The organism is Bacillus sp. BF2-3 (assembly GCF_008368795.1).
GTDB classification, from domain to species: Bacteria; Bacillota; Bacilli; order Bacillales; family Bacillaceae_G; genus Bacillus_A; species Bacillus_A cereus.
In genome coordinates this window covers 1-57,671 of the sequence record NZ_QOSA01000017.1, presented here as the reverse complement: position 1 = coordinate 57,671, position 57,671 = coordinate 1, and the positions used below count along the sequence as shown (strand labels likewise).

Here is a 57,671-nt window from a genome sequence, read left to right as displayed (position 1 = left end):
ATACGTTCTTTTACAGCAGGTTGCGTCATGGATATAATTCGTCCTATTTCTGAAACAGAAATTCTCGCATTTTCATACAACAAGTTCATAATTTTATGATCGATTTCATCCAGTTTTACGGCGTTTTGCATTGTGTAGCCTCCTTATTTTTGTTTTCTAAAGTAAATTACGAATTATAACTATAATATCATAAGCGAATAGACTAAATTACCTATAAATCTATATTTAAAATGATTGGTGTTTACATGAAAATATAAGTATAGGTTTTTATCAAACGGAAATTTAGGAAGGATGGAAAAAATGAAGAATCTTGATGGGAAAGTAGCGTTAGTAACAGGAGCGAGTCGCGGAATTGGCCGTGCGATTGCGATGAGATTGGCAAACGACGGTGCATTAGTTGCGATTCACTACGGTCGAAATAAGGCAGCTGCAGATGAAACGATTAGTGAGATTGAATCTAATGGAGGAAAAGCGTTCTTAATTGAAGCTGAACTCAATTCAATTGATGGTGTCAAAAAGCTAGTAGAACAGCTAAAGCATGAATTACAAATAAAAGTTGGTACATCAGAGATTGATATTTTAGTAAACAATGCAGGGATAGGTACACAAGGAACGATTGAAAATACGACAGAAGAAGTTTTTGATGAAATCATGTCTGTAAATATGAAAGCACCATTCTTTTTAATCCAGCAAACATTACCATTAATACTAGCAGAGGGTCGCATTATTAACATTTCATCAGCTGAAGTAAGGCTTGGTTTTACAGGCTCAATTGCATACGGCTTAAGTAAAGGTGCGCTTAATACGATGACACTGCCTCTAGCTAAACATCTTGGAGAAAGAGGTATAACAGTGAATACAATTATGCCTGGATATACGAAGACAGATATCAATGCAAAATTGCTAGATAATCCGGAAATACGAAATTTTGCTACGAATTCATCTGTGTTCGGGCGAATAGGGCAAGTTGAAGATATTGCAGATGCAGTAGCATTCCTTGCTTCTTCTGATAGCCGCTGGGTAACAGGGCAGATTATAGATGTCTCTGGAGGGTTTTGTTTATAGGGACACTACTCCATAACCAGCAAGCTAATCAAGTAAATTACTAGTTATGAAACGATCCTTGTTTCATAACTAGTAATCTATAGAAAGGTAGGGATGATAAAGAAGTCTATTAAAACGTGATTTTTTCGCTAGGCAATTTGAATAAGGGGGCTATTTTTCATTATTCGTAATCTAAAATAATCAAATTTTATTTTACAGTAACAATAAAACAAAATTATTGACCGTATGGTACAAAAAGGGTATTCTATTCATGTTATCTTTAAAATGAGAGGAGGATACGATTGAATAAACGTGGCAGACCTCGAGAGTTTGATTATTCCTCAATTCTAGATGTTGCAATGAAAACATTTTGGTTAAGAGGATATGAAGGATGTTCTACACAAGATTTATGCAGTGATACAGGACTTGGAAAAGGAAGTTTATACAATACTTTCGGTAGTAAACATGAACTGTATGAACAAGTATTAGAACGCTACCATGAAATTGGGATTAGGGAACAAAAGAAATTGTTACATACTCCAATTCCAGTTAAAGAACGATTAAGTAATTTTTTTGAATGGGCATTGAAAGAAGACTTTGAGAATATGGATCAAAAAGGATGTTTATTGATTAATGCCAGTATAGAACGTGCTAAAAACGATTTAATGGTACAAGAAATTTTCTCGAAGCATGTTGAACTTCTTAAACAAGCTATTGAAACAGTGATGGAAGAAGGATTGCAAACAGGTGAAATTTCAAAGAAGCAATCAGCTGAGGAATTAGCTAGTCTGCTTTTAAGCAGTTATTACGGATTCCGTGTTCTTAATGTATCGATGCAAAATCGGATGTTGTCTGAACAAGTTATCAAAGGAACAATAGAGTCTATTTGTGGCGCTTAGTGCGCTCTTTTTTTGCACTATTTTTGTACCGATCATTACAATAATGAATAAGGAGTGTTTTTATGCCATCGATTATTTATTTATTAGCTTTAGCAATCTTTTGTATGACTACATCAGAATTTATGGTTGCAGGTATGATGAATGAACTTGCTCTTGCATTTCAGGTTCCTGTATCATCTATTGGGTATTTAATTTCAGCTTATGCAGGAGCAATGGTAATAGGAGGCCCCATTTTAACTGCAATCCTCTTACGAATGCGCAGCAAACAAGCATTATTGTTTTTAATGTTCGTATTTTTAATTGGTCAATCGCTCGGAGCTATTGCTTGGAACTATGATATTATGATGATTTCACGTATTATAACTGGTATTGCTTCAGCTTCAGCTTTTGGAGTTGCGATTTCCTTTTCTGCAACATTGGTTCACTCTGATTCAAGGGGAAAAGCTGCATCAATTGTACTTTCAGGTTTAATGTTCGCAACTGTATTAGGCTTACCTATAACAACCGTTATTTCGCAATATTTTGGCTGGCGTATTAGTTTTGGGGTTGTTTCTATTCTTGTGCTAGTATCAGGGATTATGATTCAAAGGTTGTTACCATCATCTTCAAATAAAGAGCAATTAAATTGGAAAGATGAACTTCTGCGATTTAAGAATATTCATCTTTGGTCAGCGTACGTAACAAGTATGTTCATTATTGGTGGTACGTTTGCAGCATTTAGTTATTTCACTCCAATCTTTACAAATGTCACAGGCTTTTCAAGTGCAAGTATTCCATATTTACTTGCTCTCTATGGTAGTGCGACGGTAATTGGGAATATAATAATTGGCAAGTTCGCTGATAAATTTACAATGAAAATACTTATGGGTGGATTAATTATATTAATCATAGCGTTGTCTTTATTTGCTTTAAGTGCAGAGAATAAATACATTGCAGTGATTTCTACGATTTTTATTGGTTTAACTGGTGTAGCATTGAATCCAGCTATGGTTGCGAGGGTGATGAAGACAGCTAGTAATGGCATAATGATAAATACCGTTCATAGTTCTTTTATTACGCTAGGTATTGTTATTGGTTCGTCACTAGGTGGTCTTGGAATCGGTAAAGGATATGGTTTTGTATCTCCGCTATGGATTGGAGCTTGTTTAGCTATCCTTGGGGTAATTTCGTTATTCCCATATTTACATAAAAGAAAGGCAGATTAAGATGTTTAAAATTTCTTTATATGAGGTACCGCCACATCACCATCAAGCTAATACTTTCATATATCCCTAAATTAAAAAATTCTTTTTCTACAGATAGCTATTCTGAGAAACCGCTCATTTTTTCGTTTTGGGGGCATTTCTTTTTCTTAAGTTAATGGACATGTATGGTGACCTCTATTAGTCGATAGTGAATTAACAATTTCGGGGTTCAGTTCAACTTTATTCAAAATAAGATTTTTTTTGCAGTAAAATCAATGTTAGTGGAACTTTTTTAATCAAACTTTTTTTAAAATTAACATAAATACTTGCAATATTTAAATTAGTACTATATAGTTCTAGTTATGACAAAGGTAAAATTAATGAATCAAAAACGTGTGATTGAAGTAGCTGCAACATTATTTTTAGAAAAAGGATTTGCTTATACAAGTATGGATGAATTAGTACGTGTAAGCAAAGTTTCAAAGTCTAATGTGTATTATCATTTTTCTAATAAGGAACAATTATTAGAAGGGGTCGTTGATTATTGGATTGAAATGTATCAATCTGCAATTGATGACGTACTTTCTCAGAACCAATTTTTAGTTGAAGATCGTATCCAACTGTTTTTAAAGCAATTATCACAAGGAGTTCAGTCGAGAGAGTATAAGGGGAGCTGTCCATTTATTACTCTTTATATTCAAAGTCCTACACAGGCCACGCAAATAAAAGAAAAAATAGGTCTTTTTTTTACAGGATTACAAGAGAAAGTTTCTCTATTACTCAAACAAGGGGTAGAGAATGGAGAATTCAGAAATACGATTCATATTGATGAGGTTGCATCACTTTTTATTACAAATCTTGAAGGAGCGTTATTTATTTCAGAAACATTGAAAGATGCAACTGTAATTACGAAAACAGCAGATCATTTTTTAAAATTGCTTCGATAAAAGAAGCATTTTTTTTACATCAAATTAGTACTAATCAGTACTAAAAGGGGGATTTTATATGAGAACAGTATTTTTAACTGGTGGAACAGGCTTTATTGGAAAGCAATTAGTAAAAGAATTAGCCAAAGAGGATGTTAAAATTCTTCTTTTAGTAAGGTCGAAAAGTAAAGCAATACGCCTTTTTCAAGAAAGAGGCATCTTAAAAAAGGAAGCTATGCACTTTATTGAAGGTGATTTGACGAAAATAGATTTAGGTCTAAGTGCTGAAGATAAGGAGAGGGTATTGAAAACGGATGTGATTATTCACGCAGGAGGCCCCATGGATATTCAAGCGACAAGTAAAGAGGCAGCTTCCATATTTTTGAATGGCGCCAAACATATTAGTGAATTAGCTAAAAGTATTCATCAATTGAAGGGCTTGCAACAATTTATTCATGTTGTAGGTTATATGAGTCCCTTTGATGATAAAAATAGTAAGATTGCAATTGATGTGTTTAAAGAAGGAAACAATTATTTGAAAATAAAAAATCCATATGAGAGAACAAAATTTTTAGCAGATCTCTATATCCGTCAGCAGGCATCAGCAGTAGATTATCCGCTTTCTGTAATTAATCCGCCAACTGTAGTCGGTAGTAGTAAAACAGGGAGTACAGAGCAGATAGCAGGATTAGGTTTGCTTGTGATGAGTATGCGAAGGGGGCTCATGCCAGTGATTCCTGGAGGTAAGGGATATAGGTTACCACTTATTTCAAACGATGAGCTTGCGAAGTTTATTGTGCAGGTTTTCAGATTGGAGCAACCGACTATTCAAACATATACACTTGTTGAAGACAAACAGCACGATCAGAACATTGCTGAGTTATTAAGTATTATGTCAGAAAGTATGAATATGAGGGCACCAAAAATCTCTGTCCCAATGCCACTTATGAAAGCAATTATGAATAGTGGAGTAAGTAAAATAACAAAAATTCCTTCTGATGGACTGAATTTTATTACAAAACAAAAATTTTCAAATGTTTCAGCGAAAAAAATTATGGGAGGAGATTGGTTTAAGGAGACGAGTGTAATGAAATTTTTCCCTGCCGTAGTAGCTGATCTGGATTATCGAATGATATATCAAAATGGCCAGCATAATCATTTATTTAAACGAACATTATGCGATAACACTACCCTTTACCAATTACAAGGAGAGGGTAAACCGTTTATTTTATTACATGGTTTATTGAGTGATGGAGAAGATTTATTTCCTTTAGCACAAGAGCTTCATGAAAAAACTGGTCAACCTGTATGGATCTTGGATCTTCCAGGTTTGGGACGTTCTCCTTTTAAACGAGAGAAAAATCTTCTAGATATCTATTTGAATGTAGTGAAAAAGTTATTGGAGAAAGCTACGAATGGTGCACATCTAATTGGTCATTCATTCGGTGCGTTTATTCTTCTGGAAGCATTGGTACAAGAGTACATAGATAAGAAGTATTCAATCACTTTACTTCAGCCACCTGTTGTTAAAAAAAATGCTAAATCGCTAAATGTTCCTCAATTTATGAACAAATGGACATTAAAATTAGCAACTACTAATTTGATAGGGCATTATTTATTAAGTAATGGTTTGTTTGAAAGTACGGAGAGCATCCCTGAGCATTATATTGAAAAAATAAGTAACAGTTTTACTTCTCCTAGAATTTTAAATACTACGGTTCAGCTTAACAGTTTACTCCTGAAAAACGATCAAGGTGATTTCAATGAAGTAACAACGTATAATCTTCACATTATTTGGGGGGAGTATGACAGAGCCTATTCTGCTCCATCGCACCTTGGTAAGGTTGATTTTGTTCCATATGGCCATCATTTTCCTCTTAGCCATCCGAGTGAAACGGCAACATTAGTAATAAAAAATAGTAATACTAGCAGATGAGAGTGTGGGATAAATAAAAAGTGTGTAGTAAAATCGTTGTGTCTTTGGAATAAAATCGTACTGTTTGGGGTCCCGCCCCATCGCTATCAACTTAAGAATTAATTGTTCCCAAAAACGAAAAAAAGAAACATAGAAGCGAAAAAAACCTGTTTTTCTTTTTGATAAATATATTTATTGGAAAATACTTTGAACTTTCGGGTACAGATGCTCCTTCTATCCTATTATAGAAGCTATTTTGAACGTAAGTAATTTGTAAGGAATAGGTAAGAAAAAAGAGATTTTCATTGTGTAGGATAAAAATATAAGGCGGTGTGAAAGGCGGAACAGATATGACTTATATATGAAAAAACAAACCAGTAATAAGAGTGTTTCAAAGAAAAGAAGTAATTTCTGGGGTTAACATACATGTGGAAGAAAAGGGATTTACCGTTTGTTAAGACAGAATAGCCTTTGTAAAAATAATAATTATGAATATAATTACGAATTTAATTCTGACTTTTTTGTCATTGTTGGAGATGATAGCTGTGTGATTAATACGAAACAGCAAGCAACTAATTTTACAATTTAAATAAAGGAGAGGATGCTTTATGAAAACATGCAGTAAAATTACATGTGCAAGTCTATTACTTTTAATAGCTGGAAGTTCCCTGTTATATATAACACCAGCCTCAATTGTAAAAGCAGAACCCACGCAAAATGTATCTAGTTCGTTACAAACAAGTAATCAAAGCGATCGTACTTCCGTTAAGAAAGCAATACGGGATTCACTCCAACTTGGATACCCTGGAATACTAGCTCAAATTTCTAAGGGTGGCAAAAATTGGAGCTATGCCGCCGGGATAGCGGATCTGAGAACCAAGAAGCCGATGAAAACAGATTTTCGCTTTCGCATTGGCAGTACGACGAAGACATTCATTGCAACAGTGCTACTTCAATTGGCTGGAGAGAACCGCTTGAATTTAGATGACTCCATCGAAAAATGGTTGCCTGGGGTCATTCAAGGAAACGGATATGATGGTAACCAGATTACGATCCGGCAGTTATTGAATCATATAAGTGGGATTGCTGAATACTTAAAGTCAAAAGACTATGATATTATGGATACAAAAAAATTGTATACGGCTGAAGAATTAGTAAAGATGGGAATTTCTCTTCCACCAGACTTTGCTCCAGGTAAGGGCTGGTCTTATTCAAACACAGGATACGTAATACTGGGTATCCTTATTGAAAAAGTAACTGGAAACAGCTATGCGGAAGAGGTTGAAAATCGGATTGTTGAGCCGCTCGAATTGTCGAATACATTCCTACCTGGTAATTCAACTGTTATTCCAGGTACCAATCATGCCCGTGGATATGAAAGATATGACGGAGAAAGTGAGCTAAAAGACGTTACTTATTCATACCCAGGTAGCTCGGATGGAGATATGATTTCTACTGCTGACGATTTAAACAAATTCTTCTCTTACTTACTCAGTGGCAAATTAATGAAGGAACAGCAACTAAAACAAATGCTTACTACAGTTCCTACAGGAATTGCTGAAATCGGCAGATATGGTCTTGGAATCTATGAAACTAAACTTCCAAACGGTGTCTCGATATGGGGACACGCAGGTGCCTCTCCAGGGTTTTCTACTTTTGCTGGAGGCACACTTGGAGGCAAGCATACATTGGCCATCAATTTGAATGGCCATAAAACTAGTTATAGTCCTTCTGATCCTTTTAAAAATATTTTACTTGCTGAATTTAGCAAGTAGGTAAAAAGGAAAAACAGATAAACCTTCCCATAGTTTTTATAGTTAGAAATATATATTTCTGGTTCGAAAAACTTATTCTAAAAAATTTTGGGGGATTTTGGAATTACGGGGGCAAGCCAATGTTATTAAGCTAATAAAACAAAATACTCCCTAAAATAAAAAAATACGCTATTCTTTCTGTAGAATCAGAGAAAAGGATGGCGTATTTTTAAACTTGGGGTTAAAGAAAGTTCTTAAGTTGATGGACATGTGGCGGTACCCCATCACCATCAAGTTAAAATTTTATAATGCTCTAAAACGAAAAATTTGAGTCTTTTATAGCAATGAAGTTCATTTTATCGTTTTGGGGCAATCTGATCTGGTGGTACGCCTTATAGATATTTTTACGTTTTTAATTTTTGTATTGACCTTAAAGTTACTTTAAGGTTTATGCTAAAGACAATTACATAAAAAAGCTTTTTTTATGTCTATATATAATTAATCATAAGGTGAGGAAAGTCATATGGGTATATACAATAGGAGAAATTTGGCTTTAGTTTTAGCATTATTTAATGTATTTATTGTATTTTTAGGAATTGGTCTTGTAGTTCCTGTAATGCCATCTTATATGAGGGTATTACATTTAGGCACTGACACTATGGGATATTTAATTGCTATGTTTGCATTTTTTCAACTATTAACATCTCCTATTTCCGGAATATGGGTAGATATATTTGGTCGAAAAAAAATGATTATAGCAGGGTTAATTCTATTTTCCTTTTCTGAATTTTTATTTGGAGTTGGAAATCAAATATGGGTATTATTTCTTTCTAGAGCACTAGGAGGCGTTAGTGCTGCATGTATGATGCCGGCAGTCACTGCTTTTATAGCTGATACAACATCATTAGAAAACAGAGCAAAAGCATTAGGGTATTTATCGGCAGCTATTAGTACAGGATTCATTATTGGACCTGGTATTGGTGGTTTTATATCTGATTTTGGCATACGTGCACCGTTTTTTTTTGCAGCAGTAATTTCTGGTATCGCTGCGTGTTTTTCAGTATTCATTTTGAAAGAACCTGTATCTAAAGAACAACGAATTAAAATGCAAGATAACAAAATACAAGTTAGTTTTTTAAAAGAAATGAAACAATCTTTTCACCCTTTATATTTTATCCCACTATTACTTGTTTTTATTTTAGGATGTGGTTTATCAGCTTATGAACATATGTTTAGCTTTGTTGTTGATAAAAAGTTTGGTTTTACACCTAAAGATATATCAATAATTATTTCAGTAAGTGCCATATTAGGAGTAATAGCACAAATCATGTTTTTTGAAAAATTAGTAAAAAAATTTGGTGAAAAAGGAATCATTAAATATAGCTTATTCATAGCCGCTATAATTATAGTTGTATCTACATTTGTCGGTAATTATTGGATGGTCGCGATTTTAACGTTTATCATCTTTTTGGCATTTGATTTACTTCGACCAGCAATTACAACATTACTTTCTAAAATAGCTGGAGAAAATCAAGGATTTATCGGAGGGATGAATTCTACTTATACAAGTCTCGGGAATATAATAGGGCCAGCAACGGGAGGCATTTTACTTAATGTAAATGTAAATCTACCATATATCTTTGCAGGATTAATTCTTGCTATTGGATTTGGCATAACTGTATACTGGTCCAAATATATAACAAAAAACAACAAAGATACATTTCCAATGCAATCCTAATCTTATTGACAGGTTTCTATTTAAACCCAAACCAGAAAGCTTACGTTTTTATTTAATAAATCCCTTAAGTTGATGGGCATGGGGTACCGCCAACGAGAAGCGAATTTTGCACGCTAAGCAAAACAATAAGCTGTCCACATGGACAGCTTATTTACATTATTCTCGTTATTGGAAGTTATTTTTAACTTTTCCTGATCCGAAAGAGTCAATCTTTGTTTTGTTCTTCTAATAGTTGAATAACCGTATCTAATTTTTGTTCAACTGAATCTTGCTTTTTGCGATTGTTAGTATGCCGAATTATACGTATAATTCCCCCGAACACTGCACCGATGATTACTAAAATAATAGCAACTCCTATGTAATAAATAGAGTGTTCTAAAGGTATTATTTAGAATCTCCTTTTTTCCTATTTTACGATTTGAAAGAATTGATATATTGTTTGATTTTGGTTAATATAATACCCTAATTTTTATAAGTTAATATATGTATTATTTTATAAAAAAACTCATCAGGATTTATTTTGATGAGTTTTTTGTTTATATAATTTATCAATAATTATTCTTTTTTCTCCGGCTGATAGGAAAGAATAACGACACCTGAACTGGTCGTTCTTGTTTCTATAAGTTTTAATGCTTTTGTATTGTCCTGGTCTTTAAAGAGACGCTTTCCGCTTCCCACGATAACAGGATTGACCATAAAATGATATTCATCAATGAGGTCGTGTTGCATCAATGTTTGTATAAGCTCACCACTACCATAAATTAAAAGGTTCTGACCGGGCTGTTCCTTCAGTTTTGATATTTCTTCGACAATATTACCCTTGATAAGATTTGCATTCCATTCGGTTTTTTCCAAAGTTGTTGAAGCAACAAATTTAGGCATGCTGTTCATCTTATCAGCAAAACCTTCTTCATCAGTCATAGAAGGCCAGGCAGCTGCAAAACCTTGATAGGTTACTCGCCCTAGTAGAAGCGCTTCACTTTCAAACAGTAAATCGGATTGAAACTTTGCTACTTCTTCATTGAAATATGGAGCAGTCCAAGCTGGTTCCTCCATGACACCATCTAGTGAGAGGTACATCGATACAATTATTTGTCCCATTTTGTTCTCCTTTAGTTTAAAATTGAGATTTTTACATATTGGTAACACAATTATTAATTCTTCAGCTAGAAAAATTCTCCTTTTTAATAGTTTCGACAAAATGTATTTATGTATGTTTCGGAATAATCCAATGTATATTAATACCTTTGAAATATTGTATAACAGATAATTTTTATGCATTATTGATTAGCATTGCTTATTGTATTAACGAATCAGGATAGTGTGGCGACTGATCAACTAAATAGTTGCTTATCCTCAATTATTAGAAGGAAAGTTCTATCATTTCGCGAATTTATTAGACGTAGACGAGTGCTATAATTTTCTATATATACATAAAGAGGTGACTACGCATGAATCAAAGACCGTCAGAAGAAGAATACGCTGGGAGCTCCGGCGAATATATCCGTTTGGTGCCAGACGGTAACATCATAGACATTCTGCTCGCTCAGGAAAAGCAAATGACCGAGCTCCTGGCATCGTTGACCGAAAGCCAGGCTGCGTATCGGTATGCGGAAGGAAAATGGACGCTGAAAGAAGTCGTGGGTCACATCGCAGACGCGGAACGCGTCATGACCTACCGCCTGCTCCGGTTTGCGAGAGGGGACCAGACGCCGCTGACCGGTTTCGATCAGGAATTGTTCATACCTCCTTTCGGAAGCTGGACAACCGCGCAATTGGCCGAAGACTACCGGGCCGTACGGCAATCAACGATCACATTGCTGCGCGGACTACCGGCGGAGGCGTGGACCCGTAAGGGCACAGCCAACAACCTAAGCATTACGGCGCGCGCCCTCGCGTACGGCATCGCAGGACACGAACTTCATCACATGGGAGTCATCCGAAACCGGTACTTGAGTTAATCATCGGCTGAGGCCTTTTGAATGGAACTAACGGGTAAATTTAATAAAATAAGGAATACAATTAAATAGCCTAAAATATGCAAGTTTTTATGCATAACTGCTTGTGTATTAAGGAGTAAATCCAAACGCAATTAAAGCAATGAATGAAGTAAATATCGACATAACAAATCAAACATCAGATATAATTGATGCAAACATTTTAAATAGTGCTGATTTAGTCGTTACGCTTTGTAGTCATGCGGATGCTGTATGCCCATCTACTCCGCCGCATGTGAATCGTATTCACTGGGGATTTGATGATCCAGCAGGAAAAGAATGGTCTGAATTTCAACGTGTTCGCGATGAAATTGGTGAACGTATAAAGCGATTTTCTGAAACAGGGGAATAAATAAAGGAAAGAGTCAATCTTCTATTGTGTTGGAGATTGGCTCTTTTTTATTATGTATTTCATTTACTTATCGCATCGCTTTAAAACCACTCTTAGGAATAATACAGAATATTATGTGAATATGGTGAAGTTTCATTTTATAATTTTTACTTTATTAAAAGTTGATTTGTTAGAAAGGATAATCATTTATTGCTATAATGAATGGATGCATGGCAGGAAATAGATAGAAAGATACTGCTAGTAATTTATACTTAAAATGTAGGGAGATTGAACAGAGTTATGGGGACAGAAAAAGAAATTAGTTCCGCTAAATTAATATGGAAGATGACGCGCCCGCATACATTAACGGCGACGTTTTCTCCTGTAATTTTAGGGACAGTGGCATCACTTTATGTTGCCAAAATTGATTGGCTTTTATTTATTGCGATGATGCTTGCATGTTTAGCGCTGCAAATAGCAACGAACTTATTTAATGAGTACTATGATTTTAAACGTGGATTAGACACTGCTGAATCTGTTGGCATCGGTGGCGGAATTGTCCGTCATGGATTGAAGCCAAAAAATGTGTTAACAGTTGCGCTTTTATTATATGTCGTAGCAGCAATTATTGGAGTTTATATTTGTATGAATAGCAGCTGGTGGTTAGTCGTCATCGGTTTAATTGGAATGGCGGTTGGCTATTTATATACAGGCGGTCCATTACCAATTGCGTACACCCCGTTTGGAGAATTAGTTTCTGGATTGTTAATGGGAACATGTTTTGTACTCATTGCTTTCTTTATTCAAACGAATACTGTAACGATTGAAAGTGTATTGATTTCCATTCCAATTGGAATTTTAGTAGGTGCAATCAATATGTCGAATAACATCCGAGATATCGAAGAAGATATTAAAGGTGGAAGAAAGACATTAGTAATCCTCCTTGGGAGAGAAAAAGCTGTGGTCACACTAGCGGTAGCCTTTTTCATTGCGTATTTATGGATTGCCGTAATTGTATTAATGGGTTATATAAGCCCTTGGGCATTAGTTATGTTCCTAGGTTTGAGAAAGCCAATTTCTGCGATTCAAAGTTTCCAAAAAGGGGCAAAGGATCCTGGATATATGCGCATCGCAATGAAATCAACAGCGATGACAAATACGATTTTCGGCTTCTTGTTGTCAGCAGGATTATTAATTAGTTACTTGTTTTAAATGAAAAATATTGTTAAGTAACTTAACCCCAGTTTCTCAATTTTAATATAGAGAGATTGGGGTTTTTATTTTGACTAAGTTTAACGTTAAGAGTCGAAATGCAAATACCAATAAATTGCAACTTCATCATTTTCAATATCCAAACCTTTATAAACAAGAAAATCAAACCCACCAATTACAAATCCGCATTTTTCATAGAACTTACATGCTGCGACATTATTATTTTGCGTTTCAAGCATGATACCTGGCATATTGCCTTTTTTTGCCCACTGCTTTGCTTGATGAACTAATCTTTTACCAACTCCGAGTGTACGATATTTTTTATCTACCGTTATATCTTCTATGTAAGCATAGTGGTTCCAATTCTTTTTTAATACCATTAATCCAATGATTTGGTTATGTAACAGTGCTATGTAAATGACTTGATTAGGTTTATTTATATATTCATTGTAAGCCAGTTCTTCATTATCATCTTGATTTTGTAAATAACTTTTTTCATAACTTGGAACGTCTTCTACTGTATATTCTATGCGTCTATTTCCTTTGGAAAGAGAAAGAATTAACCGAGCATTCACTATAAAACTGTCATCAATCTCCGGGAGATTATCTAAATCATTTGTTTCTAACTCTCTAATTACAAGGTTCATCGGGGCACCTCCACATAATAATATTTCTTCTAGTTATTCATTTGGTTCAAATGAATTCCAATTACAAAATTATAATTGAATTTCAATAGTACGGCTATCTTTGTATTTTATCTTTATACCGGTATGCTATTATCTTGATCTGAAAATGTTATTTAGAAAGAGTAGTATTTTTTATTTTGGATGTATATCCAGTTTTCAAATTTAACTGTAGTAGAGAAACAAATATTTTTTTAAAGAGTGGATGCAATACGCTATTCTTTAACTAATTTCGACATTATCTGCATTTTATCTTCACCTTCCTCTATTAATCTATTTATTGTAAATATCAGCTGAAGTTAATGTTTAGCTGCATAAATAATGAAGATGAAAATGAGTAGGGAAAGGATCGAAACATAATGAAAGAATCACAAAATAAGAAAAAAATAAGTGTAGTAACGAAGGCAATACTATCTCTAGTAGTTGTTTTAGCAACGACCTTTTTCACTTTCTTTTTAATAGGGAAATGGAACTCTATCCCAGCAAAAGGAGTAGCTAATGAAAGTATTAGGCTAGCTAATACGCAACAACAAGAAAAGAAAGAGGACATATCACTGGAAAAACAGAAAAGACCTGATGGAAAACCAGTAGGAAAGGTTGTTTATTTAACATTTGATGACGGCCCTAGCGAATTAACTGGAAAATTTTTAGATGTACTAAAAGAGCAACATGTTGCTTCGACATTTTTTATGCAAGGTAGCAATTTACAGAATACCGCTTTTCAGGAAAATGTAAAACGAGCAGTAAAAGAAGGACATTATATTGGTGCACATAGTATGACACATAATAGTGATAAGCTATACAAAAAAGGACAATTTGTAACGGAGATGAAAGAAACGTTAGCTCTTATTCATAATATTACAGGTACAACTCCTAAACTAGTCCGTCCCCCATATGGATCTGCACCAGGATTAAAGGGGCAGGACATTCGTAACAAAATTGTAGAAGCAGGAATAAAAGTTTGGGATTGGACGATAGATTCAAATGATTGGAAATTAAAAGGTAACCCACAGCAAATTATAGAAAATGTAAAGCGTACAACAACAGAAGATGTGGAAGTAGTTCTAATGCATGAAAAACTACAGACATTACAAGCGCTTCCGGAAATTATTAAATTTTATAAGGAAAAAGGATATGAATTCGGGGTATACAATGAAGCGGATCATTTTCAACTAAACTTCCAGAAAGATCAACGTCTATAGTATAAACATAATTATTTTAAAAAGGTGTTTTCCATTACTAAATCAATAACTAAGCCAAAAGTCGATTTCTTATTTTATAAAGAAATCGGCTCTTTCGTTTATGTATTACGTTACAAGAGTTTTCTTATTTTCTCCGGAATGTCCTTTTTTGAAATCTATGCAACAGAGTCTTTATAGTAAGAGTATTTTGTCGGGGAATAATCAAAAAAACGTATATTACAATATAAAAAATTCATCTTAATACTAAAGGATACATGACAACGATTCCTATAAATTCTTCTCAATAATTGAAAATAAAATCAATCCAGATTATTATATTGTTATTGTAATTATAAATGTAATTACATTTTATTGAAGGAGGATACAAAGATGAAAAGCTCAAAAGGCTCTATTGAATCAGAGATAAGCAAAGCAATTACTCACTGGGAAAAGGACTACCTAGGACGCGGGTCTATATCCGTTAAGACAGATATATTACGGGATATGATTATCGTAAATTTACAAGGTATTTTAACGCCAGCTGAATATACGGTTTGCGAAACAAAAGACGGTATGCTAACGATAAAGAAAAATCGTTCGGAGCTAGTTGAATCTGGAATTGAAGATTTGAAAGAGATTATACTAGAATTAACTGGAGAAAAAGTGAAAAGTTTTCATACGGATATAAGCTCCCGTACTGGTGAACGAGTAATGATTTTTAAATTGTTTCATAATCTTGAGGAAAAATTTTAAAAATTAAAACCATCGTAGGGTTAGTGGGAGATAATTAAGAAACCTAAAAGTTTTGCGCTTTATTTAAATTTATTAACATGATAATAATTAATAACTTGAAATTATTTACGTATACTGAATTTTAATTGGAATAACGCTCAAAAAAACTGATAAATAAATTGACAAACTGCTTAATATAGTTTATCTTATAATTGTTTTAAAAAATTAATAGATGCTTATTTTAACTGTTTGCTATAATTAAGGCTTTAGCATTTTTTTAATATGTAATATTGACTAAATGAAAAAGTTTCTTAATTGAAAGATAGCGCATAACATAAATTGATATATTGATTGCATAATCTAGGAGATCAGAGATATACTGTTATTTTTAATAGGAGTAATACATACATTACTATCCTCTATAAAATGGGAGCTCTTCAAAAAACTTTATTGAAGTTAGTTGAAGTGAAACCGACAATCTCCATAATTCAATGATGATATAAAATCATTGAATTATGGAAGTTGTCGGTTTTTTTTATGGGAAAAAACGATGTACTAAAAAGAGTGAATGAAAATTGAAATTAAAAAAACTATCGTAATGAAAAGGAATTTTTATAGGCTATTTTCGCTTAGAAGGGAGTATTTAACATGTTAATTTCGCTGAGTTCATCAACACTGTTAACTTTATTTTTTATGGCGCTTAGTGCTTCTTGGCTAAGTGGATTATTATTTTTAAATGCAAGGATACCTTTACGTTTTGTTCATATCCATATTGGTATCGCTGCTTTACCTTCATTGGTTTCTTTACTCGCACTTGTTAATAACAATGGAGATAGAGTTGTGGGGCCTTGGCATCTAGATACTTTAGCTTGGTTAATGGCTTTCTTTGTTCTTACAATTGGTTTAATCATTCAGCGTTTCTCTGTACGTTATTTAATGGGGGATCACTCATATCGAAAATACTTTGCACTTTTTACATGTACTACAGGTGTATCTTCGGTTGTATGGTTAAGTGATGATCTTCGCTTAATGCTCATTTGTTGGGGAGCAACGCTTATAGGATTGGTTCTACTTATAGGGCTAAATAAAGGGTGGAAAGTAGTTAGTGAAGCAACTAAAATCTCTGGCTACCTATTTACAATAAGTTGGATTGCCTTACTATCAGCTATCATTTGGCTGTTTCAAATAACTGGACAGTGGCAGTTAACATCAGTTTTAACGAATGAAAATGTAGTGCTACATGGAACATTGGAGAGAACAGGAATTAACTTATTAATTATATTAGCGGTGATGATTCCAGCAGCACAATGGCCTTTTCAAAGATGGTTAATTGAGTCTGCTGTTGCTCCAACTCCTGTTTCTGCTATTATGCATGCGGGTTTAGTAAATGCTGGCGGTATCATGTTAACTAGATTTTCACCTCTTTTTCATGATGATATTGCACAAATCATTTTACTAATTTTCTCTAGTATTTCTATCTTAATAGGTACAGGAATTAGTTTAGTCCAAGTTGATTATAAACGTCAGCTAGTAGGTTCAACTATTGCACAAATGGGATTTATGCTTATTCAATGTGCATTAGGCGCCTATTTAGCAGCTATTATTCATTTAATTTTACATGGTTTGTTTAAAGCTACACTATTTTTACAAGCTGGTTCTTCCGTGCAACGTTTTGGGGTAGTGAATCAGTCTAATGAAAAGATGTCCAATTTATGGATTATAGTTGGGCGTGTTTTAGGATTATTTATAGCAATTACTTTCTGGTTTATGACTTCTGGAGAGGGGTATCAACTAGTTAGTGCGTTAATCTTAGGCTGGTCACTATACTTTTCATGGAAACAGCTTGTTGTTTTTGGAGAGGGAAGAATGGGACGAATTGCTGGCGTAATTGTTTTGATTGGATTTTCTCTCATTTACTTTACCGTTCATAATTCTCTTTATAAATGGTTGCATACTGATATTTATCAAAGTGTTCAACCTTCAGCTCCAGCCGTTATCTTTGTTATATGTATTTTACTATTTAGTAGTGTTATTAGTACTTTCGTTACTCGTCATCAATCTTCTACTTTATTCGCTGTACTTTATCTTTGGTTAGTTCGAGTAGGTGAGGCGAGACGAAAGTCAGTAGAAAGTCACCCAAGCTATCTGAAACATTATGTATCAAAGGGAGGTAATTCGTGATGAGCATACCGTCAATATTAAAGAAAGATACAAACATTGATATGCAAGAAAATAATATAAATGATTTAGTTGCATCTGCTAGCCGAGTTATTGCGCCACTTTGGCCTATCTCTACGTTTGCAGCTCACCACCCTTGGATGGGACTTGAAAAGCAATCATTTGAACAAGTCGCAAATTGGTTAAAAGAAGCTCGTAATGTGGATATTTATCCTAGTGCCTCCATGATTCATTCGGCAAAAGTGAAAGGTGAGATTGAGGAATCATTTTTACAAATGAGTTTGTCTCGTTGGCTGGATTCACAATCTTTTCATATTCCGCGAGAGAAAGCAGAGCGATTTTGCCAAGCAGCTTTAAAGTTAGAAAAATTACCTTCTAGTCTATTATCATCGCCAGAAGTAAATAAATTGGCAGAAGAAATGAATTATATAAATACAGCAAGTATGCAAGCCTCTGTTATGCAGCCAATAAGTTCGCTTATAGAGAGTCAAAATAGTGAAAACCTATCTGATGTTCTTAATTATCATATCATTAAATGGTGTAAATTATATCTTGATGAATCCGGATCAAATTGGACGATGCCAAATCGAGAGAAAGGTTTTTATCGTGCATGGCAACACCTTATTACATTTGATCCAGCGCTCAGTAAAAATGAGCGTAAAGTTTTAAAAGATTGGCCACAAGATGCCGAAGTAGCTTTAGCGAGAGCATTATTTGAACTAGGAATTTCTGAATCTAACATACAATCTTACCTTGAAGGGCACTTACTTTCTTTGCCTGGGTGGGCAGGAATGATACGATGGCGCTCACAACAATCAATTCAGGAACAGGAACTTCTCATAGAATATTTAGCAGTTCGAATTTCTATGGAGCTGGCTATTGTAAAACCTTATTTACCTTTAAAAAATCAAAAGGTTGAGAAAAAAGTTTCGATCGTCCCACTTATAGCTTCTTGGATCTATTGGGGGAATATTTCAACACGGGAATGGTTACAAATGCCTGCTGCTGAACAAAGTGAATTATTAGTATTCGCTTATCGTTTTGATGAAAATATTCGCAAGAAACTTTGGCTGGAAGCTTGGGAACAAACGCATGCAGAGCAATTAAGGGAGAAGATTGCTTCTACACAACGTGCAACCAATGATAAAAAGCGTGTATTAGCTCAATTAGCATTCTGTATTGATGTACGTTCAGAACCGTTTCGTCGCCACCTTGAAAAATTAGGTCCGTTTGAAACATTTGGAATAGCTGGTTTCTTTGGGTTACCAATTGCAACTAGTGAACTAGGTAGTAATAACAACCATCCTTCTTTGCCAGTTATACTCAAACCGAAACATCAAATAAAAGAGCTCACAAATGAAAATGAACTTAAATCTTATGAGCAACGTAAGAGGGTAGGCAGTTCGGTACGTTCTACTTTTAAAACGATGAAACAGAACGTAATGACAAGTATGGCGCTACCTGAGTTAAGTGGTCCTTTACTTGGTCTACAGATGGTGACAAGAAGCTTTGTCCCAAGAGGAGTTGGTGGTTTCATTCGTAAACTTCGTAAAACTATGTTACAAAAACCTGCTACAACATTCTCGCTTAATCATGTTCATGACACAAAGGGTGAGATACCTATCGGTTTTACAAAAGAAGAAAAAGTGAACTATGTGCGTCAAGCTTTAAAAATGGTGGGACTGACAGAAAAATTTGCTCCTTTGGTTGTAATGTGCGGACATAGTAGTCAAAGTACGAACAACCCTTATGCTGCAGCACTTGAGTGTGGTGCTTGTGGCGGAGCAGCAGGAGGATTCAATGCAAGAGTTTTTGCTACTTTATGTAATCTTCCAGAAGTGAGAGAGGCGTTGTTTGCTGAAGGTATTAAAATTCCTGAGGATACCATTTTTGCAGCAGCTGAACATAAAACAACAGTGGACGAATTGGAATGGATTTACGTCCCAGAACTTTCGGAAACTGCGCAAGAAGCATTTGATTGTATCGAATCGATTATGCCAAATGTGAGCCAACATGCAAATAGAGAGCGTTTAACGCAATTACCAAATTTTAAAACGAAAATAAAAAATGCGAGTAAAGAGGCACATCGATTTGCAGAAGATTGGAGTGAAATACGTCCAGAATGGGGATTAGCTCGTAATGCATCTTTTATTATCGGGCAACGAGAATTAACTCAGGATTGTGACTTAGAAGGTAGGGCTTTCCTTCATAATTATGATTGGAAACAGGATGAAAGGGGCGATATATTAGCTAACATTATTGCAGGACCAGGAACAGTAGCTCAGTGGATAAATCTACAATATTACGCTTCAACTGTAGCTCCTCATTATTATGGTAGTGGAAACAAAACAACCCAAACTGTAACCGCGGGTCTAGGTGTTATGCAGGGAAATGCAAGTGATTTGTTGCCAGGCTTACCTTGGCAATCCGTTATGCAGTCAGATAGTGAGACGTATCATTCACCACTTCGTTTACTAATTGTAATTCAAGCGCCTAGTCAATATATAGAACGTTTGCTAAATAATGATTTCACATTTCGAGAAAAAGTTCAAAATGGATGGGTTAGACTTGCAAGTGTTGATCCAAAGGGACGCTGGAAAAACTGGTAACAATCATGTAATGAATTATCAACTATTGTTACTAGCTTAAAAGTTTCATAAATACAATAATGAAGAAGGAGTGCTCCATATGAATTCAAAGAATAAAAAAGTTTTATTGTTAACAGACATTAAACATGAAATAGAGCCTATTATCCAACAAGTAACTAACATTCAACAAGAAAACATGTTGACTATACACAGCTACGATTCTGTAATTGTACATCCTTATGGAGATATAATGAGATCTATTATTATTGCTATTTATCAAGAAAATGTTGAAGAAATTTTTGTTGTAGGAATAGAGGATAAAGAAACTGATGTAGTTAATCTACAAATTCAACGTGATTCCATAAAAAATAACAGGGAACTAGACTATCTCTTTGAAAATTGCATGCCTGAATTTTCAAGTGGTAGCCTTGATGAATGGCTAAGTGGAAAAGAAAATGTTAGTGAAAATATTGAGAAGAGTATAGATATGATTTGTCATCATCCACTAGTACCGTCTGATGTTAAAGTTCATGGTTTCAAGATTGATAGAACAGGGGAAAAAGAAACGGTTGTTAAAGTTTCTGTTAATAAAGTAGTGAAACAAATGCATTCTTATGTGTAAGTTATCGATAGATAAGCAACTTTTATTTGGTAGATACTATAATATGTTAAATATTTGGAGTTGTTTCCTTTAAAAAGAGTAAAAGAAATCTTCTATAAATGGAGATCTTTTGCTCTTTTTATAATAAAAATAAAAAATTATTTGACGTTTTTTCGAAAAAAATTTTTAAGACAAGGCTTTTAGGTTTATGAAAACCTTTATTCATGATAGCAAGATAATTTTGATAAGAAGTATATAGTAAGAATGATTTGGAGATACCGATGGGGATATAACTATTTTATTTAGGACGGTGCAATTAAAATGGATTTACAGAAAGGGAAATTATATTGGAACACGACTTTTTCTAATACACCTTCTTATCCTCGTTTGGACGAAGATATAAAATGTGACGTACTAATAATAGGAGCAGGAAGTTCGGGTGCTCAATCAGCATACTATTTGAGTGAATCAGATTTAAATATTGTTATCGTTGATAAAAGAAAGGTAGGACATGGAAGTAACCTTACAAATACAGCACTTATTCAATATTTAGGTGATAAGATGTTTTTTGAACTTGTAAATACATTTGGGGAAGAGTATGCAGTTAAGCATATGAAATTATGTGAACAAGCTATTAATGATATTGAATATGCTGATCAAAACTTGCCTTATTGCTCTGACTTTAAACGACGGGACAGTTTATATTATGCAAGTTATGAAGAGGATATAAAGAAATTAGAAAAGGAATTGTATTATTTACATAAGCATGATTTTAAAGCGGCTTGGTTATCAGAAAAACAAATTGGACAGAGATATCCATTTAAAAAACGTGCAGCTATTTATACGTATAATGATGGTGAAATAAATCCTTATAAATTTACACATAGTTTATTAGAACAAGCCTCTAATAAAGGAGTTCACATTTATGAAGATACAGAGATTGTTGGCAAAAAGTTAGAGAAAGAATGTGCTATCTTTTATACAAAGGAAGGCAATTCTATTACTGCCAATAAAGTAATTGTGGCTGCAGGATATGAAGGATTGGAATTTAAAAAGGAAAAGAACGCTACACTGATTAGCTCATATGCAATTGTTACTAATCCTGTGGAAGATTTATCTTCTTGGTATAAACGCACTCTCATTTGGGAAACTGCGAGGCCATATATTTATATGAGAACTACTGTAGATAATAGAATTATTATAGGTGGATTAGATGAAGATACAAACATTGCTCAAGAAAGAGATTCAAAATTAATCCATAAAAAAGAGAAATTAGTGAATGAATTTAATAAGCTCTTTCCCAATATAACAGTTGAACCTGAATTTTATTTAAGTGCTTTTTATGGTGGTACTCATGATGGTTTACCTATAATTGGAATGTATGAAGAGTTTCCAAATTGTCACTTTATCTATGCGTATGGAGATAATGGATTAGTATATAGTATGGTACTTTCTAAAATTGTTCGAGATATAATTATTAACGGTTCAAGTCCAGATTTGCATTTATATTTACAAACTAGACCAAAACTAAATGAGTAAACTGCATGTATGCAAAATCAAGGTAGTAACGAGTTTATTTAGGGTTCCATTATAAAAAAACGTATTAGTTTAATGTGACCATTTGTTATGTTTATGAATGCTTAAATAAAGCATTCATAAACAATATTATTTATTAAATCCATTTATCTTACTAAGTTCTGTTATTTGTATAATCCATTCTTTTTTTAGGTAGGGTAGAGTTGCTTGGATATGATGATACTCCCATTCTTCCTCAATGATAGGGTAAAGATCAAATAAGTGTTTTTCTTCATCATTTGTTACACTTGCTTTAGGATTGTCAGTAAGTTTAAAATAAATGTCGCACAATCCGCTATAGTTTGTTAACATGAATAAAAAATTAGGACATGTGAATTCGATGAGGTATATTTCTTTCTCTAATTGAATATCTGATAGTAATTCTCTTGCAGTCTCATAAGTAGGCTTCTTTTGGTAACCATTGCATGAATGCCATGCCCAAATGGGTAAATCTATAATAAAGTCAATACCTTTCTGTTTCATGTGTCTTACAATGTATTTATATGCTGTGCAATCTTCTTTACTAACAAAAATAGGATCGGCTATAAGCTTACCTTCATTCAAAAGTGTATTTATGGCATTTTGGTTTTGAAAAGTCCATAGGATTGTTGAATCTATAGATGTATTTAAGTTTGATTGTTTATCAAATTGTTTTTTCATCTTTCTCTCCATTTTCTTTTTTATTTTATAAGAGTTTAAGATAAGTACAAAGTGCATTATATTTTTATCTTTATTAAGAGTTGGAAAAATCCATTAAAGAATAGAAGAGTTTGTTTGCAATTACAAAAAATGATTCTTATAATCATTTAAAAATAACAGAAGTATTTGTTCTAATAAAGAATGAATTGTGCTTTAAGAATTAGAAAGGATAGCCATGCAAAATAAAATTATTGTTATGTTTCAAAAAGATTTTCGTTTATATGATAACCCAGCGCTATTTGAGGCTGTTCAGTCTGGTGAGGTTCTTCCTGTATATATACAAGATGAAACTTTTTCAATAGGAAGTGCGGCAAAGTGGTGGTTGCACCATGCTGTAATAGATGTAAAGAAGCAACTTGAGGCATTGGGCTCTACTTTTATAATACGTAAAGGAAAGACACAAGAAGAAATACTTTCTCTCATAGAACAATTAAATATAACGGCTGTATATTGGAATATTTGTTATGATCCGGACAGATTACAATCTAATCAAAAAATGAAAATGATGTTAGAGGATAAAGGTATTATCTGTAAAGAATTTAATTCGCATTTATTATTAGAACCGTGGATTATTAAAAAGAAAGATAACACTGAATATAAGGTGTTTACGCCTTTTTACAATGTATTTCAAAAGCAGGTAATACCTAAACCTTTTAGCAGAGTGCAGAGTATAAAGTGGGGAAACTCTTTACCAGCAAGCTTATCTGTTTCAGAATTACAATTGTTGCCGACTATACCGTGGACATCTCATATGGAAGTAATATGGGATCCGACAGAAGAAGGGGCATATAAAACATTCAAGAAATTTTTCTCTAGTAAATTAGTCTCTTATAGTGAAGGAAGAGATTTTCCAGGTCAAAATGTCCATTCGATGTTGGCACCGTATCTTTCATTTGGTCAAATATCAGTAAAGCTAATGTTTCATTACTTAATAAATAAAAGTACCGAAAGACAATGTAGTCTTTTTGAAAAACAAGTTAATAGTTTTATACGTCAATTAATTTGGCGAGAGTTTTCTTATTATTTACTATACCATTATCCATTTACAGTATATAAACCTCTTAATAAGAGCTTTGAACATTTTCCGTGGAATAAGGAAGAGGAGTTATTAAGAGTATGGCAAAAGGGGAAAACGGGTTATCCGTTTATTGATGCGGGAATGCGAGAACTATGGCAAACAGGTTTTATGCATAACCGGGCAAGAATGGCTGTAGCCTCTTTTCTTGTAAAGCATTTGTTAATTCCGTGGCAAGAAGGAGCAAAATGGTTTATGGATACACTACTAGATGCTGATATTGCAAATAATACAATGGGATGGCAATGGGTTGCTGGAAGTGGAGCAGATGCATCACCGTACTTTCGTATTTTTAACCCCATCACACAAGGAGAAAAGTTTGATAAAAATGGAGAGTATATAAGAAGATGGGTACCAGAATTAGAAGATATCCCAAACAAATATATACATAAACCTTGGGAAGCACCTGAGCATATTTTACAAAAATCCAATATAAAACTTGGTGATACATATCCTTATCCGATTGTTGATCATAAGGCAGCACGAGAGAGAGCCCTTTGTGCATATAAAAGTATGAAAGAATTTGTATGAAATAGAATAGGTTAAACAATATGTATTTAGAATTTTAATATTAGAATTTTATCCATTACAAGGACATACTAATCATATAAAGTTTCTATAATCTTCTAGTAAAAAGGAGAATGTTTATGAAAAAATCTAGTATTATAGTATTTTTCCTAACATATGGTTTGTTTTATGTTTCTAGTGTTTTATTCCCTATTGATCGTACTTGGTATAATGCGTTAGAAAAGCCGTCTTGGACACCTCCTGGTATGACAATCGGAATGATATGGGCTGTATTATTTGGACTTATCGCATTATCAGTTGCAATTATTTACAACAACTATGGATTCAAGCCAAAAACATTTTGGTTTTTATTCCTTTTAAATTATATATTCAATCAAGCGTTCAGCTATTTTCAATTTAGCCAAAAGAATTTGTTTTTAGCAACAGTAGATTGTTTACTAGTCGCTATTACTACGTTACTTCTCATTATGTTTTCTTCCAATTTATCTAAAGTATCGGCATGGTTGCTAATACCATATTTTTTATGGTCTGCATTTGCTACATATTTATCTTGGACCATTTATAGTATAAATTAAAGACGTAAATGAAAACTTGAGTACAATAAAAATGCTCGAGTTTTTATGTTTATTAATGATAATCTGAAATATAGAATATACACATCTTAGGGAGGTCATATGTGTGAAGAAATGGATAAAAATTGTTCTGTACTCTGTATTAGGTATTTTAATGATCGGAAGTATTACTTTTTTAACTTGGTCTCAGTTTACTTATAAACCAACGAAAGAGGCTTTGTCTTTAATAGATGATAAAAAAGATGAAGATTATATAGTTTTTGGAGAGAAAGATGCAAAAATAGGAGTTATTTTTTATCAAGGAGCTAAAGTAGAAGCCGAGGCTTATAGTTACTTAGGAGAAGCTCTTGCAAAAGATGGGCATTTTGTAGTAATGCCTAAGTTACCATTAAACTTAGCGATACTTGGAATAAATGAGGTAGATAGTGTAATTGAACAGTATCCTGAAGTTCAAAAATGGTATGTTGCTGGGCATTCAATGGGCGGAGCTATGATTTCTAGGTATGCCTTTCAACATGAAGAAAAGGTAGATGGGATTATTTTCTTAGGTTCGTATCCTGCAGATGACTTCTCTACGAAATCGATTCCAATGTTATCAATTTACGGGGAAGTAGATGCTTTAGCAACTGTTGAAAAAATAGAGAACAATAAAAAGTTCATGTCAAAGAATACTACTATGCACATGATAAAAGGGGGAAACCATGCTCATTTTGGCATGTATGGTGAGCAAAAAGGTGATAATGCGAGTTTAATTACGGCAAAAGCACAACGAGATGAAACGGTAAAAGTAATTGAACAATGGTTATTGGAACAATGATAACGAATTTAATAAATCTACTGAAAGAATTTTCCCAACGGTAGATGGGAGAGAGAATAAAGAGCCAAATCGTATGAATTGGCTCTTTTATTTATTTGCTATCTCCAATTGTCCCCTTATTTTCTCCGGAATATCCTCTTTAGAAATAATATCGTAAGAATACACATATTTTCCTTTCACATGAATTTTTAAGTAAGTTTTTCTTATAAAATCATTAGGCGTGTTCGTTCCAACTTTATATTCTTTTTCATTGCTTAGTTCATCAACACCCTTTAGTGAGTACATAGCTCGGCCTTTATAATGATAATCTGGAATGCCATATCCCTTCGCAACGGCGTATACATTTTTTTCTTCAGCAATCGGATTAAATCTGTCTAAATCCCCGCGTAATATGAAAGGTAGTAAGTATATAGGAAGGCCTATTCCTAGTATGCAAAGTACAAATTTTTTCATGGTCGTTTCTCCTCTTGTTCATTTACAGGATTCAGTATAGAAAAAAATTCTTATGAATATAGAGGGAAATTTCTTAAGGTTTTCTTAATAAAGTTTAACCGTGTGAAAAAAACTAACTTGAGCATTAAGCTTACGGAATGAATAACCAAATAACTTGTTTTCTTTATTTTTTGATATTTCTTAAGAACCTATCAAGAAATAAGTGAGTTTTAGGATTTAGAATAAATGTATCTTACAGTAATAAGAGAATTATCTAAAAAAATTAGAGTGAGAACAATTAAAGAAAGCATCTAGTGGATTGCTTTTTTCTTTTGGAATAGAGAATCACATGGGTCAGTTACATGTAATACGGCACTGTGCTTCTATGTCACTGAAAAATCCAATGATAAAAAAAGAGGGGGAAGGCATTTTTTATTGAAGTTTGTTAATGATAGATTTTTAACTAGTTAGGGGGGGATCGTAAAATAGATTATTAATCTCTTTAATAATTTTTATTTTCCTTATAGTTGGCATATTGTATTAGAAATTTTTAATTTTGAAAGGAGAATCAATAATTATGGGTAAGAAAAGAAGAATAAGTAATAAGTTATTACTTGTCAGTGCAGTTTTTACAATAGCAATTCCCTCAGTCTCATATGCGGAGGAAGTAATTTCACCTGAAAATTTTACGAGTTCTTCAAGTTTGTATGAGGGACGGAATACGGAAGTATTGAAAACAAGCTTATATCCTTATACATATAACTATCCGTTTAACTACCAATTTAGTTCGAAATTAAAGGAAGCAAACACAACTATAAAAAAAGTAGACAATAGTGATGATGAAAATCCTATTATATCTACTACTCTTTCATTTATTCGCCATATGAATAGTGAAGATTATAAATCTGCATTTGATTTAACCTCAAGGTCATTACAGAAAATAATATCCGAAGAATGGCTGAAGAGCTATTGGGAGGGACTCCCAGTGCAATTACAAGCAGGTCCTTTTATAGAAATTGGAGAGGTTACACAAAAAGAGACAAATCCTGTTCATACAAATGTAGAGATTCAATTAGTTTTTGAAAAAATGACTGTACCTTTACTAATTAAACTAGATCCATCTGGAAAAATAGACGATTTTCAACTCAGCATGTCGTTTAGTCCTGTTGCAGAGCGTCCATCATATAGTAAGCCTGAATCATTTGTTGATAAAGAAGTAGTAGTTGGAAGTGGTGCATTTCCATTACCAGGAACATTGTCGGTTCCAAAAGGAAAGGGTCCTTTTCCAGCGGTTATTCTTGTTCAAGGATCAGGAGCAACTGATCAGGATGAAACAGCTTTTGCTTTAAAACCATTTCGCGATTTAGCTGAAGGTCTTGCATCGAAGGGAATTGCTGTCCTTCGCTATAATAAAAGAACTTATGAACATGGGTTGAAAACACAATTCAGTCCCTTTTATACAGTTGATAAAGAGACAACAGATGATGCTCTTCTTGTAACTCAATTTCTTAAAAATGAGCCTCTAATAAATAAAAATCAAATTTATATTTTGGGTCATAGTCAAGGTGGAATGATGCTTCCGAAAATGATTGAAAAAGACCAAAATAAAAATATTGCTGGAGCAATTGTAATGGGAGGGCCAGCTCGTACGATCCAAGACGTTGTTTTAGATCAATTTGAGTACCTTTTCTCTATTGGAGCAATGAACCTGGATCAATATAAATTCTACAAATCGCAATTTGAATTATTAAATGATCCTAATTTCTCTGGTCAGAATCCCCCAAAAGATTTTTACTTAGGATCAGCAGTATTTTGGGATTCTATACGGAAAATTAAAGCGGCAGAAATGTCAAAAGAACAAAAGACACCGCTTCTTATTATTCAAGGAGAAAGAGACTATCAAGTTCAATCAAAAATTGAAATTCCTCTTTGGAAAGAACAATTAAAAGAACGAGATAACGTAGATTATCGACTATATCCAAAGTTAAATCATTTCTTTACAGAGGGTGAAGGGGAAATAAGTAAGCCAAATGAATATTATAGTCCTGCTAATATCCCTGAGTATGTTATAAATGATATTGCTGCTTGGGTGCAAGGCAGATCGCAATTAAATTAGCAACCATATGTTTTAATAAAGACTTTCTTTCCGTAATCAAAATAGAAATATTTTGATTAGGTTATATGTTTTTTAAAAGCACTCTTTAAAAAGGAGTGCTTTTTTATTTTTCTATGATTTCTATAAAACAATGGGCTTACCTTCCAAACAAATCGTTATTTGGAGCGCTTTTATCAAAGCAAAGTTCTTGTGACATTTCTTTGATATTAAAAACATGAATAACCTATTGTGTAAAATTTTTTGAAAATTTAGGTTTAACATCTTTAAAATAGGTGTATTACATATTACATAACAACTAAATAAAAAAATAAAAAATCTAAAGGAGGAAAGATACGATGCATACGAATGAAAGAAAAACGGTAGTTTATGAATATCAAAATGAACAGGAAGTAGTTATGAAAGTAAAAGAGCTAGAATTGCAAGGGGTTCGCCACGATGACATTTATGTTTTAGCACATGAAAAACATATAACAAAAAGGATTGCGGATGATACAAACACAAATACGATTGGAGTAAAAGAACAAGGATTGGGAACAAGTATTATCAACTTTTTCTCCAAAAAAGGGGACGAACTTCGAAATCAAATGGAAGAAATGGGGTTGTCGAAGGAGGAAGCTAACTTATATGAAGAAAAACTAGATCAAGGGAAGATTTTACTCCTAGTAACAGCTGAAGTACCAATGGCGAATGATAGGCAGCCGCAAAACTATCATTCTCTGTAATAGATTGCAACATCTGATAAATAGGTAAGGGAATTATTTTAGTTTGTAGCATGGAAGAAAATAAAAATAGAAAAGGATGAGAAAAATGAAACATACAATATTTAAATATGCTGTGATTGGAATTACGACCGGAGTCATCGTCTCCCTATTAAAAAAAGAAAATCGGAAAGCTATACAAACAAAAGGAAAAAGCGTAAAAGAAAAACTACAAGAAGGAAACATAAAGGAAACATTGGAGAAGGTAACTGAGACAAGTAAACAATTTTCTGTAACTGCAGCTAATGTTGCAAAACAAACATTACCACAACTGCTTACAGCCACACCAGTTGTCATTTCTACCATTAAAGACTTAACAGAAAACGAAAATAATAAAAAGAAAACAGGTGAAAAGGATTACGAAATAAATGAAAATAGTAAGAACTTAGACGGGGAAAAAACGAAAAATGAAAAGAAATATGTGAAAGAAGGGAAAGAAGAGAGTGCCTAGATTTAACTCTAAAAATAGAAAGTGAGGGAAAAAGTATGAAATCTCTGTATGCAATTGATGTAGGAATTGGCTTTACCAAAAGGGCATATCGACAGGATGTAGATTCTGAGATGACAATCAAGAGTGAAGCTTCCACACTAGCCCCTGTACCTAATCATGCTGAAAGTGAAGATTTAACAAAGGTAAGTTTTATAGACTTAGATTTTGCATACTACATGGGAAATGAAGCACATCAATCTGACGCTTCGTTTCTTCCTCCATTTGACGAAGAAATAGAAAATTATTATGAAAGCGAACGATTTAAACAACAAATATTTGGTTGCATTGCAAAGGATTATAAAGAAAATGTCGTGTTACCTCTAGTTGTTACCGGGCTCCCCGTTACTTGTTTTGGTAGTCAGCATGAGCAATTACAACGTGCACTAAAAAAAGAAACTTCCGTACAAATTGATGGGAAATTTATTCATATTACGGTGGAAAATGCTTTGATTCTTCAGCAACCGGTCGCTTTACATGCCTATTTCTTAAAAGAGGGAATCATTCAGGAACGAGATCGCATCTTAATTATTGATGGCGGATTTCGTACAGTAGAAATGACAGATATGAAACAGAATGTCATTTTAAATCATTATGAGGCGGAACTAGGATGTAGCAAGCCTTTGAAAAATATTAAGAATATCGTGCAGAATCATGAGGGTGAAAGTAATCAATTGCATATTAACGACATGCCAAACATATTAGAAAAAGGATATGAATGTCGAGAAGAAAATCATGAGACAAGTCAGGTTCATACTTTGATTCAAAAAGAGTTGGATGCACACTTCCAAGACGTCATGCGTGTATTACAAGAACAATTTAAGTTAGAACAGTATAACACTATTATTTGGACAGGAGGAATAGTAGATCTCCACAAAAAACGAATTGAAAAAATGCAAAGTGAAATTTCTTCTTTCCGTATGGTAGACGCTTCGAAAGAGGCTGCACTCCATGGATACTACATTATTGGGAGTCAAGTATTTGAGGACATTACCAATCAATCTGCATATGAATCCAAATTATAATAACGAATGAAATGGAGTTCGTTGAATAGACGTGCCAAATTATGTAGCTTCTTTTCCACATATAATAAATTCTTTATAAGAAAAGATAAAAAGTGATTGTATAGAGGAAATGTTTAAAATTGAAAATAAAAATAACTAATATATAGGGGGTCTTCCTTTTAAAAGAATAAGACCTCCTATGTTATTTATTTTGTAATTTAGATGATCTAAAAACTTTTCCTCCAAGACATGAATACCTACATAAAAATTTCGTATTACGGATATGATTCGATTAAACATAAAACTATTTAGAAAGGAAGAATAATATGGAATGCATAAAAATGACGAAATGGAGTTGGTATCATGTGAAAACTAGTGAGCTTGAAAAACTTTCTTCTATAATCCCTCGTGATGTAACATCTTATTTCGCTCAATTTGTAAAGAAAATAAGTTCTCCTTGTGAAAATGGATTATATGTTTATACGTTATCACCAAGTCAAACTTGTGTATATGGTTCGTTTTTATATGATCAAGATAAAAAGGACGCCAAAATTCAAAAATTTCTTCATTATTTCGTAGCTCATGGAATACTGATAACAGTTCAGGAAAAAGAGGAAGAGAATTTCCAAAAATTAATACATAATTTCCCTATGGGTACAAAAAATTGTAATAGTTCCGCTGAAGGATTATGTGCTATCTTATCAATGTTTATATCTCATTATTTGCGAAAGGTTGACTACTTTGAAAACAATTTCAGAAATGTATTATGGGATTTTTATCATCATAATAACATAGCAGTTTTAGAAAGGATTTATCATATTCGTCATGAATTATTTATGAACACACATGTGTTTCGCTTAATACAAGAAGTGTTACAAGGCCTAAAAGAAGCTTGGTTAGAAAAACTAACAAACACCCTTTGTTATAAACAAACACACGTAAAATTAGAGCGTGGATTACAACTTGTTAAAGAGTACCAAGAAGAATTAGACACGATGATTCATTTACAAGAAGTTGTTTCTTCTCATCGTGGGAATGAAATTATGAAAGCTCTTACTGTATTAACTGCTGTGAGTACGCCTTTGACAGCCTTAGGAGCATTATGGGGTATGAATTTTAAATACATGCCTGAACTAGAATGGAAATATAGCTATTTAATCGCTCTCTTATTTATTATTTTCACAACAGGGGGGATGTATATGTATATGCGATTCAAAGGATGGACAGGTGACTTATTACGAGTAAAGAAAAAGAAATCTTTTTTTAAATCTAATTAATCCTGTTTATAAAAAATATGATAGATATATGATTTGTAATATTTATTAATCGAGATAGCACCATATCCCCATCAAGTTAAAGTTTTGATGTCCCCGTAATGATAAAAATGGTGAATATTTATATGAAAGATTAGAGCTCTCCTACAAGAAGGAGAGCTCTAATCTTTGTTTAAAAACTATATCATATACTCTGAAATTTGTCCGGATTCAATTTAGAATATGGCAAAAGAGAACTTGCCATTAAAAACAAGCTCTCTTTAAAAGAAATAACGTAATTGAGATACTTATATAGTAACAATTGTTTTCTTCTAATTCCATATGTCATATGTTGAGAAATAAATTATGATTGGATTGATAAAGCTAAAATGAATGATTGACATAATATTTTGACGATAATATAATGAATCTCGAATTCAAGATAACTTGTAAAGGATTGGTAATTATGAGCGTGATTAACGATGAGAGCTTATCTTTAAAGTTATTTGTTATATTATCAAGGGCAGTACAGTCAATTACTAAGCTTATTGAAGAGGATATAAAAAGTTATGGACTTAATCCAACTGAATTTGCAGTGCTTGAGCTACTGTATAGTAAAGGCGATCAGCCTATACAAAAAATTGGAGACAAAATATTACTTGCAAGTAGTAGTATCACGTATGTAGTGGATAAGTTGGAAAAGAAGCGGTTCTTAATACGAAAACCATGTCCTAAAGACCGCCGTGTCACGTATGCGTCAATTACTTCAGAAGGTATTGAATTGATGGATATTATTTTTCCTCAGCATAAAGAGGCGATTCGGCAAATATTTGGTGGTTTGGACTATATTGAGAAAAAAATGATAATCGAAAAGTTGAAAAAATTAGGGTATTATGCACTCGAACTATAAATTTTTAGAAATATATCTCGAATTAGTAATGTCCTAATTAAATATAAATTAAATAAATAGGAGGAAAAATTAATAAATGGTAGTAAATTTATTATAATACAAAATGAATAAAACATGTAATTTCAATTGGTATAGTATGAAATAAAGTTGTTATGTTAACGTATACATATCGTCCTTTAAATTATAAATCTTTCATAAAGCGGAGAGTGGGTATCAAGAATGGAATTACGTCATTTAGAGTATTTTATTCAAGTTTGTAATAATAATAGTTTCACTAAAGCTGCGGAAGTTCTAGGTATTTCACAGCCGACTTTAAGTCAACAAATACGAGTTTTAGAAGGTGAACTTGATACACCCTTGTTTCATCGAGTTGGAAGAGGTATCAAAATGACAGAAGCGGGTAAGCTGCTATTTGATAAAGGAAAATTTATCATGCAACAATTTGATGACGTTTATAATGAAATTTTTGAATTAAAGGGTGTAAAAAGAGGTGTGATTACTATAGGAGGTTTATTAGAGGATCTCACTTATTTAACACCTTATATTATGAAGTTTCAACAACATTATCCCAACATTGTAGTAAAGATTATAGAATCCGAAGTTGCTGTAAATCAAATCGTTGACAAAAATATTGATTTCGGGATTACACGTAGTGCTCAAATTCCAGACACATTAACAAACACCCTTTTGTATAGTGAAGAGCTCGTCCTTGTAATTCCAAAAAATCATCCTTTGAATGAAAAATCATTTGTTTCTTTTCGAGAATTAGTAGGGCTCAGTAGAGTAATGGTTTCATGTAGTTGTCGTGAATCTATTAAGATATATTGTGAGAGTTTAGGGTTATCTTTATCTGAAGCAAATATAGAAACAAAATCTTCTATTTCTCTATTGAGCCTTGTATACAATGGACATGGTGTTGCCATAATACCTCTTTCACTGGTTAACTTTGTTAATAATGATACTTTGAGCATAGTTCGTATTACTGATCCAACACCAAGTCAAGATATTAATCTTATTCACTTTGATGATAAATTTTTAAGTTTTGCAGCACGTATCTTTATGCAGAAGTTAAATGATTCTCAAAAAGTATCAGTGTAATAGAAATAATAATGATTTTAGTGTAACAATTGAAAAATTAAGATCTATATTAAAGTCAAAGGGCAGTGGATTTATATGTGTGGTGTAGTCGATCAAAAGGGGATACCATTGACTTTTAATTAAGGAAAAAAGGAAAGACTTTGCAAGGAGAGAAGGTTATCAAAAACAAGTTAAGTTAATCAATCAATTCTTTGGTCTTATCGTATAGTAACAGATTCCATAAGGGATATACACTGCTATTTTGAATCTACATATCCTTATTGTAGAAAGAAAACCACCGGCATTATACCGGTGGTTTTGATTTAGAAAGCAAAGCAAGTACAACCAATCCCCCATTTAGTTCCATCTTTTCCTATTACGGTATGAGTATGTTGATGGAGAGGGTTACTACAACTATGTAACTTGTTATCATGGGAATCGTGAGAAAGTATAGTGTTGGCTAGGTTAGCACCACCATACCCATAAACGCCCGTCGGTGACCAATCAGGTGATGCTGGCGGCAATTCAGGTGATAAATTTTTAAATTCATCATTTCCATAAACAACCTGCCCACCCATAATGGTGAGTAATGATTCAAGGTCTTTGATTTCTTCTTCTGGCACAGTAAAGTAGTCAGCAGACAATACAGCAATATCAGCAAACTGACCGACTGCCAGGGTTCCCTTTTTACCTTCATCACCAGAGAACCACGCACTTCCTTTTGAATATAATTCCAGGGCTACTTTTCTATCAAGTTTATTTTTTTCATCGTATATGGAAAGCCCACCAATGGTTTTTCCAGCAACCATCCAGTAAAGAGCAACCCAAGGGTTATAGCTGGAAACCCTGGTTGCATCACTACCGGCGCCAACAGGTATACCAAGGTCTAACATACGATAAATCGGAGGTGTACGCTTTGCTGCTTCCTTTCCGTATAAGTCAACAAAGTATTCACCTTGAAAAGCCATGCGGTCTTGGATGGCAATACCGCCATTTAAAGCCTTAACACGTTCCATACTACGATCTGAGATAGTTTCTGCATGATCAAACCACCAGCGTAGCCCATTAAAAGGAATTTCTCTGTTAACTTCCTCAAATACATTTAAGAAACGTGTGATTGACTCGTCATAAGTTGCATGTAAACGGAATGGCCAACGGTTTTCTACCAATAGAGAAATTACTTTCTTTAAGTCAGCTTCCATCATCGTAGCTAGTTCGGGCTGTGGCATTTGAAATTTTTCAAAATCAGCTGCAGAGAATACTAACATTTCTCCGGCACCATTCATTTTATACTTATCATTTCCTTGACCTGGAGAAACAATTTTTGTCCATGAAGCAAAGTCTTCATATTCATGATTAGGATTTTGCGTAAATAGATTATAAGCAATACGTAAAGTTAATTGTTCCTTCTCGGCTAAATGTTCAACAACTCTGTAGTCGTCAGGATAATTTTGGAAACCGCCACCTGCATCAATGGCACTTGTAATACCTAATCTATTTAATTCGCGCATAAAATGGCGTGTGGAGTTAATCTGGTCGTCAAAATTAAGTACTGGAGCTTTACCCAAACTTGAATAAAGAATAGAAGCGTTAGGGTTAGCAATTAAAAGGCCTGTTGGATTACCTCTTTTATCCCGCTGAATTAAACAGCCTGGAGGATCTGGGGTATCTTTCGTGTATCCCAGTGCACGTAGCCCTGCACGATTTACAAGTGCTCTATCGTAAAGATGTAGCACAAAAACAGGCGTGTCTTCAGAAACAGCATTAATCTCTTCTAATGTTGGCATCCGTCTCTCTTTAAATTGAAATTCAGACCAACCTCCAACTACTCTTACCCACTGAGGAGCAGGTGTACGTCTTGCCTGTTCTTTGAGCATTTCTAGAGCAATAAAAAGTGATGGTACGCCTTCCCAACGTAATTCCATATTATAATGCAGACCACCACGAATAACGTGTATATGAGAGTCATTCAGGCCTGGAATAGCTCTCTTTCTTTTAAGGTCTATTTTTTTTGTTTTTTCCGTGGCACTATTAAGAAGCTCATCTCCACCTACTGCAGTGACTAAACCATCAGTTATGGCGATAGCAGATACCTCAGGCTGAGAAGGGTCAAGGGTAGTAATTTTTCCGTTGTATAAGACCATATCCGGTACATTCATATTCACACCTCGTCTACTTCCTATTATTTTGTAACCATGGATGAAATAATTTACCGAAAATCGGCATGACTACCCATGATAGCAAGGACACGATACATACAGAAACAAAAAAAGCTGACATAATAGGATTCATATGTTTTATAATAGGTCCTATCACTTTAGGAACTAACATGCTAAGAGGCCATACACCCAGAAGGGTAACGATAGACATTTTCCATTTTGGCGGTGGAACTGGCGTTTTCGGAGTAACAAACCAATAAGCCAAACTGCTTTCAGTTTTGTAAGTTGGATTAGCGGCTTGAAATTGCTCCGCCGTTTTTAACAAATCCCGGCGAACATCTGATTCTTGCCAAGTACGTAGATGCTCATACGTATCAAAGCGAAAAATAACAGTATACTCTCTGGATTCGTTACTTGGGACTATTAGATTTACACCTAAATGTCCTGGGAATTTAGTAGCCGCAGCCTCAATTTCATGTCTCCATGTTTCAAACTGTTTTTCTCTACCTTCTTGAATTTCCCATGTAACAATCGTTGTTACTGGATTGCCGGCATCCATTGTGTTCCCTGTATAAGTCTCTTCGACAGCTACTCCTTCTTGTTTCATATTTTCCTGCTTGGAAGCGCGCCATGCACCATAGTATATGCGTATTCTACACCTTGACCATAAGCACCAGTGTGTTCCTTTACAATCTCCATTACAGCATCATAAGTGTCTTTGTGTGCCCAGTCACGTTGGTATTCAAGTAAAACTTGAATTGCTGTTACTGGAATTGCACCAGCTTGTTCTACACGACGCATAGCAGCGTTATGTGCTGTCAAACTAGTACCACCTGAAGCATCATCAACTGCATACACCTCATAGCCAGCTTTAATTGCTTCAAGCACAGGGAACGCAAGGCAAACTTCAGTCCAAAGTGCTGCAAATATTAATTTCTTTCTACCGGTTGCTTTAACTGCCTCAACAAATTTCGGATCTTCCCAAGAGTTCATTGAACTACGTTCTATAATTTCATGGTTTGGGAATATATCAAGAATTTGTGGCCAAAAATAACCAGAAAAGCTGCGTGTTTCAACTGTAGTAAGAATAGTAGGTACGTTAAAAGTTTTTGCTGATTTAGCAAGTAGCATAACGTTATTAATCAATGTTTGTCTATCAATACTTGCAACTCCAAAAGTCATTTGAGGTTGAAAATCAATTAAAATTAAGGCACTGTTCTCCGGATTTAACAATTCTAAATTACTCATAATAAAACGCTCCTTTTTCAATTGTTTATTGAAAGTAATGTATCTTCTTTCAATTGAAGCTCTACTATACTTTTTAATTTAAATTTAGTGCTGATTTAATCAGCACTAAATTTATACTATCTACTTTAAAAAAGGTGATTTAAAGCTATTTACTTGAGATACATTTATCCCGCATTAACGGGCAGTAAGACCCCCACCTCAAAATTCAGCGGAAGCAAAGAAGTTAGGTGGGGGATCAACTGCCTGTAAAAGCCCGATTGGTTCAACTAATAATCAGTGGGGGATGAACAAAACCCCCACTGATTAAAGTTTCACTTTATGCATTTTGTTTACTAAGATCTCGCTGAGCTCCTCTATAGCTTCCAATTATATTTTGATAGCCTGGAAGATTGCTAGCAAGCAAATTGCCAAAACCTTCGACATCGTTGCGCCAATCGCGTTGTAATTCGCAAGCTACGCTAAACCAGTTCATAAGTTGCACGCCACTATGTGCCATACGTGTATTGGCAGCATCTGCAACTTGTTTACTGAAAGTTCCTGAAGCATCAGTAACAGCAAATACTTCATAGCCAGCTTTTATAGCGGAAAGTGCAGGGAAAGCAACACAAACGTCCGTAACTACGCCCGCGATGATAAGTTGCTTTTTTCCAGTTTCTTCGATTGCTTTTACAAAATCATCATTATCCCATGCGTTAATTTGTCCAGGTCGAGCTATTTTTGGTGCATGAGGAAAGAGATCAACCAATTCTTGCATTAAAGGTCCGTTAGGCCCGTTTTCAAAACTTGTTGTTAAAATAACTGGTAAATCAAAAAACTTAGCAGTATGAGCAAGAGCTAAAACATTGTTCTTGAATTCATCAACACCATAGTCACGTACTAGTCCGGACATAAGACCAGTTTGATGATCTACTAAAAGCACGACAGCATCGTCTTTGTTAATACGAGAATAGAGATCAGTCATTATGTATTCCTCCTAAAAATTAAGTAATCGAAGAAAGTTTAAATAGTCGAATACTATCATAAGTTTCTTCGTTTATAACTAAGCTGACCAATAATATTGGTTATAGCAGCATTCATAGAACATGAAGTGCTATACAAATTTATAGTATTTGAAAACTGATTCGTTAATCAATTCTAAATTATCTATAATTCGTATAGGTCGTAACTATAGTTGTTTTCACTATAAAATAGATTGGTTTTACCTATACATCCTATAGATAGAACAATATTGATAGTCACCTATTTTTGTTATTACAATTGAATAGGAGTAATGTTCAGTAATTATTTTATGATGAAAAAGGTATTAGAGGGGGGATTGTTCCAAAAGGAGAAAATGAATGCATTGGAACAATAGAGTTTCATACTTAGAGTTCACAACATGAACGTGCATGAATAGGTTATGACATTCATCCGGATTATTGAAGAAAAGGATACATATTAGAATATTTTTTGGAGGTAGAAGCATGGCTAAAATTACTGTAGGAACCGAAAATCAAGCACCAATTGAGATATATTATGAGGATCATGGCACAGGAAAACCAGTTGTACTCATTCATGGTTGGCCGTTAAGTGGTCGATCTTGGGAATACCAAGTTCCCGCTCTTGTTGAGGCTGGATACAGAGTTATAACATATGATCGTCGAGGATTTGGACAATCATCTCAGCCGTGGGAAGGGTATGAATATGATACCTTTACTTCTGATTTACATCAACTATTAGAACATTTAGAGCTTCAAAATGTCACACTTGTTGGTTTTTCTATGGGTGGAGGCGAAGTAGCCCGGTATATTAGTACGTATGGAACAGATCGTATTGAAAAGGCTGTTTTTGCTGGAGCAGTACCTCCATATTTATACAAACCAGAGAATCATCCTGAAGGGGCATTAGATGATGCAACAATTGAAGCATTCAAAAGTGGTGTGATAAATGACCGCCTTGCATTTCTTGATGAATTTACTAAGGGATTTTTCGCGGCTGGTAATCGAACAGATTTAGTTAGTGAGCCATTCCGTTTATATAATTGGGATATTGCAGCCAGTGCATCACCTAAAGGAACACTTGATTGTATTACCGCCTTTAGTAAGACAGATTTTAGAAAAGACTTGGAGAAGTTTAATATACCTACTCTTATTATTCACGGTGATTCTGATGCAACTGTACCATATGAATATAGTGGGAAATTAACACATGAAGCAATTCCTAATTCTAAAGTGGCCTTAATAAAGGGTGGTCCACATGGGTTACATGCAACGCATGCTAAAGAATTTAATGAAGCACTCCTATTATTTTTAAATGACTGATTACAACTATATAATTGTTAATTGATAAATTATAAACAAGTAAAAAATAAAGCTTTATAAAAGATGCTCTTGGATAAATCCAGGAGCATCTTTTTAAATGGTGATATTGAGATGTTAGGTTGATAAATCTCCATTAATTTTGGATTGAATACTCTTCTTAACAGTTAAAATATATTGATTAGAGTTTTTTAGATTTCTTAGAAGTATTGTTATATTACTATCAAGATAATATTTTGAATAATCCTCAAAACAAAGAAATATACATTTTTCTGAGGAAGAAATATCTTATCAGAAAACAATAAAATCTTATTAATTTTTATAATTGGTAGAATTTTTGTGGAAATAATTCTCTTAATATATTAAAATAACATCGTATTATGTCAGATTTTAATTAGGGGAGAGAAATTTTATGTTGAAAAAAATCATTCCAGTTGCTTTAGCATTAAGTACAGTTACTTTTACTAGTGTATTTGCTGCGCCTTCAATCCAAGCAAGTACAGAACAAAACCGCTACATAGATGTACAAATGCTCGGTATTAACGATTTTCATGGGCAACTAGACACTGTAAAAAAAATTAACAATAAAGATGCAGGGGGAATTGAGTACTTAGGGGCTTATTTACGTGATCGTGAAAAACAAAATCCGAATACATTAAAGGTACATGCTGGCGATGTTGTTGGAGCAAGTACTCCTGTTTCAGCATTATTACAAGACGAACCTACGATTGAATTTCTAAATGATTTGAAATTCGATGTTGGAACGATAGGAAATCATGAATTTGATGAAGGTGTTGAAGAAATGAACCGCCTTATTTATGGTGGATACCATGAGAAAACAGGAAATTTTAAAGGAGCAAAATTCCCATATGTTGCTGCAAATTTCTATAATAAATCCACCGGTCGTTTATTTTTACCACCATTCACTATAAAAAAGGTACAAGGAGTTCCTGTTGGCTTTATCGGAGTCGTAACAACGGATGTTCCTAACCTTGTTATGCCTACTATGCTAAAGAATGTAGAAATTACAGATGAAGTTGAAGCTATTAACAAATCCGTAAAGCAATTAAAAAAACTAGGCGTTAAATCTATCGTTGTTCTTGCACATAACGGAGGTATAACAGATGGGAACGGCGTAACAAATGGTGATATCGTCCGATTAGCAAATGAGACTGATCCAGAAGTCGATGTTATTTTTGGTGGCCATAGCCACACCTATGTAAATGGAACTGTTAATAATAAACTTGTCGTACAAGCAAATTCATATGGTATGGCTTTTGCTGATGTTGATGTAAAGATTGATCGTAAAACACAAGATATTGTTGAGAAAAAAGCAGAAATTGTTACAACTTACCATGAAGGCATGGAGCCTGATAAAAAAATCAAGAAGAAGATGGAGAAATATCAAGCAAAAATCGCACCTCTTGTTAATGAAATTGTAGGTAAGTCTATTGCTCCACTAGATCGTAAACTCAATACGGCTGGTGAATCTACTCTCGGAAATTTAGTTGCTGATGCTCAGCGTGCAACAATGCAATCCCAAATTGCACTTATGAATCCTGGTGGTATTCGTAATGACTTAGATGCTGGTGATATTACATGGGGAGAGATATATGGTATTCAACCATTCGGAAATCAATTAATAAAAGTAAATTTAACAGGTCAAGACATTCGTGATATTTTAAATCAACAATGGCAAAAAGACATAACAAGAATGCTTCAAATTTCAGGGATCCAATACACTTGGGATGCGAACAAGCCTAATGGAGAAAAAGTAACAAGTATTCGCTTAACAAATGGAGAAGAAATTATTCCTTCTAAAACTTACAGCGTCGTTGCGAACGCATTTCTAGCTTCAGGTGGAGATGGATTTGTATCCTTTAAAAACGGTAAAGATGCTGAAACAGGACCAACTGATTTTGAAGCATTAGTAGATTATATAAAAAAATCAAAAGAACCAATTCAGTCTATTATTGATGGAAGAATTCAAAAGATAAATTAGTTTTTTATTAATCTCAAAAACAACTAGATTACCTGTGCGCTATACTCTTTAGTGTGCAGGTAATCTAGTTTTTTGATTTGAAATAGTCTAACTGTGGCCAATGGGTATACCGTCTAGATGCAGAGTGCCGAAAAAATGAAGTGAACAAAAAATAACCCCTAAATTAACTCTATGATAAAGAGACTACAAACAATCAAAATTTGGAACTTCATATTAACCATATATTAACTACGTTAATAATACATACTGAAATTGAATACTTTAGATAACATCATCTATAACGAATATCTGCACATTATAATGTTATGCAATGAGGGATTTACAATACAATGAATTGAAGCTTATTTAGTTTTATATTCGTATAAGTGAATTAAGAATTTCTTAAGAACCTATTAAGAAATAAGTGAGTTTTAGGAACTAGAATAAATGTATCTTAACAGTAATAAGAAAATGAATGTTTTAAACGGAAATTGGCAGAGTATGTAAAAAAGCTATAAGTAAATATTTCAGGAGGTTTTTTATGAAAAAGAAAATAATTATTGCAATTGTTGCTTCTGCTATAACAATGACTCATTTTGTAGGAAATACTTATGCAGATTCGAAAACAGAGGTTTCTGTTACAGCTCCCTACAATACAAATCAAATAGCGAAATGGTTAGAAGCGCATGCAAAGCCTTTAAAAACAACTAATCCAACTGCATCTCTTAATGATTTGAAACCACTTAAGAATATGGTAGGTTCAGCTTCAATTGTAGGTTTAGGTGAAGCTACGCATGGGGCTCATGAAGTTTTTACAATGAAACACCGCATTGTTAAGTATTTAGTATCTGAAAAGGGCTTTACCAATCTAGTTTTAGAAGAGGGATGGGACAGGGCCTTGGAACTTGATCGATATGTTCTTACTGGTAAGGGAAACCCAAGCCAACATCTAACACCTGTATTTAAGACGAAAGAAATGCTAGATTTACTTGATTGGATTCGGCAATATAATGCTAATCCAAAACATAAATCAAAAGTACGTGTCATCGGGATGGACATTCAATCAGTAAACGAAAATGTTTATAATAATATAATAGAATATATTAAAGCCAACAACTCAAAACTGTTGCCTAGAGTAGAAGAGAAGATAAAAGGGCTTATTCCTGTAACAAAGGATATGAATACTTTTGAAAGCCTTACGAAAGAAGAAAAAGAAAAGTATGTTTTAGATGCTAAACAAATTAGTGCTTTATTAGAGGAAAATAAAAGCTATTTAAATGGGAAATCTAAAGAGTTTGCATGGATAAAGCAAAATGCTCGTATTATTGAACAGTTTACTACAATGTTAGCGACACCTCCTGATAAACCAGCGGATTTTTATTTGAAACATGATATTGCAATGTATGAAAATGCGAAGTGGACTGAAGAACATTTAGGAAAAACCATTGTATGGGGACATAATGGACACGTTTCGAAAACAAATATGCTTTCTTTTATATACCCTAAAGTAGCTGGGCAACATTTAGCAGAATATTATGGAAAACGGTACGTATCTATTGGAACGTCAGTTTATGAAGGACAATATAATGTCAAGAATAGCGATGGTGAATTTGGCCCCTATGGAACATTAAAATCGGATGATCCAAACAGTTATAACTACATTTTTGGACAGGTCAAAAAAGATCAATTTTTTATTGATTTACGTAAGGCGAATGGCGTGACAAAAACTTGGTTAAACGAACAACATCCAATTTTCGCTGGAATAACTACCGAAGGGCCTGATATACCAAAAACTGTTGATATATCATTAGGTAAAGCATTTGATATACTTGTTCAAATTCAAAAAGTGAGTCCATCTCAAGTACATCAATAAATTTAGAATCATATGCCTTAATGACAAATTTCATAGTGTTTCATATAACACAATGAAATTTGTTCTATATAGCAAGAAGAATAATCGCATTAGAAAAAATTAGCAGTTTAACCTGTTAAGAGTAAAACGAATCTTCAATATGTAAAGCACAAAAACACTGAAGCGAAAAGCATCGGTGTTTTTTGCGCTTTCGGGCACAGATGCTACTTCAATCCTATTGTAGAAGTGATTTTGTATGTAAGGAATTTGTAAGGAATAGGTAAGAAAAAAGAGATTTTCATTGTGTAGGATAAAAATATAAGGAGGCATGAAGGGGGGGCAAGTACGGCCTACATATAAAACAAATAATCAGTAACAAGAGTGTTTTAAGGAAAAGAAGTAATTTCTATGGTTAATATGCATATGGAAAAAGAGTGATTTAGAGATTGTTAGGACACAATGGTGTTTGTGAAAATAATGATTAGTACGATAATTGCAAATTCAGTGTTGACTTTTATCATTGGGAGAGTTGATAGCTGTGTGGTTAGTATATGACATAGCTATCAACAATCAATACAATTTAAATAGAAGAGAGGAATTCTTTATGAAAACAAGCAGTAAAATTACATGTGCAAGTCTAGCACTTTTAATAGGTGGAAGTTCCCTGTTATACATAACACCAACATCAGTTGTAAAAGCAGAACCTACGCAAAATGTATCTAGTTCGTTACAAACAAGTACGCAAAGCGATCGTACTTCCGTTAAGAAAGCAATGCGAGATGAACTGCAACTTGGATACCCGGGAATACTCGCTCAAATTTCTAAGGGTGGTAAAACTTGGAGTTATACGGCTGGGATAGCGGATCTGAGAACTAAGAAACCAATGAAAGCAGATTTTCGCTTTCGCATTGGCAGTGTGACGAAAACGTTCATTGCAACAGTTCTACTTCAATTATCTGGAGAGAACCGTTTGAATCTAGACGACTCCATTGAAAAATGGTTACCTGGTGTTATTCAAGGAAACGGATATGATGGTAACCAGATTACGATCCGGCAAATATTGAATCATACAAGTGGTATTGCTGACTATATAAATTCAAAAGACTTTGATATTACGGATATAAAAAAATCATATACGGCTGAAGAATTTGTAAAGATGGGGATTTCACTTCCCCCAGACTTTGCCCCAGGAAAGGGTTGGTCTTATTCAAACACAGGATACGTATTACTGGGGATCCTTATTGAAAAAGTAACTGGCAACAGTTATGCGGAAGAGGTTGAAAATCGGATTATTGAACCGCTTGATTTGTCAAATACATTTCTACCTGGTAATTCAAGCGTGATTCCAGGCACCAAGCATGCCCGTGGCTATTTGCAACTAGACGGAGCGAGTGAGCTAAAAGACGTTACTTATATTAACCCAGGTAGCTCGGATGGAGATATGATTTCTACTGCTGACGACTTAAACAAATTCTTCTCTTACTTACTAGGTGGCAAATTACTGAAGGAACAGCAGTTAAAACAAATGCTTACTACAGTTCCTACAAATAGAGAGGGAACCGGATATGGTCTTGGAATACTTGAAATTAAGCTTCCGAACGGTGTCTCGGTATGGGGACACAGGGGGGGCGTTCCAGGGTTTTCCACTTTTGCTGGTGGAACACTTGGAGGTAAACATACACTCGCTATCAATTCGAACAGTTTAAACATTAATAACCCGGAAGTTTTTAAAAACATTTTACTTGCTGAATTTAGCAAGTAGGAAAAACGGATAAATTTTGTCATTTGTAATTTCCATCGGAATGGATTACCGCTTGAAAGAGTATAGAGGGATTAAGTATCTATAATTGTGTAGGAGCAGCATTTGCAAAATTAGAAATTGAAATAGATTCAACCATTAAAGATAATATTAGCAGGAAAAAATTGAGGGACATTAAGGATTTTGTAAAGAAGACTTCAAAAATGAACTGAAATCTAATAAACAACGTAAAAGCTAAAAGATTTTCGCTGTGAGAACATCTCAAAATATTAAATTGATGGTAACTTTGTTGTAGCTCTTTAAACATACCTATATTAAAACCCAAATATCTCAGCATTAAATTGAGAAATTTGGGTTTTTCTAAAGGAATCAATTTTTTAAAAAATTTTTAGAAATTTAAACATAAAGTATTGTATACATGTAAGTATGATTAAAAATGAAAAGTTGTAAATGCTAAATTTAATTAAATACGCCTTACTCTCTTTAACATTGGCCTGAATGAATAGTTTATAGGAGATTACACTGGCTAAAGATGCGATAATTGTTCCAAGTCCTCCAATATTTACTCCTAGTAATAAAGCTTTCCAATCAGAAGTAAAGTTTGATAGAAGAATTGAAGTAGGAAAATTGCTAATCAATTGACTCAAAAATATGGAACTAAAGAAGACTGAAGTATCTCCTTTTAAATTAGCGCGAGCAAATGTCTCCAGTGCATCCGAATGTGAAATGTTTCCGATGAAAATAAAAAAACAGACAAAGGTTATTAGAAGAAAGTAATCGATCTTAAATAGTAAGTTTCTATCTAACGTAAATGCTGCCACCAATGTAACTATTAGCGCAATGTAATAATTAATGACACCAAAAATAGATGCAATGATAGTGATAAGTATTAAAATCCAGACGGTAGCTTTTTTTCGATTTTTCACGGTAATAACAGGTAGTTCTATTTTCAAATCTGTTTTTTGAAGTTTTTGAGTACATATAAATAACAAACTAATTCCAAGTACAGCTAAAAGCAGGATTGAACCTAAAAATGGGATGAGCTTAATTCCATAGTAAGAGTATAGGTATAAATTTTGTGGGTTTCCCATAGGCATCAAGCTACTACCGATGTTTGCCGCAATTGTTTGCAGGATGATTGTATCCATCATGTTCATTTGTGTTTTTTTACTAATGACAAGTGTTATTGGTACAAAAGTGAGAAGAGCGACATCATTTGTTACAAACATGGAGCAAATAAAGCATAACAAAATTAGAATAATAGATATTGACCTGCTGTTATTGCATTTATTTAAAATCGCAACAGCAAGTTTGTCTAATATCTTTAGCTGTTCCAAGGCCTTAATGGCCACCATTAGATTAAATAAGCTAATTAACACTTCAAAGTTAATATATTCGATCTTTGGCGAATGTATTAAGCAGCTTACAATTGCTAGTATCAGTGAAATGGTAAGCACTAAATCCTTTTTTAAAAATTCGAATTTCATAAGGAGTCTTTTTTTATTTTGAACGAATACTATTTCTTTCACAATACACCACCTGTAATCTATGTTAGTAAATATACGTTTTTTGGGATAACTCGATATTGCTAGAAAAGAGGATGTCATAAGGTCCTAAATAAGAGTTTTGTAATGTTTCATCCTTTCAACAAAATCCTTTTTTTCTTAGTGTCTTTCATGTTGTAAATATGTGCAATATAGACGAATCCAACTAGGGGGATTAATTGAGAAAACAAATGTTTTTTGTATGATACCATAAATAAATTAAATGCTTTATTTTTTTAATATTCTTATAATATTCTGTTGATTCTTGATTTCAAATACTTTATATGAACTTCTAAAAGAGAAAAAGTATGCATGTTTTTATGAAGAAAATAGAGGCTTGTCAAAGGATAGGTAGAACAAAATCTGCGACGTTTGGATACTGTATAAAATTCACAAAATCTCACTGTTTTTTTAGATGAAAAATCTTAAAATATTTTTTTGTTTTTATAAAAATCTGTACTTTTTCGTAACATTCTGTACTTTTAATTATAAATTAAAGACAAGCTTCTCTTAGTTAAAGATTGAAAGCGCTTTATAGATTTTTCGTGAAATTTTTACCTAGCCTATTTTTGAGATTAGTAGTAAGAAAGGAGATATTTCCATGTTCTTAAGAAAATTAACAAAAAACCAGTTAATCACTATTGATTATTATGATTTAAATATAAATCACCGGTAAACGAAACAAACATAATAGTACAACAACATTAGTGGATAAGAATATTAGTTTTGCAGAAGGGGATAGAGCATCGTGTGTATAAACGGAAAGTTTTTAGAAAATTCAGTTTTGAAGTTGCATGTTGCGATGTTTGTTTAAACAGGCCAATTCTATTCATATAGAAAATTTTTATCCTTGTTGTATTTGAATATGAATGAGGTATTTATGCCAAGGAATATAGGTGATTTTATATAGATTATGATAGATAAATTTTTGGTATGGAGTGATAATATGGAAAGATTTTTTGTAGAGTTAGTCGGATCAACAAATGATTTTTTATGGTCTAAATTGTTAATTATTATGCTTGTTATTTGCGGAATTTATTTTACATTTAAATTGAATTTTGTACAGTTTCGAATGTTAAAAGAGATGGTCCGTGTATTAATGGAGGGGAAAAGTGGTTCTAAAGATCAAATCTCTCCTTTTCAAGCGTTTTGTATTGGTATGGCAGCCCGCGTTGGAACAGGGAATATTACAGGAATTGCGATTGCAATTGCATTAGGTGGTCCTGGAGCTGTATTTTGGATGTGGATTATTTCTATTATTAGCTCGGCCTCCAGTTTTGTCGAAAGCACATTAGCACAGATATATAAAGTAAAAGATAAAACTGGTTTCCGCGGTGGTCCATCCTATTATATGGAAAAAGGGTTGAATAAACGTTGGATGGGAGTATTATTCTCTATTTTAATCACAATTACTTTTGGTCTTGTATTCAATTCAGTACAATCAAATACAGTTACAATTGCTTTTCAAAACTCATTTGGTACAGATCGTCTAACAGTTGGGATAATCATGGCCATTGCTTTCGCTGCGATTATTTTTGGTGGTGTACAACGTATTGCAAAAATGGCTGAATACAAGGTGGTATTTTTAGCGGTATTATACATTGGAGTTGCATTATTTGTTGTAGTTACCAACATATCAAAAATGCCGGAAGTTCTTTCTCTTATTGTTCAAAACGCATTTGGTTTTAAACAAATAGCAGGCGGTTCAATTGGTGCAGCACTTATGAATGGAGTTAAACGTGGTTTATTTTCAAATGAAGCTGGTATGGGAAGTGCACCAAACGTTGCCGCAACAGCAACAACAAGTCATCCGGTGAAACAAGGACTGATTCAAGCATTTGGTGTATTAACGGATACACTGATCATTTGTACTAGCACTGCCTTTATTATTTTGCTGTCTGATGCATATAAACAACCGGGGTTAAATGGTATTGCACTTACACAAGCAGCATTAAGTGAACACATAGGTCCTTGGGCATCGGGTTGTCTTGCTATCTTTGTTTTTTTATTTGGATTTGGTGCGTTAATTGGCAACTATTATTATGGTGAAACAAATATTCGCTTCTTACATACAAGTAAAGTGTGGTTAATGATATACAGAATAAGTGTGTTGGCTATGATTGTATTTGGTTCTGTTGCAAAGATTCAAATTGTATGGGATTTAGCGGACTTATTTATGGGCTTTATGGTTATTATTAATTTAATTGCTATTACCTTACTTTCAAAAGTAGCATTTGCGGCGTTACAAGATTATATAAACCAGAAAAAAGCTGGTAAAGATCCTATTTTTTATAAAGAAAACATTAAAGGGCTTGAAAATATTGAATGTTGGGATAGTTATGAGAAAACTTCAAAAAAGAAAAGTGTGTAATAAGAAGGATATTCAGACTGCAACATGTCTGAATATTTTTCTTGGTTCTAGTGCAAATATTATTGATTATAGTAAAGAAAAAATCAGTCTATATAAAGTTAATAGTACGGGGGAATATGATTAAATGATAAAGGATTCTAGCGTTCAAGTTGAGGGTCAAGAAAAAGTTTGCTTAGATCAATGGGTAGCTCATTATCGAGCGTATGCAGCTAAGGGACGAAGCGCCAGTTATATTCCCGCTCTGGGGGAAATAAATGTATCGCAGTTAGGTATTTGTATAGTAAAGCCAGATGGAACAATGATAAAATCAGGAGATTGGGAGATACCTTTCACATTACAAAGTATATCAAAAGTAATCGGTTTTATAGCCGCTTGTTTAAGTCGCGGTATTTCTTATGTATTAGAACGAGTTGACGTAGAGCCAACTGGAGATGCCTTTAATTCAATTATTCGTTTAGAGATACATAAACCAGGAAAACCTTTTAATCCTATGATTAATGCTGGAGCGATTACGATAGCTTCACTTTTGCCAGGGACATCGGTGCAAGAAAAATTAGAATCTCTATACGTATTAATTGAAAAAATGATAGAGAAGCGTCCCGCTATTAATGAAATAGTATTTCAATCAGAATGGGAAACGGCTCATCGTAATAGAGCATTAGCATACTATTTAAAGGAGAACGGTTTTCTAGAATCAGATGTGGAGGAGACACTAGAGGTTTACCTAAAACAATGTTCGATTGAAATAAATACAGAAGATATTGCCTTAATAGGGCTTATATTAGCACATGATGGATATCATCCTATTCGCAAAGAACAAGTGCTCCCTAAAGAAGTAGCTAGGTTAACAAAAGCTTTAATGCTAACTTGTGGAATGTACAATGCTTCTGGAAAATTTGCTGCTTTCATTGGATTACCAGCTAAGAGTGGGGTATCGGGCGGAATTATGACACTTGTTCCCTCAAAATCTAGGAAGGATTTATCGTTCCAAGATGGATGTGGTATTGGTATTTACGGACCAGCCATTGATGAATATGGGAATAGTTTACCAGGAATTATGTTGTTAGAACATATTGCAAAAGAATGGGATTTAAGTATATTTTAAAAAGGAGCACAGATATTTTGCTGTTAGAGCGAGTCCAAAAGTGTTCAGACCTTATATTGTGTCTGAACATTTTTGAGTTATAAAGTATCTTTCTAAAGTAGAAGGGTGTAATGAATACTCACAATCTAGAATGCTTTCGTTTATATCTTATTTATCAGTTTTTGAAAAAAATAGAGTAAGTATTGTATTAATGCAAATAGGTTTGTATACTGACTGTTAGGCGAAAGTGAGAAGTGATTATTTTGAATCTTAGTAATTTAGTAAAAAAAGACATCTATATTCTCGTTTTAATGATACTTACAGTACCCTTAGTAGGTGAAATAAAGTCATTTCCTTTAAATGAAACATTTAGAATGAGCTTTGGCGCACCAACATTTTTCTTTTTTTTGTTATTGTTTCGACGAATTCCAGCATTTTTACCGGGTTTTTTAACAGCGATAGTCGTGGTAGTATTTCGTATCTCAATGGATGTCATTATAAAGGGAAATATGGATTGGCTAGCCGCTTTTCATACTCACTATCCTAGTTTTTTCTTTTATTTTACTTATTCGTATCTCTTTCATTTAGCAAAAATCAAACGTTTTTATCATCAACCACTAATGATTGGTCTTATTGGTTGCATGATTGAAATACTGTCAGACTGTGTGGAATTAATGATTCAATATTTCGTATTAAAAACATCGATCACATCCGAGGCAATAAATGAGATCATTGTTATCGCATGTTCCCATAGTTTTATAGTTCTAAGCTTTTTTAATATGATGAAATTGTATGAAGCGCAATCAAGGGAGAGACATATAAAGAAGCAAAATGAACATATGCTCATGCTCATCTCTAATTTATATGAAGATGCTGTTCATTTAAAGAAAACATTACAAGATGCTGAGAATATAACAAAAAAATCCTATGATTTATATAAAACCTTAGACTCTTTTGAGCACAAACAGATGGATTTTCAGTTTGAGGATTTAAGGCAACAGGCATTACAAATTGCTGGTGAGGTCCATGATGTTAAAAAGGATAACCAACGTATTTTTGCGGGACTTTCAAAATTAATTTCTGATGAAAGTTTTACAGATTATATGTCTGTGCATGAACTAGTAAATATCATTATACGGGCAAATACGAAATATGCACGGTTGCTAGAGAAAGACATCCAATTTGTGTATAAAATTGATGGTGTGCATCCTCATTATCATATTTACACAATCTTATCTATTATAAATAATATCGTTACAAACGCTGTAGAAGCTATCCAAGGTATGGGAACCATCACAATTGACATTAATAAAGACCACCATTTTGTTGAATTTCAAATAGGCGATAATGGTCCTGGTATTTCTTCAAAATATAAAGATTCAATTTTTGAGCCTGGGTTTACTTCTAAATATGATGATTTAGGCAACCCATCGACAGGTATCGGATTATCGTATGTTAAAGAAATGGTCGAACAACTTGAAGGTGATGTTACGCTTGAGGACAGAACCGAAGGAAAAGGATCAATTTTTATAATTAGATTAGGGATTGATCATATAATTTCGAAAGGGTGATTCTATGTATTTTTATATAGTAGATGATGAAAAAGCGGTTCGCTCAATGTTGGCTCAAATTATTGAGGATGAAGATCTTGGGGAGGTTATAGGAGAAGCTGAGGATGGTTTATCTTTAGAGCAACAAATGGTAATCCTTAAAAATATAGACATTTTATTTATCGATTTGTTAATGCCGAATCAAGATGGAATAAAAACAATTCGTCAAATAAAACCTTCGTTTAAAGGGAAAATCATCATGGTCTCTCAAGTAGAATCAAAAGAATTAATTGCTGAAGCTTATTCGCTTGGTGTTGAATACTATATTATTAAGCCAATTAACCGGATTGAAGTATTAACAGTTGTTCGGAAAGTCATTGAACGAATTCGTTTGGAAAAATCGATAAAAAACATTCAAGAATCGCTTAATATGGTACTAAAATTGGATAGTAATTTAAGTACGCAAGAAAAATACCGTAGTGAAAAACATTTAAATACTTTCAATCATTTTCAAAATTCCATTCATTTTCTTTTGTCTGAATTAGGAATAGCCAGTGAAAGTGGAAGTAAAGATTTAATGGATATGCTAGATTATTTATATAAATATGAACAAGATAACACGTTGGAACAAGGCTTTCCCTCACTAAAAGAGATTTTTATGAATTTGGCTCAAAAAAAACTTGGGGATTCAGCTGAAGATGCCGAATTAAAAAGGTTCATAGAAGCTTCCAAACAACGGATTCGGAGAGCAATTTATCAATCATTAAACCATTTAGCATCCCTTGGACTTACTGATTTTTTAAACCCGAAGTTCGAAAATTATGCTTCTAGATTTTTTGATTTTACTACCGTAAGGAGAAAGATGACAGAATTGAATAATGAACCAACATTACCTGCTCGTATTGATACGAAAAAATTTATTCAAGTTCTTTATTTTGAAGCAAAACGAATACACTTGGAGTTAAGATGATAAACTCTTGCTAAGTATTATTTTCAATTGATAGATTGATAATAATTTTTCTTTTTATTCTCCTTTATTTCATATTAGTTTTAAAATCAGAAAATTCCGTATCGATTCGGTAGAAGTGTATGAACTTAGAACAAAAGAATATGTATTTTTTATTTTTTTAAACATTAATATTCATTAAAAAAACGAGTATTTCCACAATAAAATATAAATACATAGTAAGTTGAGTTGAAAAAAGATGCTATCTTCTAGCATCTTTTTTTCTTTAAGAGGAAATATCATCGATCCTTATATTATTTGAAATTCAAATGCGGGCATATAAATAAGGGAAAAGGAGATAATATCTAACAAATTATAATTGGAAATGGTATTTTAGGTCAGAAATGCTTTTATACTAACTAGGTTATTGGTACGAAATAAGCATAATGTCTCGCTTTTCTGCTCTTTAATCTTATCGTTATTTTTTATTAAGTACATATCGTTTTTTAGAAATCTCAATCCTAGCAGAGTATATAAATTGGGTGATAAAAATGTGGAACATAATTACTTCTTATCTTCCGGATTGGAAAGTCTTTGTACAAGCTTTTATCTTGTTTTTAATTCCGTATACTATCTCAAGATTTTTTCATTGGGTTCGTATGTCAGAGAAAGAGTGGGAAGAATGAGTTGGTGGAAGTCAAGAGACAAACAAGTGAAAAAAAATAATATTCAAAGTAAAACGAAACAAGAGCATATACCTTCTCAAAATGCAACCGTTCATTTCACAAATGACTTTGCCTCTAACTTAGAACTTATAAAGCAACAAATCGGACATAATTCTGATGTTCGCTTTCGGAAGTTTAATATTGGACGCACAGATATTCAGGCTGGGATCGTTTTTGTTGATGGTCTATCAGATAAAGAGATAATTGACAAACATATTATGAAATTACTAATGGATGATTTTTCTGATGAATATAAAAATGAATCTTCTTATGTGGAGGGGACTGTTTCAAAAGAATATATTAAAAATAAAGTTCTTACAATTAGTGAAGTAGCAGAAGTCCATTACATAAAAGATTTAATACCCAAAGTATTGATAGGTTCAACAGCTCTTTTAATTGATGGTTTAGCAGATGTGTTTATTCTTGGTACAACAAAAGCAAATAAACGAAACATTGAAGAACCAGTATCGGAGGCATTAGTCAGAGGGCCACGGGTCGGTTTTACTGAAGTATTAAGTGATAATACCTCACTTTTGCGACGGCATTGTGCGGATGAGAGCTTATCATTAGTAAAGCTACCAGTAGGAGAACGTGCAAAGAAAGAGTTAGTCGTCGCATTTATTAAAGATCTTGCTAGTACAGAATTGGTGGATGAAATAAAAAACAGAATTCAGAAAATTGACATAGACAGTGTACTCGAATCTGGTTATATAGAGCAACTCATTGAAGATAATTATCTAAGTCCTTTTCCGCAGATTCAAAATACAGAACGACCTGATCGTGTTATTAGTGCTTTGATGGAAGGTCGAGTAGCTATTTTGCTAGATGGAACACCATTTGTTTTAATTGCTCCAGTTACATTTAGTATGCTGCTGCAATCACCAGAAGATTATTATGAAAGGTGGCTTCCTGGTACGCTTCTCCGCTTATTACGCTTCATGACAGCTTTTGTTTCATTATTTGCTCCAGCACTGTATATTTCTTTTATTTCATTTCATCCAGGATTAATTCCCACTAAGCTCGCTATTTCTATTATCGGATCGCGAGAAGGAGTTCCTTTTCCCGCTTTAATAGAAGCGTTAATTATGGAAGTAGCTATCGAAGTTTTACGAGAAGCAGGTTTACGTCTGCCTAAACCGATTGGACCGGCAATGGGAATTGTGGGCGGTTTAATAATTGGTCAGGCTGCCGTAGAAGCAGGAATTGTTAGTCCAATAATGGTTATCGTTGTTGCGGTAACAGCTATTTCTTCTTTTACTATTCCGCAATATAGTGTGGGAATTACGTTACGCATTCTTCGTTTTATAGCTATGTTTTGTGCTGCGATATTTGGATTGTATGGAGTTATTCTCTTCTTTCTTTTACTTTGCAGTCATTTAGTGAAACTGAAAAGTTTTGGCGTCCCTTATACCAGCCCTGCTGTTCCATATCGATTCAGTGACTGGAAAGATTTTATGGTTCGCATGCCATTAAAAATAATGAGACGTCGACCGAAAATAATGCATACCAAAAAAAATATCCGCAAAAGGTAGCTGATGACGAAAGGAAGTGGCCTTCAGTGATTACGAAACTTAAAGACCGAATAACAACTGCACAGGCAGTTGTTATTATTGTAAATTACATACTTGGGACAGGAATTCTCACTCTGCCCAGAGCATCTGTGGAAAAAGTGAAAACACCAGATGTATGGTTAAGTGTGATATTAGGTGGAATACTGGCAATGGTTTCAGGAGTAATTATGGTCAAATTAAGTCAGCAGTTTCCAGAAAAAACATTTTACCAATATAGTCAAGATATTGTAGGAAAATGGATAGGTAGATTACTTAGTTTTCTTATTATAGGGTATTTTCTTACAACTTCAGCATTTCAAATTCGTTCAATGGCAGAAGTAATAAGCTTTTTTTTGCTCGAAGGAACCCCCACATGGGCTATTGTTATGCCTTTTATGTGGATAGGTCTCTATTTGATTATGAGTGGTATTAATTCAATTGCACGGATGTTTGAAATAATATTTCCTATTACTGTTTTTATTTTTCTAATCATTTCCTTTATGAGCATCGGAATATTCGAGATAGATAATCTCCGTCCCGTATTAGGTTTGGGAATTAAACCGGTATTAGATGGGATAAAAACAACGTCTCTCGCATATACAGGTCCTGAAATTATGTTAATTCTTTTGGTATTTATGGAACAACGAAATAAAGCAGTAAAAGCTATTTTAGTTGGAATTTCTATTCCGTTAATCTTTTATGTAATAACTGTTGTAATGGTCATTGGTGCATTATCAATTGATGGAGTTGTAACAAGAACATGGCCGACAATTGACCTTATGCGCAGTTTTGAAATTTCTGGATTGATATTTGAACGTTTTGAATCTTTACTGCTTGTAATATGGATTATGCAAATATTTGCTACCTATACGATTAGTTATTATGCAGCTGCATTAGGATTAGCACAACTCTTTAAAAAGAGTATTCATCCTTTTATTTTTGCTTTAATTCCAATCATTTACATCATTGCTATGACTTCGAAAAATATAAATGACTTGCTTAAATTGGGGGATATGCTCGGTAATGCTGCTTTATTTTTATTTGGTTTACTACCACTGCTTCTTCTTATTATTACACGATTAAAAGGAGGAGTAGTGTGAAACATAAATTTAATTATATGCGGTTCTATTTGGCTTTGTTATGGACGCTTTTGCTTCTGTTTTTAACAGGATGTTGGAGCAGTAAAGAAGTAGAAGAGTTGAGCTTAACTGCAGGTATAGCACTAGATAAAGGGAAGGATTCAACAATTGAGAAAGAGGATGAGGAAGGAGGTTATCCTAAAAGAAATCTTATAACAGCTACTTATCAAATTGTTAGTTCGCAAGCACAAAGTAAAGGAAATGGACAACAAAAACGTTATATAAATGTTTCTGAGACCGGTGATTCCATTCATCAAATTGTTCGTGAGTTTTCATTGAAAAGAGAGAGCACAATGTTCAGCCCACATTTAAAAAACATTGTTATTAGTGATAGTCTTGTACGTACATACAGTTTAGAACAATTACTTGAACAGTATCTCCGTGACAATGAAGTTCGGCTTAGCTGTATGCTCTTAATTAGCAAGGGTCTAGCGAAGGAGGTACTGGAATCAAACAAAAAAGGAGAAATCCCAGCATTTCGTTTGTCTGGAATTGCAGATAATAGAAATAGAACAACAAGGATTTTACCTCCTGTATCGCTCGCTAAATTGGAAGGAAAGATGCGGTCAGGGTCCAGTTTTCTTTTGCAAAATGTAATCTCGATAAAAGGAGAAACAAAATTTGCAGGAGCTGCTGTAATCAAAGGAAAGACAAAAAAGTTGATGGGCTTTTTAAATGAACAGGAATTGGAAGGAGTAGTATGGATAAACGGAAAAAGGAATGGTGGTGTGGTAAAAACTTTTGATAAAGAATCAAAGAAACTCATTATATACGAAATAAAGTCAATAAAAAGCAAAATCATACCACATGTTAACGGAAATAATATTTCCTTTGATGTAAACATTGAATCAGAAGGGCGTTTGTCTGAAAATTGGATACAATCAGGAAAAGATTTTGAAAATGAATTTTTAAAAAGGGAAGAAAAAGCTATTGAAAAAGAAGTAAAGCACTTAGTACATCATGTTACAAAAAAAATACAAAAAGAATACCAAGTCGATATTGCGGGTTTTGGTAACCAATTAAGAATTAAACACCCGAGAACATGGGAGAAAGTCAAAAAAAATTGGGATCAAACATTTAGTAAGGTACCGATTAAATATCATATAAATGTAACTATACAAGATTATGGAGCGTCAAGTTTAAAACGGTGAGATACCTTAATTGAAATTATATTTGCATCAAAACAAAAAGTTACAAAAA

The 57,671-nt window shown here is 33.6% G+C and carries 47 protein-coding genes and 2 pseudogenes (1 of these 49 running past the window's edge); 38 read left to right on the top strand and 11 right to left on the bottom strand.

Translation table 11 applies throughout. From position 1 onward, the window contains the following. Positions 1 to 131, bottom strand: partial view of an Lrp/AsnC family transcriptional regulator gene (locus DN401_RS13925; protein ID WP_001178564.1) — the 5' end (the start) only. Its footprint begins 310 nt before the window's first position; only the first 131 of its 441 coding nucleotides appear in the window; its start codon is at positions 129 to 131; its stop codon lies off the left edge, out of view. Between the two features lie 169 nt (positions 132 to 300). On the opposite strand from DN401_RS13925, the gene DN401_RS13920 reads away from it, so the two are divergent. The 7 genes from DN401_RS13920 to DN401_RS13890 all read left to right on the top strand — a co-directional run bounded on the left by DN401_RS13920 (position 301) and on the right by DN401_RS13890 (position 9,460). After that, positions 301 to 1,065: an SDR family oxidoreductase gene (locus DN401_RS13920; protein WP_149287759.1), complete on the top strand. Its 765-nt coding sequence runs from the start codon at positions 301 to 303 to the stop codon at positions 1,063 to 1,065. 281 nt (positions 1,066 to 1,346) lie between these two features. After that, positions 1,347 to 1,943 (top strand): TetR/AcrR family transcriptional regulator, encoded by a 597-nt coding sequence (locus DN401_RS13915; RefSeq protein WP_088362263.1) that lies wholly within the window; start codon positions 1,347 to 1,349, stop codon positions 1,941 to 1,943. 62 nt (positions 1,944 to 2,005) lie between these two features. After that, the gene (locus DN401_RS13910; RefSeq protein ID WP_088362262.1) at positions 2,006 to 3,148 is read left to right on the top strand and encodes an MFS transporter; all 1,143 of its coding nucleotides are present in this window, start codon (positions 2,006 to 2,008) and stop codon (positions 3,146 to 3,148) included. A 359-nt stretch (positions 3,149 to 3,507) separates the two neighbouring features. Next, a complete protein-coding gene (locus DN401_RS13905) occupies positions 3,508 to 4,074 on the top strand; it encodes a TetR/AcrR family transcriptional regulator (RefSeq protein ID WP_001072300.1) in 567 nt (188 codons plus the stop codon). Between the two features lie 58 nt (positions 4,075 to 4,132). Beyond that, positions 4,133 to 5,989 carry an alpha/beta fold hydrolase gene (locus DN401_RS13900; RefSeq protein WP_149287758.1) on the top strand — a complete coding sequence of 619 codons (1,857 nt, stop codon included), beginning with the start codon at positions 4,133 to 4,135 and terminating at the stop codon, positions 5,987 to 5,989. Positions 5,990 to 6,576: 587 nt separating this feature from the next. Then, positions 6,577 to 7,743, top strand: coding sequence for a serine hydrolase domain-containing protein (locus DN401_RS13895; protein WP_149287757.1), 1,167 nt, complete (start codon positions 6,577 to 6,579; stop codon positions 7,741 to 7,743). A 502-nt stretch (positions 7,744 to 8,245) separates the two neighbouring features. Beyond that, complete coding sequence (locus DN401_RS13890; RefSeq protein WP_086389128.1) at positions 8,246 to 9,460, top strand: MFS transporter; 1,215 nt, start codon at positions 8,246 to 8,248, stop codon at positions 9,458 to 9,460. Positions 9,461 to 9,665: 205 nt separating this feature from the next. Here DN401_RS13890 and DN401_RS13885 read toward each other — a convergent pair whose 3' ends face one another. After that, positions 9,666 to 9,845, bottom strand: coding sequence for a DUF4083 family protein (locus tag DN401_RS13885; RefSeq protein WP_149287775.1), 180 nt, complete (start codon positions 9,843 to 9,845; stop codon positions 9,666 to 9,668). Positions 9,846 to 10,015: 170 nt separating this feature from the next. Beyond that, positions 10,016 to 10,561: a dihydrofolate reductase family protein gene (locus tag DN401_RS13880; protein ID WP_149287756.1), complete on the bottom strand. Its 546-nt coding sequence runs from the start codon at positions 10,559 to 10,561 to the stop codon at positions 10,016 to 10,018. A gap of 350 nt (positions 10,562 to 10,911) precedes the next feature. On the opposite strand from DN401_RS13880, the gene DN401_RS13875 reads away from it, so the two are divergent. The 3 genes and pseudogenes from DN401_RS13875 to menA all read left to right on the top strand — a co-directional run bounded on the left by DN401_RS13875 (position 10,912) and on the right by menA (position 13,000). Continuing rightward, positions 10,912 to 11,421, top strand: coding sequence for a DinB family protein (locus DN401_RS13875; protein WP_149287755.1), 510 nt, complete (start codon positions 10,912 to 10,914; stop codon positions 11,419 to 11,421). Between the two features lie 112 nt (positions 11,422 to 11,533). Next, positions 11,534 to 11,809: pseudogene (locus DN401_RS13870) on the top strand (arsenate reductase/protein-tyrosine-phosphatase family protein); the annotation flags it as partial. 279 nt (positions 11,810 to 12,088) lie between these two features. Continuing rightward, on the top strand, positions 12,089 to 13,000 hold the full coding sequence (gene menA / locus DN401_RS13865) for a 1,4-dihydroxy-2-naphthoate polyprenyltransferase (protein WP_086385014.1): 912 nt from the start codon (positions 12,089 to 12,091) through the stop codon (positions 12,998 to 13,000). A gap of 86 nt (positions 13,001 to 13,086) precedes the next feature. Here the strand turns inward: menA and satA are convergent, their stop codons facing one another. Next, positions 13,087 to 13,647, bottom strand: a complete 561-nt coding sequence (gene satA, locus DN401_RS13860; RefSeq protein WP_149287754.1) for a streptothricin N-acetyltransferase SatA — start codon at positions 13,645 to 13,647, stop codon at positions 13,087 to 13,089. A gap of 395 nt (positions 13,648 to 14,042) precedes the next feature. Here satA and DN401_RS13850 point away from each other — a divergent pair, with 395 nt between their 5' ends. The 6 genes from DN401_RS13850 to DN401_RS13825 all read left to right on the top strand — a co-directional run bounded on the left by DN401_RS13850 (position 14,043) and on the right by DN401_RS13825 (position 22,502). Then, positions 14,043 to 14,885: a polysaccharide deacetylase family protein gene (locus DN401_RS13850; protein ID WP_086385012.1), complete on the top strand. Its 843-nt coding sequence runs from the start codon at positions 14,043 to 14,045 to the stop codon at positions 14,883 to 14,885. Positions 14,886 to 15,254: 369 nt separating this feature from the next. Further along, a complete protein-coding gene (locus DN401_RS13845) occupies positions 15,255 to 15,617 on the top strand; it encodes a Na-translocating system protein MpsC family protein (RefSeq protein WP_098710316.1) in 363 nt (120 codons plus the stop codon). A gap of 627 nt (positions 15,618 to 16,244) precedes the next feature. Beyond that, the gene (locus DN401_RS13840) at positions 16,245 to 17,777 is read left to right on the top strand and encodes an NADH dehydrogenase subunit 5 (RefSeq protein ID WP_149287753.1); all 1,533 of its coding nucleotides are present in this window, start codon (positions 16,245 to 16,247) and stop codon (positions 17,775 to 17,777) included. After that, positions 17,777 to 20,383 carry a DUF2309 domain-containing protein gene (locus DN401_RS13835; protein WP_149287752.1) on the top strand — a complete coding sequence of 869 codons (2,607 nt, stop codon included), beginning with the start codon at positions 17,777 to 17,779 and terminating at the stop codon, positions 20,381 to 20,383. The genes DN401_RS13840 and DN401_RS13835 overlap by 1 nt, the downstream gene beginning before the upstream one ends. Before the next feature lie 79 nt (positions 20,384 to 20,462). After that, a complete protein-coding gene (locus DN401_RS13830; protein WP_001086255.1) occupies positions 20,463 to 20,984 on the top strand; it encodes a carbonic anhydrase in 522 nt (173 codons plus the stop codon). A gap of 300 nt (positions 20,985 to 21,284) precedes the next feature. Then, on the top strand, positions 21,285 to 22,502 hold the full coding sequence (locus DN401_RS13825) for an NAD(P)/FAD-dependent oxidoreductase (RefSeq protein ID WP_149287751.1): 1,218 nt from the start codon (positions 21,285 to 21,287) through the stop codon (positions 22,500 to 22,502). Positions 22,503 to 22,628: 126 nt separating this feature from the next. Here DN401_RS13825 and DN401_RS13820 read toward each other — a convergent pair whose 3' ends face one another. Further along, a complete protein-coding gene (locus tag DN401_RS13820; RefSeq protein WP_149287750.1) occupies positions 22,629 to 23,198 on the bottom strand; it encodes a DUF3841 domain-containing protein in 570 nt (189 codons plus the stop codon). A 214-nt stretch (positions 23,199 to 23,412) separates the two neighbouring features. Between DN401_RS13820 and DN401_RS13815 the strand changes: the two genes are divergently transcribed. From DN401_RS13815 to DN401_RS13805, 3 genes are all read left to right on the top strand, one after another. Beyond that, positions 23,413 to 24,843: a cryptochrome/photolyase family protein gene (locus DN401_RS13815; protein WP_149287749.1), complete on the top strand. Its 1,431-nt coding sequence runs from the start codon at positions 23,413 to 23,415 to the stop codon at positions 24,841 to 24,843. 116 nt (positions 24,844 to 24,959) lie between these two features. Beyond that, positions 24,960 to 25,415 (top strand): TspO/MBR family protein, encoded by a 456-nt coding sequence (locus DN401_RS13810; RefSeq protein ID WP_149287748.1) that lies wholly within the window; start codon positions 24,960 to 24,962, stop codon positions 25,413 to 25,415. Positions 25,416 to 25,518: 103 nt separating this feature from the next. Continuing rightward, positions 25,519 to 26,229: an alpha/beta hydrolase gene (locus DN401_RS13805; RefSeq protein ID WP_006918146.1), complete on the top strand. Its 711-nt coding sequence runs from the start codon at positions 25,519 to 25,521 to the stop codon at positions 26,227 to 26,229. An 87-nt stretch (positions 26,230 to 26,316) separates the two neighbouring features. Here the strand turns inward: DN401_RS13805 and DN401_RS13800 are convergent, their stop codons facing one another. Continuing rightward, on the bottom strand, positions 26,317 to 26,682 hold the full coding sequence (locus DN401_RS13800; RefSeq protein WP_000714948.1) for a YxeA family protein: 366 nt from the start codon (positions 26,680 to 26,682) through the stop codon (positions 26,317 to 26,319). A 556-nt stretch (positions 26,683 to 27,238) separates the two neighbouring features. On the opposite strand from DN401_RS13800, the gene DN401_RS13795 reads away from it, so the two are divergent. The 7 genes from DN401_RS13795 (at position 27,239) to DN401_RS13765 (ending at position 34,287) form a co-directional block, all read left to right on the top strand. Then, positions 27,239 to 28,777 (top strand): alpha/beta hydrolase, encoded by a 1,539-nt coding sequence (locus DN401_RS13795; RefSeq protein ID WP_149287747.1) that lies wholly within the window; start codon positions 27,239 to 27,241, stop codon positions 28,775 to 28,777. Positions 28,778 to 29,112: 335 nt separating this feature from the next. Next, positions 29,113 to 29,499, top strand: coding sequence for a YflT domain-containing protein (locus tag DN401_RS13790; RefSeq protein ID WP_000557321.1), 387 nt, complete (start codon positions 29,113 to 29,115; stop codon positions 29,497 to 29,499). Positions 29,500 to 29,584: 85 nt separating this feature from the next. Further along, entirely contained in the window at positions 29,585 to 29,986 is a 402-nt protein-coding gene (locus tag DN401_RS13785; RefSeq protein WP_000683216.1) for a hypothetical protein, read from the top strand. 35 nt (positions 29,987 to 30,021) lie between these two features. Then, positions 30,022 to 31,047 (top strand): ParM/StbA family protein, encoded by a 1,026-nt coding sequence (locus tag DN401_RS13780; protein ID WP_000839441.1) that lies wholly within the window; start codon positions 30,022 to 30,024, stop codon positions 31,045 to 31,047. 305 nt (positions 31,048 to 31,352) lie between these two features. After that, positions 31,353 to 32,303 carry a magnesium transporter CorA family protein gene (locus DN401_RS13775; RefSeq protein ID WP_149287746.1) on the top strand — a complete coding sequence of 317 codons (951 nt, stop codon included), beginning with the start codon at positions 31,353 to 31,355 and terminating at the stop codon, positions 32,301 to 32,303. Between the two features lie 442 nt (positions 32,304 to 32,745). Next, positions 32,746 to 33,189, top strand: a complete 444-nt coding sequence (locus tag DN401_RS13770; RefSeq protein WP_149287745.1) for a MarR family winged helix-turn-helix transcriptional regulator — start codon at positions 32,746 to 32,748, stop codon at positions 33,187 to 33,189. A 219-nt stretch (positions 33,190 to 33,408) separates the two neighbouring features. Further along, the gene (locus tag DN401_RS13765; protein ID WP_000423188.1) at positions 33,409 to 34,287 is read left to right on the top strand and encodes a LysR family transcriptional regulator; all 879 of its coding nucleotides are present in this window, start codon (positions 33,409 to 33,411) and stop codon (positions 34,285 to 34,287) included. A gap of 302 nt (positions 34,288 to 34,589) precedes the next feature. Here DN401_RS13765 and DN401_RS13760 read toward each other — a convergent pair whose 3' ends face one another. The 4 genes from DN401_RS13760 to ycaC all read right to left on the bottom strand — a co-directional run bounded on the left by DN401_RS13760 (position 34,590) and on the right by ycaC (position 38,634). Then, a complete protein-coding gene (locus DN401_RS13760; RefSeq protein WP_149287744.1) occupies positions 34,590 to 36,425 on the bottom strand; it encodes an amidohydrolase in 1,836 nt (611 codons plus the stop codon). A 13-nt stretch (positions 36,426 to 36,438) separates the two neighbouring features. Further along, positions 36,439 to 37,032 (bottom strand): antibiotic biosynthesis monooxygenase, encoded by a 594-nt coding sequence (locus DN401_RS13755; RefSeq protein ID WP_016122792.1) that lies wholly within the window; start codon positions 37,030 to 37,032, stop codon positions 36,439 to 36,441. After that, positions 37,029 to 37,673, bottom strand: a complete 645-nt coding sequence (locus tag DN401_RS13750; RefSeq protein ID WP_000067162.1) for a hydrolase — start codon at positions 37,671 to 37,673, stop codon at positions 37,029 to 37,031. The genes DN401_RS13755 and DN401_RS13750 overlap by 4 nt, the downstream gene beginning before the upstream one ends. A 316-nt stretch (positions 37,674 to 37,989) precedes the next feature. Then, positions 37,990 to 38,634, bottom strand: coding sequence for an isochorismate family cysteine hydrolase YcaC (gene ycaC, locus DN401_RS13745; RefSeq protein ID WP_000131214.1), 645 nt, complete (start codon positions 38,632 to 38,634; stop codon positions 37,990 to 37,992). A 502-nt stretch (positions 38,635 to 39,136) separates the two neighbouring features. On the opposite strand from ycaC, the gene DN401_RS13740 reads away from it, so the two are divergent. From DN401_RS13740 to DN401_RS13715, 5 genes and pseudogenes are all read left to right on the top strand, one after another. Then, positions 39,137 to 39,973, top strand: coding sequence for a bromoperoxidase (locus DN401_RS13740; RefSeq protein WP_149287743.1), 837 nt, complete (start codon positions 39,137 to 39,139; stop codon positions 39,971 to 39,973). A 409-nt stretch (positions 39,974 to 40,382) separates the two neighbouring features. After that, positions 40,383 to 41,972, top strand: coding sequence for a bifunctional metallophosphatase/5'-nucleotidase (locus DN401_RS13735; RefSeq protein ID WP_016122791.1), 1,590 nt, complete (start codon positions 40,383 to 40,385; stop codon positions 41,970 to 41,972). Between the two features lie 520 nt (positions 41,973 to 42,492). Then, positions 42,493 to 43,824: an erythromycin esterase family protein gene (locus DN401_RS13730; protein ID WP_000726836.1), complete on the top strand. Its 1,332-nt coding sequence runs from the start codon at positions 42,493 to 42,495 to the stop codon at positions 43,822 to 43,824. A 583-nt stretch (positions 43,825 to 44,407) separates the two neighbouring features. Then, positions 44,408 to 45,565 (top strand): serine hydrolase domain-containing protein, encoded by a 1,158-nt coding sequence (locus DN401_RS13720; RefSeq protein ID WP_149287741.1) that lies wholly within the window; start codon positions 44,408 to 44,410, stop codon positions 45,563 to 45,565. Between the two features lie 110 nt (positions 45,566 to 45,675). Next, positions 45,676 to 45,774, top strand: a pseudogene (locus tag DN401_RS13715) (cytochrome P450); the annotation flags it as partial. A gap of 165 nt (positions 45,775 to 45,939) precedes the next feature. On the opposite strand, the gene DN401_RS13710 reads toward DN401_RS13715, so the two are convergent. Next, entirely contained in the window at positions 45,940 to 47,091 is a 1,152-nt protein-coding gene (locus DN401_RS13710; RefSeq protein ID WP_016122788.1) for an anion transporter, read from the bottom strand. A gap of 961 nt (positions 47,092 to 48,052) precedes the next feature. Between DN401_RS13710 and DN401_RS13705 the strand changes: the two genes are divergently transcribed. From DN401_RS13705 to DN401_RS13675, 7 genes are all read left to right on the top strand, one after another. After that, on the top strand, positions 48,053 to 49,477 hold the full coding sequence (locus DN401_RS13705) for an alanine/glycine:cation symporter family protein (protein ID WP_000439283.1): 1,425 nt from the start codon (positions 48,053 to 48,055) through the stop codon (positions 49,475 to 49,477). 124 nt (positions 49,478 to 49,601) lie between these two features. Further along, positions 49,602 to 50,582 carry a glutaminase GlsA gene (gene glsA / locus DN401_RS13700; RefSeq protein WP_000588648.1) on the top strand — a complete coding sequence of 327 codons (981 nt, stop codon included), beginning with the start codon at positions 49,602 to 49,604 and terminating at the stop codon, positions 50,580 to 50,582. A gap of 233 nt (positions 50,583 to 50,815) precedes the next feature. Beyond that, positions 50,816 to 52,132, top strand: a complete 1,317-nt coding sequence (locus DN401_RS13695; RefSeq protein ID WP_149287740.1) for a sensor histidine kinase — start codon at positions 50,816 to 50,818, stop codon at positions 52,130 to 52,132. Positions 52,133 to 52,136: 4 nt separating this feature from the next. Continuing rightward, positions 52,137 to 53,081, top strand: a complete 945-nt coding sequence (locus tag DN401_RS13690) for a response regulator (protein WP_000274085.1) — start codon at positions 52,137 to 52,139, stop codon at positions 53,079 to 53,081. 658 nt (positions 53,082 to 53,739) lie between these two features. Further along, positions 53,740 to 55,314, top strand: coding sequence for a spore germination protein (locus DN401_RS13685; protein WP_149287739.1), 1,575 nt, complete (start codon positions 53,740 to 53,742; stop codon positions 55,312 to 55,314). A gap of 26 nt (positions 55,315 to 55,340) precedes the next feature. Next, positions 55,341 to 56,432 (top strand): spore germination protein, encoded by a 1,092-nt coding sequence (locus tag DN401_RS13680; protein ID WP_048538264.1) that lies wholly within the window; start codon positions 55,341 to 55,343, stop codon positions 56,430 to 56,432. Then, positions 56,429 to 57,622 (top strand): Ger(x)C family spore germination protein, encoded by a 1,194-nt coding sequence (locus tag DN401_RS13675; protein ID WP_000680795.1) that lies wholly within the window; start codon positions 56,429 to 56,431, stop codon positions 57,620 to 57,622. The genes DN401_RS13680 and DN401_RS13675 overlap by 4 nt, the downstream gene beginning before the upstream one ends. Positions 57,623 to 57,671: the final 49 nt, after the last annotated feature.

Bases quoted from the DNA above. Each gene is read 5' to 3' on its own strand.
- DN401_RS13920 (WP_149287759.1), top strand. From the start codon at position 301: ATGAAGAATCTTGATGGGAAAGTAGCGTTAGTAACAGGAGCGAGTCGC.
- DN401_RS13910 (WP_088362262.1), top strand. From the start codon at position 2,006: ATGCCATCGATTATTTATTTATTAGCTTTAGCAATCTTTTGTATGACT.
- DN401_RS13905 (WP_001072300.1), top strand. From the start codon at position 3,508: ATGAATCAAAAACGTGTGATTGAAGTAGCTGCAACATTATTTTTAGAA.
- DN401_RS13900 (WP_149287758.1), top strand. From the start codon at position 4,133: ATGAGAACAGTATTTTTAACTGGTGGAACAGGCTTTATTGGAAAGCAA.
- DN401_RS13895 (WP_149287757.1), top strand. From the start codon at position 6,577: ATGAAAACATGCAGTAAAATTACATGTGCAAGTCTATTACTTTTAATA.
- DN401_RS13890 (WP_086389128.1), top strand. From the start codon at position 8,246: ATGGGTATATACAATAGGAGAAATTTGGCTTTAGTTTTAGCATTATTT.
- DN401_RS13880 (WP_149287756.1), bottom strand. From the start codon at position 10,561: ATGGGACAAATAATTGTATCGATGTACCTCTCACTAGATGGTGTCATG.
- DN401_RS13875 (WP_149287755.1), top strand. From the start codon at position 10,912: ATGAATCAAAGACCGTCAGAAGAAGAATACGCTGGGAGCTCCGGCGAA.
- menA (WP_086385014.1), top strand. From the start codon at position 12,089: ATGGGGACAGAAAAAGAAATTAGTTCCGCTAAATTAATATGGAAGATG.
- satA (WP_149287754.1), bottom strand. From the start codon at position 13,647: ATGAACCTTGTAATTAGAGAGTTAGAAACAAATGATTTAGATAATCTC.
- DN401_RS13850 (WP_086385012.1), top strand. From the start codon at position 14,043: ATGAAAGAATCACAAAATAAGAAAAAAATAAGTGTAGTAACGAAGGCA.
- DN401_RS13845 (WP_098710316.1), top strand. From the start codon at position 15,255: ATGAAAAGCTCAAAAGGCTCTATTGAATCAGAGATAAGCAAAGCAATT.
- DN401_RS13840 (WP_149287753.1), top strand. From the start codon at position 16,245: ATGTTAATTTCGCTGAGTTCATCAACACTGTTAACTTTATTTTTTATG.
- DN401_RS13835 (WP_149287752.1), top strand. From the start codon at position 17,777: ATGAGCATACCGTCAATATTAAAGAAAGATACAAACATTGATATGCAA.
- DN401_RS13830 (WP_001086255.1), top strand. From the start codon at position 20,463: ATGAATTCAAAGAATAAAAAAGTTTTATTGTTAACAGACATTAAACAT.
- DN401_RS13825 (WP_149287751.1), top strand. From the start codon at position 21,285: ATGGATTTACAGAAAGGGAAATTATATTGGAACACGACTTTTTCTAAT.
- DN401_RS13820 (WP_149287750.1), bottom strand. From the start codon at position 23,198: ATGAAAAAACAATTTGATAAACAATCAAACTTAAATACATCTATAGAT.
- DN401_RS13815 (WP_149287749.1), top strand. From the start codon at position 23,413: ATGCAAAATAAAATTATTGTTATGTTTCAAAAAGATTTTCGTTTATAT.
- DN401_RS13810 (WP_149287748.1), top strand. From the start codon at position 24,960: ATGAAAAAATCTAGTATTATAGTATTTTTCCTAACATATGGTTTGTTT.
- DN401_RS13800 (WP_000714948.1), bottom strand. From the start codon at position 26,682: ATGAAAAAATTTGTACTTTGCATACTAGGAATAGGCCTTCCTATATAC.
- DN401_RS13795 (WP_149287747.1), top strand. From the start codon at position 27,239: ATGGGTAAGAAAAGAAGAATAAGTAATAAGTTATTACTTGTCAGTGCA.
- DN401_RS13790 (WP_000557321.1), top strand. From the start codon at position 29,113: ATGCATACGAATGAAAGAAAAACGGTAGTTTATGAATATCAAAATGAA.
- DN401_RS13785 (WP_000683216.1), top strand. From the start codon at position 29,585: ATGAAACATACAATATTTAAATATGCTGTGATTGGAATTACGACCGGA.
- DN401_RS13780 (WP_000839441.1), top strand. From the start codon at position 30,022: ATGAAATCTCTGTATGCAATTGATGTAGGAATTGGCTTTACCAAAAGG.
- DN401_RS13775 (WP_149287746.1), top strand. From the start codon at position 31,353: ATGGAATGCATAAAAATGACGAAATGGAGTTGGTATCATGTGAAAACT.
- DN401_RS13770 (WP_149287745.1), top strand. From the start codon at position 32,746: ATGAGCGTGATTAACGATGAGAGCTTATCTTTAAAGTTATTTGTTATA.
- DN401_RS13765 (WP_000423188.1), top strand. From the start codon at position 33,409: ATGGAATTACGTCATTTAGAGTATTTTATTCAAGTTTGTAATAATAAT.
- DN401_RS13760 (WP_149287744.1), bottom strand. From the start codon at position 36,425: ATGAATGTACCGGATATGGTCTTATACAACGGAAAAATTACTACCCTT.
- DN401_RS13755 (WP_016122792.1), bottom strand. From the start codon at position 37,032: ATGAAACAAGAAGGAGTAGCTGTCGAAGAGACTTATACAGGGAACACA.
- DN401_RS13750 (WP_000067162.1), bottom strand. From the start codon at position 37,673: ATGAGTAATTTAGAATTGTTAAATCCGGAGAACAGTGCCTTAATTTTA.
- ycaC (WP_000131214.1), bottom strand. From the start codon at position 38,634: ATGACTGATCTCTATTCTCGTATTAACAAAGACGATGCTGTCGTGCTT.
- DN401_RS13740 (WP_149287743.1), top strand. From the start codon at position 39,137: ATGGCTAAAATTACTGTAGGAACCGAAAATCAAGCACCAATTGAGATA.
- DN401_RS13735 (WP_016122791.1), top strand. From the start codon at position 40,383: ATGTTGAAAAAAATCATTCCAGTTGCTTTAGCATTAAGTACAGTTACT.
- DN401_RS13730 (WP_000726836.1), top strand. From the start codon at position 42,493: ATGAAAAAGAAAATAATTATTGCAATTGTTGCTTCTGCTATAACAATG.
- DN401_RS13720 (WP_149287741.1), top strand. From the start codon at position 44,408: ATGAAAACAAGCAGTAAAATTACATGTGCAAGTCTAGCACTTTTAATA.
- DN401_RS13705 (WP_000439283.1), top strand. From the start codon at position 48,053: ATGGAAAGATTTTTTGTAGAGTTAGTCGGATCAACAAATGATTTTTTA.
- glsA (WP_000588648.1), top strand. From the start codon at position 49,602: ATGATAAAGGATTCTAGCGTTCAAGTTGAGGGTCAAGAAAAAGTTTGC.
- DN401_RS13690 (WP_000274085.1), top strand. From the start codon at position 52,137: ATGTATTTTTATATAGTAGATGATGAAAAAGCGGTTCGCTCAATGTTG.
- DN401_RS13685 (WP_149287739.1), top strand. From the start codon at position 53,740: ATGAGTTGGTGGAAGTCAAGAGACAAACAAGTGAAAAAAAATAATATT.